This is a genomic window from Methylobacterium sp. HJ2 (genome assembly GCF_056431005.1).
Genome location: NZ_JBWJYM010000001.1, coordinates 284,531 through 341,746, shown reverse-complemented (window position 1 = coordinate 341,746; position 57,216 = coordinate 284,531). Strand labels below are relative to the sequence as shown.

The 57,216-nt window shown below is 68.9% G+C and carries 48 protein-coding genes and 2 tRNA genes (2 of these 50 only partly in view); 27 read left to right on the top strand and 23 right to left on the bottom strand.

Translation table 11 applies throughout. The features are described from left to right. The 3 genes from ACS5RC_RS01525 to ACS5RC_RS01515 all read right to left on the bottom strand — a co-directional run. Window positions 1-66: the beginning of a hypothetical protein gene (locus ACS5RC_RS01525; protein ID WP_478342053.1), read on the bottom strand. The gene continues 183 nt to the left of window position 1, outside the view; the window shows 66 of its 249 coding nt (coding positions 1-66); its start codon is at window positions 64-66; the stop codon falls past the left edge of the window. Window positions 67-73: 7 nt separating this feature from the next. Then, a complete protein-coding gene (locus tag ACS5RC_RS01520; RefSeq protein ID WP_478342052.1) occupies window positions 74-328 on the bottom strand; it encodes a hypothetical protein in 255 nt (84 codons plus the stop codon). A gap of 129 nt (window positions 329-457) precedes the next feature. Next, window positions 458-790 carry a PsiF family protein gene (locus ACS5RC_RS01515; protein ID WP_478342051.1) on the bottom strand — a complete coding sequence of 111 codons (333 nt, stop codon included), beginning with the start codon at window positions 788-790 and terminating at the stop codon, window positions 458-460. Between the two features lie 294 nt (window positions 791-1,084). Between ACS5RC_RS01515 and ACS5RC_RS01510 the strand changes: the two genes are divergently transcribed. Both ACS5RC_RS01510 and ACS5RC_RS01505 read left to right on the top strand, forming a co-directional pair. Continuing rightward, window positions 1,085-1,834: a response regulator gene (locus ACS5RC_RS01510; RefSeq protein ID WP_478342050.1), complete on the top strand. Its 750-nt coding sequence runs from the start codon at window positions 1,085-1,087 to the stop codon at window positions 1,832-1,834. 52 nt (window positions 1,835-1,886) lie between these two features. Beyond that, window positions 1,887-5,612: a PAS domain S-box protein gene (locus ACS5RC_RS01505; protein WP_478342049.1), complete on the top strand. Its 3,726-nt coding sequence runs from the start codon at window positions 1,887-1,889 to the stop codon at window positions 5,610-5,612. A gap of 160 nt (window positions 5,613-5,772) precedes the next feature. On the opposite strand, the gene ACS5RC_RS01500 is transcribed toward ACS5RC_RS01505, so the two are convergent. Both ACS5RC_RS01500 and ACS5RC_RS01495 read right to left on the bottom strand, forming a co-directional pair. Then, window positions 5,773-7,179 carry an ATP-binding protein gene (locus ACS5RC_RS01500; RefSeq protein WP_478342048.1) on the bottom strand — a complete coding sequence of 469 codons (1,407 nt, stop codon included), beginning with the start codon at window positions 7,177-7,179 and terminating at the stop codon, window positions 5,773-5,775. Continuing rightward, window positions 7,172-7,849, bottom strand: coding sequence for a response regulator transcription factor (locus tag ACS5RC_RS01495; RefSeq protein ID WP_478342047.1), 678 nt, complete (start codon window positions 7,847-7,849; stop codon window positions 7,172-7,174). Before ACS5RC_RS01495 ends, ACS5RC_RS01500 begins: the two co-directional genes overlap by 8 nt. Before the next feature lie 171 nt (window positions 7,850-8,020). Between ACS5RC_RS01495 and ACS5RC_RS01490 the strand changes: the two genes are divergently transcribed. Both ACS5RC_RS01490 and ACS5RC_RS01485 read left to right on the top strand, forming a co-directional pair. After that, complete coding sequence (locus tag ACS5RC_RS01490) at window positions 8,021-9,415, top strand: efflux RND transporter periplasmic adaptor subunit (protein ID WP_478342046.1); 1,395 nt, start codon at window positions 8,021-8,023, stop codon at window positions 9,413-9,415. A gap of 7 nt (window positions 9,416-9,422) precedes the next feature. Further along, window positions 9,423-12,575: an efflux RND transporter permease subunit gene (locus ACS5RC_RS01485; RefSeq protein WP_478342045.1), complete on the top strand. Its 3,153-nt coding sequence runs from the start codon at window positions 9,423-9,425 to the stop codon at window positions 12,573-12,575. Between the two features lie 215 nt (window positions 12,576-12,790). Here ACS5RC_RS01485 and ACS5RC_RS01480 read toward each other — a convergent pair whose 3' ends face one another. From ACS5RC_RS01480 to ACS5RC_RS01470, 3 genes are all read right to left on the bottom strand, one after another. Continuing rightward, window positions 12,791-13,798, bottom strand: coding sequence for an alpha/beta hydrolase fold domain-containing protein (locus ACS5RC_RS01480; RefSeq protein ID WP_478342044.1), 1,008 nt, complete (start codon window positions 13,796-13,798; stop codon window positions 12,791-12,793). A 467-nt stretch (window positions 13,799-14,265) separates the two neighbouring features. Then, window positions 14,266-15,078 carry an SDR family NAD(P)-dependent oxidoreductase gene (locus ACS5RC_RS01475; protein ID WP_478342043.1) on the bottom strand — a complete coding sequence of 271 codons (813 nt, stop codon included), beginning with the start codon at window positions 15,076-15,078 and terminating at the stop codon, window positions 14,266-14,268. Window positions 15,079-15,104: 26 nt separating this feature from the next. Continuing rightward, entirely contained in the window at window positions 15,105-16,562 is a 1,458-nt protein-coding gene (locus ACS5RC_RS01470) for a flavin-containing monooxygenase (protein ID WP_478342042.1), read from the bottom strand. 371 nt (window positions 16,563-16,933) lie between these two features. Here ACS5RC_RS01470 and ACS5RC_RS01465 point away from each other — a divergent pair, with 371 nt between their 5' ends. From ACS5RC_RS01465 to ACS5RC_RS01455, 3 genes are all read left to right on the top strand, one after another. Further along, window positions 16,934-17,557: a TetR/AcrR family transcriptional regulator gene (locus ACS5RC_RS01465; RefSeq protein ID WP_478342041.1), complete on the top strand. Its 624-nt coding sequence runs from the start codon at window positions 16,934-16,936 to the stop codon at window positions 17,555-17,557. Window positions 17,558-18,007: 450 nt separating this feature from the next. Beyond that, window positions 18,008-19,627 (top strand): carboxylesterase/lipase family protein, encoded by a 1,620-nt coding sequence (locus ACS5RC_RS01460; protein ID WP_478342040.1) that lies wholly within the window; start codon window positions 18,008-18,010, stop codon window positions 19,625-19,627. A 481-nt stretch (window positions 19,628-20,108) separates the two neighbouring features. Next, window positions 20,109-21,392: a TadE/TadG family type IV pilus assembly protein gene (locus ACS5RC_RS01455; RefSeq protein WP_478342039.1), complete on the top strand. Its 1,284-nt coding sequence runs from the start codon at window positions 20,109-20,111 to the stop codon at window positions 21,390-21,392. Window positions 21,393-21,618: 226 nt separating this feature from the next. Here ACS5RC_RS01455 and ACS5RC_RS01450 read toward each other — a convergent pair whose 3' ends face one another. The 8 genes from ACS5RC_RS01450 to ACS5RC_RS01415 form a co-directional block, all read right to left on the bottom strand. Continuing rightward, a complete protein-coding gene (locus tag ACS5RC_RS01450; protein ID WP_478342038.1) occupies window positions 21,619-22,080 on the bottom strand; it encodes a VldE C-terminal domain-containing protein in 462 nt (153 codons plus the stop codon). A 779-nt stretch (window positions 22,081-22,859) separates the two neighbouring features. Next, window positions 22,860-22,935 (bottom strand) — tRNA-Val (locus ACS5RC_RS01445). 76 nt (window positions 22,936-23,011) lie between these two features. Continuing rightward, on the bottom strand, window positions 23,012-23,740 hold the full coding sequence (locus ACS5RC_RS01440) for an aspartate/glutamate racemase family protein (RefSeq protein ID WP_478342642.1): 729 nt from the start codon (window positions 23,738-23,740) through the stop codon (window positions 23,012-23,014). Window positions 23,741-23,873: 133 nt separating this feature from the next. Continuing rightward, on the bottom strand, window positions 23,874-26,297 hold the full coding sequence (gene lon, locus ACS5RC_RS01435; protein WP_478342037.1) for an endopeptidase La: 2,424 nt from the start codon (window positions 26,295-26,297) through the stop codon (window positions 23,874-23,876). A gap of 283 nt (window positions 26,298-26,580) precedes the next feature. Beyond that, on the bottom strand, window positions 26,581-27,843 hold the full coding sequence (gene clpX / locus ACS5RC_RS01430) for an ATP-dependent Clp protease ATP-binding subunit ClpX (RefSeq protein ID WP_478342036.1): 1,263 nt from the start codon (window positions 27,841-27,843) through the stop codon (window positions 26,581-26,583). A gap of 221 nt (window positions 27,844-28,064) precedes the next feature. Beyond that, window positions 28,065-28,691 carry an ATP-dependent Clp protease proteolytic subunit gene (locus tag ACS5RC_RS01425; RefSeq protein WP_066922248.1) on the bottom strand — a complete coding sequence of 209 codons (627 nt, stop codon included), beginning with the start codon at window positions 28,689-28,691 and terminating at the stop codon, window positions 28,065-28,067. Between the two features lie 131 nt (window positions 28,692-28,822). After that, the gene (gene tig / locus ACS5RC_RS01420; RefSeq protein ID WP_478342035.1) at window positions 28,823-30,238 is read right to left on the bottom strand and encodes a trigger factor; all 1,416 of its coding nucleotides are present in this window, start codon (window positions 30,236-30,238) and stop codon (window positions 28,823-28,825) included. 163 nt (window positions 30,239-30,401) lie between these two features. Next, window positions 30,402-30,486: transfer RNA gene (locus tag ACS5RC_RS01415), tRNA-Leu, on the bottom strand. Between the two features lie 201 nt (window positions 30,487-30,687). Between ACS5RC_RS01415 and ACS5RC_RS01410 the strand changes: the two genes are divergently transcribed. Continuing rightward, window positions 30,688-32,277 carry a multicopper oxidase family protein gene (locus ACS5RC_RS01410; RefSeq protein ID WP_478342034.1) on the top strand — a complete coding sequence of 530 codons (1,590 nt, stop codon included), beginning with the start codon at window positions 30,688-30,690 and terminating at the stop codon, window positions 32,275-32,277. A gap of 58 nt (window positions 32,278-32,335) precedes the next feature. Here ACS5RC_RS01410 and ACS5RC_RS01405 read toward each other — a convergent pair whose 3' ends face one another. Continuing rightward, window positions 32,336-33,844: an NAD(P)H-hydrate dehydratase gene (locus ACS5RC_RS01405; protein ID WP_478342033.1), complete on the bottom strand. Its 1,509-nt coding sequence runs from the start codon at window positions 33,842-33,844 to the stop codon at window positions 32,336-32,338. 228 nt (window positions 33,845-34,072) lie between these two features. On the opposite strand from ACS5RC_RS01405, the gene ACS5RC_RS01400 reads away from it, so the two are divergent. From ACS5RC_RS01400 to ACS5RC_RS01345, 12 genes are all read left to right on the top strand, one after another. Next, window positions 34,073-34,411: a P-II family nitrogen regulator gene (locus tag ACS5RC_RS01400; RefSeq protein WP_009866062.1), complete on the top strand. Its 339-nt coding sequence runs from the start codon at window positions 34,073-34,075 to the stop codon at window positions 34,409-34,411. 249 nt (window positions 34,412-34,660) lie between these two features. Continuing rightward, window positions 34,661-36,073 carry a type I glutamate--ammonia ligase gene (gene glnA, locus ACS5RC_RS01395; RefSeq protein WP_478342032.1) on the top strand — a complete coding sequence of 471 codons (1,413 nt, stop codon included), beginning with the start codon at window positions 34,661-34,663 and terminating at the stop codon, window positions 36,071-36,073. A gap of 138 nt (window positions 36,074-36,211) precedes the next feature. Next, window positions 36,212-36,577 (top strand): hypothetical protein, encoded by a 366-nt coding sequence (locus ACS5RC_RS01390; RefSeq protein WP_478342031.1) that lies wholly within the window; start codon window positions 36,212-36,214, stop codon window positions 36,575-36,577. Window positions 36,578-36,590: 13 nt separating this feature from the next. Next, complete coding sequence (locus ACS5RC_RS01385) at window positions 36,591-37,229, top strand: VOC family protein (RefSeq protein ID WP_478342030.1); 639 nt, start codon at window positions 36,591-36,593, stop codon at window positions 37,227-37,229. Window positions 37,230-37,295: 66 nt separating this feature from the next. After that, window positions 37,296-37,874 (top strand): NADPH-dependent FMN reductase, encoded by a 579-nt coding sequence (locus ACS5RC_RS01380; protein ID WP_478342029.1) that lies wholly within the window; start codon window positions 37,296-37,298, stop codon window positions 37,872-37,874. Between the two features lie 62 nt (window positions 37,875-37,936). Next, window positions 37,937-38,275, top strand: a complete 339-nt coding sequence (locus tag ACS5RC_RS01375; protein ID WP_478342028.1) for a hypothetical protein — start codon at window positions 37,937-37,939, stop codon at window positions 38,273-38,275. 135 nt (window positions 38,276-38,410) lie between these two features. After that, window positions 38,411-40,717, top strand: coding sequence for a ribonuclease R (rnr, locus tag ACS5RC_RS01370; protein WP_478342027.1), 2,307 nt, complete (start codon window positions 38,411-38,413; stop codon window positions 40,715-40,717). 57 nt (window positions 40,718-40,774) lie between these two features. Continuing rightward, entirely contained in the window at window positions 40,775-41,254 is a 480-nt protein-coding gene (locus ACS5RC_RS01365) for a DUF983 domain-containing protein (protein ID WP_478342026.1), read from the top strand. Further along, entirely contained in the window at window positions 41,223-41,960 is a 738-nt protein-coding gene (locus ACS5RC_RS01360; protein ID WP_478342641.1) for an NUDIX hydrolase, read from the top strand. The genes ACS5RC_RS01365 and ACS5RC_RS01360 overlap by 32 nt, the downstream gene beginning before the upstream one ends. A gap of 139 nt (window positions 41,961-42,099) precedes the next feature. Further along, window positions 42,100-42,267: a 50S ribosomal protein L33 gene (gene rpmG, locus ACS5RC_RS01355; RefSeq protein ID WP_109950145.1), complete on the top strand. Its 168-nt coding sequence runs from the start codon at window positions 42,100-42,102 to the stop codon at window positions 42,265-42,267. 540 nt (window positions 42,268-42,807) lie between these two features. Continuing rightward, window positions 42,808-43,227: a CopG family transcriptional regulator gene (locus tag ACS5RC_RS01350; protein WP_478342025.1), complete on the top strand. Its 420-nt coding sequence runs from the start codon at window positions 42,808-42,810 to the stop codon at window positions 43,225-43,227. A gap of 187 nt (window positions 43,228-43,414) precedes the next feature. Then, window positions 43,415-44,581: an extracellular catalytic domain type 1 short-chain-length polyhydroxyalkanoate depolymerase gene (locus tag ACS5RC_RS01345; protein ID WP_478342640.1), complete on the top strand. Its 1,167-nt coding sequence runs from the start codon at window positions 43,415-43,417 to the stop codon at window positions 44,579-44,581. A gap of 27 nt (window positions 44,582-44,608) precedes the next feature. Here ACS5RC_RS01345 and ACS5RC_RS01340 read toward each other — a convergent pair whose 3' ends face one another. Continuing rightward, the gene (locus ACS5RC_RS01340) at window positions 44,609-45,049 is read right to left on the bottom strand and encodes a hypothetical protein (protein ID WP_478342024.1); all 441 of its coding nucleotides are present in this window, start codon (window positions 45,047-45,049) and stop codon (window positions 44,609-44,611) included. A gap of 287 nt (window positions 45,050-45,336) precedes the next feature. Between ACS5RC_RS01340 and phnD the strand changes: the two genes are divergently transcribed. From phnD to phnE (ACS5RC_RS01320), 4 genes are read left to right on the top strand one after another with little or no spacing between them, the layout of a single operon-like run. Beyond that, window positions 45,337-46,359, top strand: a complete 1,023-nt coding sequence (gene phnD / locus ACS5RC_RS01335) for a phosphate/phosphite/phosphonate ABC transporter substrate-binding protein (protein WP_478342023.1) — start codon at window positions 45,337-45,339, stop codon at window positions 46,357-46,359. Window positions 46,360-46,373: 14 nt separating this feature from the next. Beyond that, entirely contained in the window at window positions 46,374-47,177 is an 804-nt protein-coding gene (gene phnC / locus ACS5RC_RS01330; protein ID WP_478342639.1) for a phosphonate ABC transporter ATP-binding protein, read from the top strand. Window positions 47,178-47,197: 20 nt separating this feature from the next. Beyond that, on the top strand, window positions 47,198-47,971 hold the full coding sequence (gene phnE / locus ACS5RC_RS01325; protein WP_478342022.1) for a phosphonate ABC transporter, permease protein PhnE: 774 nt from the start codon (window positions 47,198-47,200) through the stop codon (window positions 47,969-47,971). After that, the gene (phnE, locus tag ACS5RC_RS01320; RefSeq protein ID WP_478342021.1) at window positions 47,968-48,768 is read left to right on the top strand and encodes a phosphonate ABC transporter, permease protein PhnE; all 801 of its coding nucleotides are present in this window, start codon (window positions 47,968-47,970) and stop codon (window positions 48,766-48,768) included. The genes phnE (ACS5RC_RS01325) and phnE (ACS5RC_RS01320) overlap by 4 nt, the downstream gene beginning before the upstream one ends. A 35-nt stretch (window positions 48,769-48,803) precedes the next feature. Here phnE (ACS5RC_RS01320) and ACS5RC_RS01315 read toward each other — a convergent pair whose 3' ends face one another. The 5 genes from ACS5RC_RS01315 to ACS5RC_RS01295 form a co-directional block, all read right to left on the bottom strand. Beyond that, entirely contained in the window at window positions 48,804-49,601 is a 798-nt protein-coding gene (locus ACS5RC_RS01315) for a DUF1194 domain-containing protein (RefSeq protein ID WP_478342638.1), read from the bottom strand. Between the two features lies 1 nt (window position 49,602). Then, window positions 49,603-50,577 (bottom strand): FAD:protein FMN transferase, encoded by a 975-nt coding sequence (locus ACS5RC_RS01310; RefSeq protein ID WP_478342020.1) that lies wholly within the window; start codon window positions 50,575-50,577, stop codon window positions 49,603-49,605. After that, window positions 50,574-52,679, bottom strand: a complete 2,106-nt coding sequence (locus ACS5RC_RS01305) for a 4Fe-4S binding protein (RefSeq protein WP_478342637.1) — start codon at window positions 52,677-52,679, stop codon at window positions 50,574-50,576. Before ACS5RC_RS01305 ends, ACS5RC_RS01310 begins: the two co-directional genes overlap by 4 nt. Before the next feature lie 110 nt (window positions 52,680-52,789). Beyond that, window positions 52,790-53,785, bottom strand: a complete 996-nt coding sequence (locus tag ACS5RC_RS01300; RefSeq protein ID WP_478342019.1) for a YVTN family beta-propeller repeat protein — start codon at window positions 53,783-53,785, stop codon at window positions 52,790-52,792. Further along, entirely contained in the window at window positions 53,782-55,032 is a 1,251-nt protein-coding gene (locus ACS5RC_RS01295) for an ABC transporter substrate-binding protein (RefSeq protein WP_478342018.1), read from the bottom strand. The genes ACS5RC_RS01300 and ACS5RC_RS01295 overlap by 4 nt, the downstream gene beginning before the upstream one ends. A 209-nt stretch (window positions 55,033-55,241) precedes the next feature. Between ACS5RC_RS01295 and pedF the strand changes: the two genes are divergently transcribed. The 3 genes from pedF to ACS5RC_RS01280 all read left to right on the top strand — a co-directional run. Further along, on the top strand, window positions 55,242-55,664 hold the full coding sequence (gene pedF, locus ACS5RC_RS01290) for a cytochrome c-550 PedF (protein ID WP_478342017.1): 423 nt from the start codon (window positions 55,242-55,244) through the stop codon (window positions 55,662-55,664). Then, on the top strand, window positions 55,654-56,514 hold the full coding sequence (locus ACS5RC_RS01285; protein ID WP_478342016.1) for a substrate-binding periplasmic protein: 861 nt from the start codon (window positions 55,654-55,656) through the stop codon (window positions 56,512-56,514). The genes pedF and ACS5RC_RS01285 overlap by 11 nt, the downstream gene beginning before the upstream one ends. A gap of 301 nt (window positions 56,515-56,815) precedes the next feature. Beyond that, window positions 56,816-57,216, top strand: the 5' portion of a protein-coding gene (locus ACS5RC_RS01280; protein ID WP_478342015.1) for a PQQ-dependent methanol/ethanol family dehydrogenase. It continues 1,369 nt past the right edge of the window; 401 of the gene's 1,770 nt are visible here — the first part of the coding sequence; it begins with the start codon at window positions 56,816-56,818; its stop codon lies off the right edge, out of view.

Genomic DNA, 57,216 nt, shown 5'->3' with positions numbered 1-57,216 from the left:
AAGATGGCGGCAGCCGTCCCCGTCCTGGACCTGCAGATAGGCGCCCACGCGGCGCACGGCGTCCATGACGGCCTCAGCCCGCGAGCAGGCTCTCGCCGAAATCCTCCGGCACGGAACCGAACCGGGCGAGGATCGTCGCGCTCTCCAGTTCGCCCGTCTCGTCGTCCGCCACGATCTGCAGCGCCGCGGTCCCGGGCAGGCGACCCGCCATCGCCTCGGCCTTCTTGAGCGCCCCGCTCGCCGTGCCGGTCACCTCCTGAGCACCCGGCATCAGGCGCTGCCGCCGCAGCGTGAAGGTCTGCACCAGGAACGTGGTCTTCAGGCCCATGCCGACCTCCCTGCCGCCGGCCGGCACCCGATCGGGGTCCAGGGTCGGGCGGCGCATTTGTTCGACATTTGTTCTAGCACGGAAGCGCGGGCGAATGCATCCTCCGCCCGCCGGAATCCGCCGGGCGGCTCAGCCCTTCAGGCAGGTGCTCAGGAAGGCCCGGCGCTCGGCGCCCTTCAGGCTCTTGGCGGACGCATCGACGTTGCAGGACTTCATCTTCTCCTGCTGCGGCGTCAGCGTCTTGGCCGGGGCCGCGGCGCTCTTGCCCGCGAGACACTCGGCCATGAAGCTCTTGCGCGCATCGCCTGCGAGCTTCTGCGATCCCGCATCGGTATTGCAGGTCTTCATGCGGTCACGCTGGGCCGCCTGGGCGGCGGACGGTGCGGAGGTCGCGGCCGGCGACTGGGCCGAGACCGGGCCGGCCACGCAGAGGAGGACGGGAAGAAGGACGAGCGCGCGCATGGGCCTGGGCTCCAATGTAACAACCCAGCGTAGCAACACACTCATGGTTCAGCCAGCGCGATCCCCACGGCGCCCAGGGCGCGACGCCGGTCATCCCCAGCCGAAGCACATGCGGGGCGAAGGGGGCCGAGGATCCTCCGGAACGCCGCCCTGCGCGGAGGACATCGCTCACGCAGAGTTGAATTCACTGGCTTAACCGTTCGTTAAGACTTCAGGAGATGGATAGTAAAGCTTAAGATGCCGTAAGATATGTTACGGCGCGCCAGTCCCGCTTCGGGAGCCGAGGGGCATGGCATGGGTCAAGCGAACGAAGGTCGCCGCATCCTGGTGGTGGAAGACGACGCCGCACTGCGCCAGACGCTCGGCCTGATGTTGCGAGCGGCCGGGTATTCCGTCGATCTGGTCGTCAGCGGCGCGGAAGCCGTGGAGGCCGTGCGGCACGCAGCCTACGATCTCGTGCTGGTGGATCTCGGCCTGCTCGACAGGGATGGCGGCGAGGCCGGCGTCGCCCTGCGGCGCAGCGTGAGCGGCAGGCGGAGGATCCCCGTCGTAGCTCTCGCGGAGCGCGACGGCGGCGCGGCGGCCGACCGCTGCCACGCCGCCGCGCTCGACGGCTACATCACCGAGCCCTTCCGGCTGCCCAAGCTGCTCGACGAGGTCCGACGCTGGACGAGCGGCTGGACGGGCTCCTCGGGCGCCGACGCCAGCCCTCCGATCTGGGACCGAGCCCACTTTCGCGAGCTCGCCGACGGAATGGGCACGGCGCGCAGCGAGACCGCCCTGAGCATGTTCGAGGACCACCTCGCCAGCAGCCTCGCGGCGATCCGGGCGGCACCGGGCGACGCGGACCTGCTCGCCCGCGAGGCACATATCTTCGTCTCGCTCGCCGGGATGTTGGGCTTCAGCGAACTCGCGCAGGTCAGCCGAAGCATCGCCGCGCCCGATCACGACCGGTCGCAGACAGACAGGCTGAGCCGATTCGAGATCGCTGGCGACCGTACCCTCAACTGTCTTCGCAACGCGCCTCACTCCGCCCTGGCGTAGCGCTCAAGACCTCTCGATCAGGCCTGTCATCATGCCCCGGATCTCGCGATGGTTGCCGGTCGCGTCGCGCCGGCTCCCGCACTGGAGCCTCTCCGCCCGTCACATCCAGATCGGCGTTCTCCTCGCGGGGCTCGGCCTGATCGGGCTGGCCTGGGCCGGCCTGGCCTACCACCTCGCCAATCGCGAGGCGGCGTTGCGGGAGCAGGCACACCGCGACGTCCGCAATCTCTCCATCGCCGTCGAGAAGCATGTCGAGCGCCTCTTGGTCGGCGTCGACCAGGTCATGCGCTTCATGGCGGACGACCTCGCCGACGACCCGGCCGGCTTCGACTTCCGGTCCTGGCTGAAGCGCGCGACCTCGCTGGAAGCCGTGACGCATCAGATCTCGATCTTCAACGAGGCCGGCGAGCTCGTGGCCGCGCGCACGCCCGTGGCCCCCGGCATGCCGCGCTTCAACGTGCGCGACCGCGCCTATTTCCAGGCGCTCTCGGCCCGGGCCGACCTCGGCCTCTACATCGACCGCACCTTGCAGGGCCGACTGACCGGCCGCTACGTCCTGCAGACCGCGCGCCGCCTGACCCGGACGGACGGCAGCTTCGCGGGCGTGATCGTGATCTCGATCGATCCCGAATACCTCTCAAGCCAGTTCGCGGCCCTCGACCTCGGGCCGGGCGGCAGCATCGGCGTCTTCGGCCATGACGGATACATCCGGGCCCGCCATCCGCAGGTGGCCGGCATGTACGAGAAGAACGTGACGACCCTCGGCAGCGACCGGGGGGTGTTCGACCACCTCGGCGAGGCACCGCAGGGCAGCTACGAGGTCGCCAGCGCCTTCGACGGGCGTCCCCGCATCTTCGGCTATCGCACGGTCGGCGCGCTGCCGCTCGTGGTCACCGTGGGCAAGCCCCTCGACGAGATCCTGGCCCCCTACGCCCAGGAACGGGATCGCGCGGTGCTCGCAGGGCTCGGCTTCACCGCCGTCACCCTGGCGATGCTGCTGCTCCTGCTGCGGGGCCTTGAGTTCAAGCACCGGCAGGGCCTGAGCCTCGCCGAGGCGAACCGGACCTTGCTGGAGCAGAAGACGGTGGCCCGGATGGCCGAGGCGCGGGCGCAGGAGGCCAACAGGATCCTCAGGCTGGCGGCACAGATCGCCCATGTCGGACACTGGCGCATCGAGGTCCCCACGAACAGGCTGACATGGTCGGAGGAGGTCTTCCGGATCTACGGCCTCGCGGAGACGGTCGAGCCGACCATCGACGCGGCCGTCGCGGCCTATCACCCGGACGACCGCGCGCGCGTGGCGCGCTGCGTGGACGAGGCTGTCCGGCACGGGCAGGCCTTCGACTTCTCGGCCCGCGTGGTGCGACCCGACGGCAGCGTCCGCGACGTCGTCAGCCGCGGCCTATGCGAGCCGGGTCCCGACGGATCGGCGGTCGCGCTGTTCGGGACCTTCATGGACGTGACCGAATTGCGCAGCGCCGAGCGCGCACGCGGCCGGAGCGAGGCCCTCTACCGCCTCCTCGCCGACAACAGCTCGGACATGATCAGCCGCATGGATTTGGCGGGCAACCGCCTGTTCGTCTCGCCCGCGTCCCGCGACCTTCTGGGCTACGAGCCGGAGGAGCTCGTCGGAACGAGCCCGCAGGGCATGATCCACCCCGACGACGCGGCCGGCCTCGCCGCCGTGCTGGCCGATCTCAAATCCGGCGCGTGCGAACAGGCCATCAACGTGAACCGGCTGCGCCACCGCGACGGCGGCTGGGTCTGGGTGGAGGCCTCGCTGCGGCTCCTGCGCGACGAGGCGGGCGTGCCGTCCGGCATGATCGCCTCGGTGCGGGACGTGACCGACCGCAAGCGGGCCGAGCAGGCCCTGCAGGAGAGCGAGCATCGCTTCCGCCTGCTCGCCGAGAACACCAGCGAGCTGATCATGCTCGGCCACGACGACGGCCGGCGCTCCTACGTCTCGCCGGCCGCCCGGCGCCTCCTCGGCTTCAGCCCCGAGGAGCTCGCCGCCATGCGGCTGCGCGACTACGTCCATCCCGACGACCTCGCCCGCCTCTACGCGACCACGCAGCGCCTCAGCGGCGGGGTCGCGGAGGTGGCGTGCATCTACCGCGCGCTGAACCGGGACATCGGCTGGATCTCCGTGGAGGGGACCTTCCGGCGCATCCCCGACGCCCGGCCCGACGAGCCGAGCATCGTCGCCACCTTCCGCGACGTCACGGAGCGGGAGCGGCAGGCCCAGCTTCTGGAGCAGGCGGCGGCGGCGGCGGAGGCGGGCGCGCGCGTGAAGGCGGAGTTCCTGGCCAACATGAGCCACGAGCTGCGCACCCCCCTCACGGGCATGCTCGGGGTGCACGATCTGCTGCGCAGCGATCCGGCGCTGTCGGAGCGCCAGAGGCACCTCATCGGGCTGGCCCAGGATTCGGGCCGGTCGCTGCTCGCCATCGTCAACGACATCCTCGACTTCTCCAAGATCGAGGCCGGGCAGCTCGCCCTGGAGCCGCTGCCCTTCAGTCTCGGCGACCTTCTGGAGAGCTGCCGACAGCTCGCGGCCGAGACCCTGCGGGGCAAGCCCGTCGCCCTGATCCTGGCGCCGTCCGACGCGAGGGCGGACTGGCTCGTCGGCGACGTCACCCGCCTGCGCCAGATCCTGCTCAACCTGCTCACCAACGCGGCGAAGTTCACGAGCCAAGGCCGGATCACCCTGTCGGCGCGCTACGACACGGCGGGCCGGCATCTGCGCGTGGCGGTCGCGGATACGGGCATCGGCATCCCCGCCGACAAGCTGCCCCACCTGTTCGAGCGCTTCAGTCAGGCGGACGCCTCGACCAGCCGCCGATACGGAGGCACCGGCCTGGGGCTTGCGATCTGCAAGCGGCTCGTCGAGCTGATGGGCGGCGAGATCGGCGTGATGAGCGAGCCGGGGGCCGGCTCGACCTTCTGGTTCTCGGTGCCCCTGGCCTGCGCCGAGGGGTCCGGGACCGTCGCCGCCGCGAGCCTGCTCTCCGCGCCGGCCGGCCGGGCCTTCCGCCTGCTCGTGGCCGAGGACAACGCCGTCAACCAAGTGATCCTGCGCGGCGTGCTGGAGCAGAAGGGACACAGCCTGACGATGGTGGAGGACGGGGCCGAGGCGGTCGCGGCGCGCCGGGACGGCGGCCCCTTCGATTTGATCCTGATGGACGTGCAGATGCCGGGCCTCGACGGGCTTGAGGCGACGCGCGCGATCCGCCGCTGGGAGCGGGCGCAGGGTCAGCCGCCCGTCCCCATCGTCGCCTTGACGGCCAACGCCCTGCCCGCGGAGGTGGCCCGGTGTCGCGAGGCCGGCATGGACGCGCACGTCGCCAAGCCGATCGATTGGGGCACCCTGTTTGCCACGATGGAGCGCCTGCAGGCCGAACGCGGAGAGCCGGCCCCGCGCGGCCTCGCCCCGGTCGCGCCCGAAGCGCCGATCCTCGATCACGCCATGCTGGACGATCTCGCCGGGGTGCTCGGCGCGACGGGCATGCGCCGGCTGATGACCTCCTTCGTCGCCGAGATCCGCAGCCGGGTCGCCCTGATGGACCCGGCGGCGGGCGCCGAGGACGTGGTGCGGCACGCCCATGTTCTGGTCGCGCTCGCCGGCCAGCTCGGCTTCGTCGAGTTGTCGGCCTTCTGCGCGGCTCTGGAGCAGAGGGCGCATGCGGGACAGGCCCTCGGCGACCTGGAGCCCCTGCCGCGGATCGCGGAGCGGGCCCTGGCGGCGGCGGCGGCCACCCCCTACGCCCAGGCGGCCTGAGCGGGGCGCTCGGCACGCCCTGGAGGCAGGATCCTCGTCCCTATCGCCGTCGCGGGCTTCGCGGCCCGGATCGGCGGCTGCAGGGGCGTCGGATCGAGCGCGGGCGCCGGGATACGGCCCCCCGGGGTCTCAAGGCCATCATCCGTCCCCACAGGGGCGGCTATTGCCCGGCGCCGGCCCCGGGAAGGCCGGCGTTGAAGTCCCGGCGCTGAACCGCCGGGCAGAGGACCTCGAAGCGGCACCCGCCCCCGACCGGGTCCGTCACGGCCAGCGAGAACCCGTGGAGCTTGGCGATGGCCGCGACGAGGCCGAGCCCGAGACCGTTGCCCAGGGTCTGTCGGGCGCGCTCGGCCCGATAGAACCGCCGGAACACCTGTTCCCGCTCGGCGACGGGGATGCCGGGGCCCGTATCCTCGATCGAGACCACCGCGTCGCCGCCCCGGCTCGTCAGCCCGACGCGGATCCGGCCGCCGGCGGGCGTGAACTTGACCGCGTTGTCGAGCAGGTTCGACACCGCCTCGAAGATCAGGCTCCGGTCTCCCGCGACAGGATGCAGCGTGCCGTCGATGTCGAGACTGAGGCCGATCCCTTTCTCCTCGGCCAAGGGCTCGAACAGTTCGGCGGCCTCGCTGACCACGAGCCCGAGATCGACCGGGCCGAAGGCGGCGCAGCGCCGGCCGTGCTCGATCTCGCCGATGCGCAGCACCGCCGTCACCATGTCGAGCGTCTGGTCGATCCAGACGAGCCCCTGATCGACCGCGGCACGCAGTTCCGCGAGATCGCGCGCCTGCTCGCGACCGCGCTCGAGGCGAAGCCGCAGACGCGTGAGAGGTGTGCGCAGATCGTGGGCCACGGCGTCGCCGACGCCGCGCACCTCCTCCACGAGGCGCTCGATCTCGTCGAGCATCCCGTTGACGTCCTGCGCCAACCGGTCGAACTCGTCCCCGGCCTCGCTGACCGGCAGGCGCTGGCGCAGGTCGCCGCGCATGACCCGCGCGACCGCCGCCTCCGTGGAAGCGAGACGCCGCCGGGCTCGCCCGGCGAGAAGGACGCCGCCGAGCATGGAGAAGGCCAGGGTCGGAACCAGGGCGAGGCCGAGGGCCCGGATCACCGTGGCCTTGGCACGATCGATCTCGTCGGTGTCATGGGCGACCACCACGATCGTCCCGTCGCTCGCGGCCATAGCCGCCGACCAGAGCTCCTCGTGCAGGCGTCGGCCGGCGATGGCGACCTCGGTGCCGATCCGGTGAACCTCGCCGTCGAGGGGCAGGTCCGCCGGCCGCGCTTCGAGATTGCCCGCACGCTTGCGCCCGTCGGAATCGAAAAGACCCGCGAAGTGCACGCTGTGCAGGTCCTCGCTGATCCAGGTCTCGATGCGGCCGGCGGCCAGCGCCGGATCGCGGGCGGCGTAACGGACCTCGTGGCGCAGCACCGCGCCGAGCTCGCCCTGCATGAAGGCGGCGGTCTGCCAGTAGACGAAGGCGAAGAGCAGCAGCGCGAGCAGGGTGGACCACAGCGCGATGCCCAGCGCCCAGCGGAACGCGATGGAGCGGACGAGCCTAGACATCGGGCGTGAGGACGAAGCCGGCACCCCGGACGTTGTGGATGAGGGCCGGTTCGCCTTCGAGCTCGAGCTTCTTGCGCAGGCGCCCGACATGCACGTCGATGAGGTTCGATTTCGGGGTGAAGCGATAGGCCCAGACCTCCTCGAACATCATGGCACGGGTCACGACCTGGCCCGGACGGCGCATCAGGTATTCGAGCAGCCTGCGTTCGCGCGGCAGGAGGTCGAGGCCGCGCGGGCCGCGCCGTCCGGTTCCGGCGATGAGGTCGAGTTCCAGGCTGCCGACCCGCAGGACGGTCTCGCGCGTGTCGGTCGGACGCCGGAGCAGCGCCTCGATCCGGGCCGCGAGTTCGCCCAGGACGAAAGGTTTTGCGAGGTAATCGTCGCCACCCGCGCGCAGGCCGCGGATGCGTTCGTCGACATCGCCGAGAGCGCTCAGGACCAGAGCCGGCGTCCGGTCGCCCGAGCCCCGCAGGTCCCGCAGCACGCTGAGCCCGTCGAGCCCGGGCAGCATCCGGTCGAGGACGATCACGTTCCACGCCGCCGAGCGGGCCGCATCCGCTCCCTCCGGCCCGGTGGCGGCCCAACCGACCTCATGGCCGCGCCCGCGCAGATCCCCCAGCACCTCTGCGGCGGTCGCGGCATCGTCCTCGATCAGAAGCAGCCTCGCCACCCGTGTCCCCCAATCCGCGTCCCCGCCAATGACCGGGACGGCCTGCACGGCACGCCCGGACATGTGGTCCGACGGGCGTCTCACGCCACGATGTGAACGCGAATTTAATGGTTTGCGCCACAGGCCGTCCTATCTCTTAGAACAACTCTAATCTGAGGGACGGACCGAATCGTGCTGCTGACGGAGGAGATGGGCGTGGCCGCGCGCGGTGAGGCCGAAGCGGCCGGCCGCGTCGAGGGCGGCGAACCTCTGGCCGACCGACCATCGGTCGTCAGCGGCGCTTCGGGCGCGGCCTCCGCGGGCGGCCGGCACCGCCGGAGCTTGGCCTGGGCCGGCCTGCTCCTCGCCTTCGGGCTCGGGCTTGCGGGCTGGTGGTATCGGGACGTCATCCTGTCTTTCGCCGAACCGGTCCTCGTTCGCATCGGGATCGGTTCCGGCCAGGCTGACGCCGACCCGCAACCGGAGGCCGCGAAGTCCGACGCGCCTGCGGACGACAACGCCGTGATGCTCGATGCCGAGGGGCAGCGTCGCCTCGGATTGGCGTTCGGGCAGGCCGAGACGCGCCGGATCGTTCTTCCCGTGCGGGCGCCTGGGACCATCGCCTTCGACGAGCGCCGGGTGACGCATCTGAAGCCCCGGACATCCGGGCGGGTGATCGGCCTGGCCGTGCAGCCCGGCGATCGGGTCAACGTCGGCCAGACGCTCGCCACCCTCGACGCGGCCGGTGTCCTCGACGCGCGGAACGGTCTGGCCGCGGCACAGGCCAGTCTCGGGGAGGCCGAGGCGACCGAGCGCGTGGCCGAGACCAACCTCAAGCGCGGCACCGACCTGGTCAGGATCGGAGGGGTGGCGCAGGCCGAAGTGGACCGGCGCCAGGTCGAGCTCGCCAAGGCGCATGCCGCGACCCTGTCGGCCAGGGCGCAGGTGACGCTCTACCGGGCCCAGTACGAGCGCCTCGCTCCGCCCGCGGGCGAGGCGGCGGGCACCAGCGCCATCGTGTCGCCCATCGAGGGCGTCGTGACCGCGGCCGGCATCACGCTCGGCGAGGTGGTCGATACCGGCCGCGACGCCTTCACGGTGGCCGATCCCTCGCAGATCCAGGTGCTCGCCAATCTCTACGGCCACGACATCGCCACCGTGAAGGCGGGCGACCGGGCGACGATCGCGGCCCCGGTCCCGGACCATCCGCGCTTCGAGGGCCGGGTGCGCTCGGTCAACGCCGCCATCGATCCGATGACCAACACCGCTCCGGCCCGGATCGAGGTCGCCAACCCGGACGGCGTCCTGCGCGCCAACATGTTCGTGTCGGTGGAGATCGCCGCCGACCTCGGCCGCGACGGGGTCACGCTGCCCGCCGCCGCGATCCAGCAGGCCGAAGGCGGCCCGATCGTCTTCGTGCGCGCGGGGGCGGAGCGCTTCGAGAAGCGCGCGGTGACGCTCGGGATCGAGCGGGCCGACTGGGTCGAGGTCCGGGCCGGCGTCGCGGCGGGCGAGACGGTGGCGACGCAGGGCAGCTTCGGCCTCAAGGCCATCCTGATGCGCGCGCTCCTCGGCTCGACGGATTGAGGGCGCGATGAACGCCTGGTTCGCCCTTCTCGTCCGCCGCCGCTGGCTCGTCCTGGTGATCGCGCTGGTCGGCGCGGCCGGCGGCGTCGCCAACCTGCGGGGCCTATCCATCGACGCGGTGCCGGACATCTCGCCGAAGCAGGTGATGGTCCTCACCCTGTCGCCGGGTCTCGGCCCCCTGGAGGTCGAGCGCCTCGTAAGCTTCCCGGTCGAGAACGCGATGGCTGGCGCGCCGGGGCTCACGGGCATCCGCTCCACGTCGCGCTACGGCGTCTCGGCCGTCTACATCACCTTCGACGACGCCCTCTCGGTGACCGAGGCACGGGCGCAGGTGTTCCAGCGCCTGCCGCTCGCCAAGGCGATGATGCCGGCCGGAATCGGCGACCCCGAGATGGGTCCGATGGCGACCGGCCTCGGCGAGATCTACCAGTTCGAGATGCGCGGCCCAGGCTATTCGCCGATGGCGCTGAAGCGCATCCTGCAATGGACCGTCGCGCCGAAGCTCAAGCTGACCCCCGGCATCACCGACGTGAACGTCTACGGCGGCCAGATGCCGACCTACGAGGTTCGCGTCTCCGCCGAGAGCCTGCACCGCTACGGGGTGACGATGGGGCAGGTCTACACGGCTCTGTCCGAGAACAACGCGGCGCGCGGCGGCGCCTATATCGAGCACAACGATCAGCAGGAGGTCATCCGCGGCCTCGGGCTCGCCAAGACCACGTCCGACCTCGCCAACGTCGTCGTGAGCACCGGTCCGGGCGGCGTGCCCGTGACGATCGCCAACCTCGGCGAGGTCGTGGAGGCGCCCAAGGTCCGCCTCGGCGCGGTGACGCACGATGGCGCGGGCGAGACCGTGGTCGGCATCGCGATGATGCAGCAGGGCGAGAATGCCAGCGCCGTCGTCGAGCGGGTCAAGCAGACCATCGCGGATCTGCGTCCGCAGCTGCCGCCGGGCGTGGAGATCGTGCCGTATTACGACCGCAGCAGCCTGGTGGCGCGGACCATCCGCACGGTCGAGCACAACCTCGCGGAGGGGGCGATGCTCGTCGTCGTGGTGCTGCTCCTCCTCCTCGGCAACCTGCGGGCGGGGCTGGTGGTCGCGGCCGCGATCCCGCTCTCGATGCTGATGGCCTTCGCGGGCATGCGGCTGCTCGGGCTCTCGGGCAACCTGATGAGTCTCGGCGCGATCGATTTCGGCCTCATCGTGGACGGCGCCGTGGTGATGATCGAGAACGTCCTGCGTGCCCGGGGCGAGCACCCGGACCGGCCGGCCGAGGACGTGATCCGGGAGGCCACCGTCGCGGTGGCGCGCCCGATCCTGTTCGCGGTCGCCATCATCATCATGGTCTACCTCCCCGTGCTCGCCCTTGAGGGCGTGGCCGGCAAGATGTTCCGGCCGATGGCGCTCACCGTCATCCTGGCGCTCGCCGGCTCCCTCGTCCTCACCATGACGCTGATGCCGGCCCTCGCCGCCATCGTCCTGGCGGGGCCCGGCATCGGCGAGCGCGAGACGCGCCTCGTCCGCTGGATGCGCCGCGCCTACGCCCCGGTGCTGCGGCTCGCCGAGCGCCGCGCCGGCCTGACCGTTCTGGTGACGCTCGGTCTGTTCGGCGGCAGCTGCCTCCTGGCGACGCGGCTCGGAGGCGAGTTCTTGCCCAAGCTCTCGGAGGGCTCGGTGGTGGTGACCTCCGAGAAGCTCCCGGGCATCAACCTCGATGCGTCGCTGGCCGTCATGCACCGCATCGAGCAGACCCTGCGGAGCTTTCCCGAGGTCAAGCGGGTGGTCTCGCTGACCGGCAGCGCCGAGATCCCGACCGACCCGATGGGCGTCGAGTCCACCGACAGCTTCATCACCCTGGCCGACCCCGCGACCTGGACGACGGCCCACAGCCAGGACGCGCTCGTGGCAGCCTTCGACAAGCGCCTGCGCGAGGAGGTGCCGGGCGTGTCCTACGCCTTCTCGCAGCCGATCCAGATGCGGATGGACGACCTGCTGGAGGGCGTGCGTGGCGACGTCGCCATCAGCCTGTACGGGGACGACCTCACGGTCCTGAAGAACACGGCCGACGCCATCGTGCGGGCGGTCTCCGGCGTATCGGGGGCCGCCGACGTGAAGGCCGAGGCCCAGGCCGGCATGCCCGCGCTCTCCATCCAGATCGACCGTGCGGCCGCCGCCCGCTACGGCGTCAACGTCGCCGACGTCCTCGACGTCGTGGAGAGCATCGGCGGGCGCACCGCCGGGATGATCTACGGCGACGACAATTCCATCACCGACATCGTGGTCCGGCTGCGCGCGGTCGACCGCGGCGATATCCAGCGGATCCGCGATCTGCCGGTCGGCCGGACCGGCAAGGCGCTGGTGCCGCTGTCGATGGTGGCCTCCGTGGCCGTGGCGACGAGTCCGGCCCAGATCAGCCGCGAGCGGCTCCAACGCCGGATCTCGGTGCAGGCGAATGTCCGCGGCCGCGACGTGCAGAGCTTCGTACGCGACGCGCAGCGTGCGGTGACGGCGCAGGTGACGCTTCCGCCGCGCTACTCCCTGCAATGGAGCGGACAGTTCCAGAACCTGCAGGAAGCGACAGGCCGGCTGTCGGTGGTCGTGCCGGCCGCGATGGCCGCGATCCTGCTCCTGCTCGTGGTGATGTTCGGGGACATCCGCTTGGCCGGTCTGATCTTCCTGAACGTGCCCGTCGCGGCGACCGGGGGCATCGTCGCCCTGTCCCTGCGCGACCTGCCCTTCTCGATCTCGGCCGCCATCGGCTTCATCGCGACCTTCGGCATCGCCATCCTGAACGGCGTGGTCCTCACCAGCTACATCCGCGAACTCGAACGCGTCGGGCTCGACGCGCGCGAGGCGGCGACCCGCGCCGCCGAGCAGCGCCTGAGGCCCGTGCTGACGACGGCGCTCGTCGCGACGCTGGGCTTCCTGCCGATGGCGCTGTCCACCAGCGCGGGCGCGGAGGTCCAGCGCCCCCTCGCCACCGTCGTGATCGGCGGCCTCGTCACGGCGACGCTCCTCACGCTCGTCGTGCTCCCGGCCGTCTATCCCTACCTCGCCCATCTCCGGCTACCCTGGAGCCGCCGGGGTCCGCCCGAGGCGGACCGGGCCAGGATGGATCGAGCCAAGACGCGATCCCACCAGGTCGGCGCCGACGGCTGAGCGCCGGTCTGTGCGAGCCTTGGCGCGCGCGATCCCTCACTGCCGCACCGGGCTCCGGCCCGGCATTGTCCGCGGAGCTTCCCTCGACGGCCTTCGTCACCCGGCAGACGGCGCTCTCTCGCCGCGGTCTCGGGGGCCATGCGCTCTGGTTCGGGACGGTCCCGGTGTCCCCGGTGCGGACGAGCGCCGCACACCGGGGGCGAACGCCCGCGATGTCAGTGAGAGGATCCCATCCCGAGATGGCGCGTCATGAATTCCGCGGTCGCATCGAGCGCTCGGTACGCCTCCGGAATGGGGGCGTAGATGAAGCCGTGGAACATGCCCGGATAGGAGAGAATCGTCGCGTCGAGGAAGCGGGCCGATAACCGCCGCGAATCCGAGAAGAGGAGATCGTCCATTCCCACAACCACCAGGGTCGGCGGCAGCCCGGCCTGGCTTCCGAACAGGGGGCTGGTTCTGGGATCGGCCGGATCCGCGTTGCCGGCCCAGAGACGACCCGCCTCGCGCAGACGGTCCGCGTTCAGCAGCGTGTCCAACGTCTGCAGGGCGGGTTGATCGTCGCCACCCACGGTCACATCGAGCCACGGATAGTACAGCACCAGCCCGGCAGGCATCGGTTGCCCGGAGTCGCGCAGGCGCTGTGCGAGCGCGAGCGCGAGGCCGCCGCCGGCGGATTCCCCGGCCAGCACCACGTGGTCTGCCCCGACCTCGGAAACCAGTTGCCGATAGACCGCCTCGACGGCGTCGAGACCCGCGCCGACCTGATGTTCCGGAGCCAAGGGATAAAGGGGGAGGATCATGGTCGAGCCCGTCCGATCGACGAGAGAGTCCGTGAGCGGCCAGGTCAGATCCGTCAGATCGAAAACATAGGCGCCGCCATGCAGGAAGAGGATGCGCGTCGCCGGCGTCGTCCTGGTCTTGGGGCCCACGCGAAAGCTGCGCACGCCCGCGATCTCGGCATCGGCGACATCGTACCGCTTGGTCAATCGATCCGGCGGCATCGCGGGTCCTGCCGCGCGATTCTGCTCGATCTGGCGCCGGAATGCTTCGGCCGACTGGTCGCCGCCGCCATAGAAGACCGGCACGATGACCTTTGCCACCACCCAGCCGGACATGCTCGTGCCGGTCCTGTGCGAGAGGATGGCCACGAGGACCGTGAGGAGGGCCGCCCCGCCTCCGAGAACGATCAGGATCCGCCTGAGCGGTTGGAAGCGCGTCGTCATGTGTCGGTCCGTCGTGAGCATCGAAGTCCGGTCTGCCGCTCGAGCCCGGCGTCGAACCGCGAAGGCCGGTCAGCAGGATAGGTGGGCCGCACGGCGTCCGCCGCGACGGCGGGGCGAAGGGCGCGGCCGAAGCCATGCGCCGGCAAGTCTGTCCGTCCCCCAGGATCATCCATTCCGACGGGGTGGACGCGCCGCATCGGACTTGAGATTCGGGTCGCGATGGGCGGCAGACCGCCCGGCATCGCGCGGTCCCTCGTAGGTTTCCCACGGATCGCGCTGCCTCCTCCCGGACGCGGCTCCGTTTCGGGATCCGCGCATTCAGGGGAGGCCGGGCGCCGCGCGTCGCCGGGCGGGCCTGCGTTCGGTGGCGCGATACCGCGCGCCCGAGCCGCCGGATGGCGTCAGCGGTGAACCGGGTCCACCACGGCGGCAGGGCCCGGAGGGCCTTGCGGCACGCGCTCGTCGCGTCAACGATGCTCCAACTGCCCGCGCAGCAAGGACCAGTACGAGACGGGGACGAGACGTTCGATCAGGGCCGCGATCTTCGCATCGGTGCCGACGAGAACCCGCTTACGACGGCGCTCAACCGCCTTGACGATGATCTCCCCCGCCACGTTCGGCGGAAGGCGAAGTTGCGCATTCATGAAGGCTCGCCCTCGCGCGATCTCCTCGGCGGTGGCCGAGGCGGGCACCCGGGCCGTGTCGGCGATGGCCGTCGCGATACCGCCCGGATGCACGACCGTGACCCCGATCTGCGTCGTCCGCAATTCGTGAGCGAGCGCTTGCGAGAACCCTCTCACGGCGAATTTGCTGGCCGCATAGGCGGTCTGATGCGACGGGGCGATGATGCCGTAGATGCTCGACAGGTTGACGATGCGCGCTTCCGGGCTTTGCTGCAGCAACGGCATGAAGGCGCGCGTCATGCGCACCACGCCCCAGAAGTTGATATCGAAGAGCCACTCGAAATCGGCCTCGCTCACGAGGTCGAACGTCCCGCCGACCGCCACGCCCGCATTGTTGACGAGCACGTCCAGGCCGCCATGTGCCGAGACGATGGCGGCCGGGCAAGCCGCTATCGCCTGAGGGTCGGACACGTCGAGCCGATGGCAGGTCACCCGCCGGCCCGCGGGTAGGAGCCTCACGGTCTCTTCAAGGCCGACCTCGTTCAGGTCGGCAAGCGCGAGATTGCAGCCCCGCCGTGCCAACGCGATCGCAATGCCACGTCCGATTCCACTCGCCGCGCCGGTGATCAGCGCAGTCCGCCCCGTCAGATTCATCATACCGGAGGTCTCCGAATTCGACGCCGTCAGGCCGCAGTCCGGGTCGCGCCGGCACGCCCGAATCTCATGGTGCCGTCATCGACCCGGCCGTAGCGGATCGAGATCAGATCAAGCACGTAGTTCTGGTAGAGCTTCCAGGGTTTGCGTTGGCCTTGCTTGGGGAGGATGTCGAGCGCCCGCTGGATGTAGCCGGAGGTGAAATTGATCACCGGCACATCGCCGACGCGGTCCGCGGCTTCGGGCTGGCACCATGCCCCACCGCGCGCATCCATCCGGTTGAGCAGGCGACAGACGTACTGCGCCGTCAGCTCGCATTTGAGCGTCCAGGAGGCATTGGTGTAGCCGATTGCCACGGCGAGATTTGGGACGCCGCTCAGCATCATCCCCTTGTAGAGATAGGTTCGATTCGGCTCGACGCGCCGCCCATCGACGCTGAGCGCCATGCCGCCGAGCATCTTGAGACGCAGGCCGGTCGCCGTCACGATGACGTCCGCGTCGAGCGTAGCGCCGGAGCGCAGGCGCACGCCGGCCTCCGAAAAGGTCTCGATATGATCGGTGACGACCGAGGCCCGGCCGGACCGGATCGCCGCGAAGAGATCGCCGTCCGGCACGAAGCACAGGCGCTGATCCCACGGCTTGTAGGTCGGCGTGAAGTGCTTCGTCACATCGTAGTCGGGCCCGAGCTGGGCTTTCACGCCGCGCAGCAACCGGGCCGCGAGCGTCTTCGGGGCGCGCCGGGCGAACTGGTACAGGACGATCGCCGCGCCAACGTTCTTCCACCGTGCCAATCCATGGGCAAGCCGGGCCGGCAGCCATTTCTTGAGCCCGTTGGCGATCCGGTCCTCGGCCGGCAGCGACATCACGTAGGACGGAGAGCGCTGCAGCATCGTCACATGTGCCGCCGTCTTGGCCATCTCGGGCACCAGCGTGACGGCGGTGGCGCCACTGCCGATCACCACCACGCGCTTGCCCGAATAATCGAGGTCCTCCGGCCAGGCCTGCGGATGGACGAAGCGTCCCTGAAAGCGCTCCATGCCGGTCCAGGCCGGCAAATGACCCTGTTCGTAATCGTAATAGCCGGCACAAGCGTACAGAAACTGGCAGGTCATGCGGATCTGCTTGCGGTCCGGCCCCACCTGGATGTCGACGGTCCAGCGCGCTTGAGTGGAGTCCCAGGAAGCCGCGACGACGCGGTGGCCGAAGCGGACACGCTCGGCGATTCCGCCATCGGCAGTATCCAGAAGGTATTTCCGGATCGAACCGGCGTCCGCGATCGCGCGATCTCCGGTCCAGGGACGAAAACTGAAGCCGAAGGTATAAAGATCGGAATCTGAACGTAGGCCTGGATACCGAAAGAAATCCCAGGTGCCGCCGATTGAATCGCGGGCTTCGAGAATTGCGTAGGTCTTTCTAGGGCAGCGTGTTTGTAAATAGTGACCGGCTGCGATACCCGAAATACCTGCGCCTATGATCAGAACGTCCATGTGCGACGGGATCGTCTCGGATCCACGAGACGAAGCGTCTACGCTTCCCACGTCCAGGACCATCAATTGCTCCCCCCTATTTTTTAGGCTTTCAAATCTGATAAGGTACACACCTTATCGATGTCAATACCCGATATCTCGCCGTTTATACAACTTCCGAGTGAGATTATCTGGATGCGCACAACGTTAGTCAGATCGATCTTCGGGATGGGAGCGCGGCCGCCCCGCCGGAGATCGAGGTCGACATGGGCGATCCAGGGACGGTTGGGAGGTTGCCACGCGCTCCCGCGCCGCCCTAGGAAGCGTTGAGCAGGACGGATGGAAGATCAGGCATGGTAGAGGCTGTATCGGCCCGGCGCCCCACGACCCGCATGCGCATCCTCAATGTGAGTCGAGAGCTGTTCAACGATCGCGGACCACGCGCCGTCACGACTGCGGAAATCGCCGGAGCCGTCAGTATCAACGAGGGAAATCTCTACTACTACTTCCAGCGCAAGGCGCAGTTGCTGGAGGCTCTGTTCTTCGATTACGAGCATGCCGTGAATGCCACCGCCACGGCCTACGCGGTCACCGGCGACGAACCGGAGCGGTTCCGCGACTATCTGGCCGGCTGGTTCCGCATCATGTGGGAGTGGCGCTTCTTTTATCGCGATACGACCACGGTCCTCCAACTCGCGCCGGACCTCAAGCCTCGTCTCAAGGCGCTCAACGACGAGGGGCACGCGTTCACCCGCATGGCCGTCGAGGAGATGGTCAAGGCCGGACTGGTGCAGATCAGTCCTGAACGAATCGAACCGATCGTGATCAATGCCTGGATCGTGTCGAGCTACTGGATCGATTACCTGCGCTCGCGCCGCGGCATCACGGAGTTGACCCGCGATCACATCGATTGGGGATCCCAGCAGGTGATGAACCTGTTCCTGCCCTACCTGACTTCGGCGGGCATGGCGGTCGTGGGCGGACCGTCGACGAGTTCGCCGGATACGCCGTCTTAAACTGGAGATCTGCCCTCCCGTCCCGACTCTTCGGAGCACTGGAGCCGAGGGGCGCGATCCGATGGACTTGGCAGGCTTGAGTCGGACTTGATCCGCACCGAAAGGCGATTTTTGCGGCGACGGCTCAGGGCTAGACTACCTACCGCCGAACAGGCGTGATGCCCGCCCCGTAGATCGTTGCGCCGCCGAGCGGCTTCGTGGCCCTCGCGGCGGTGACAGCGCCGGCGCTGCCGGGCGTCAGCAGGCGGACGGCAGGCGGCCGAGGATGTCGGCGCGCGCATGGATCGCCGCTTGCACCATCTCCTGCAGGCTGCCTAACCTCTCACCCGGGCGGACCACAACCTCCGTTCCCGAGCCCTGCGAACCGCCTCACATCATCTGGCGACGGCATCAATTCCAGACCGAAGATCCGCTGACTTCGCGGCTGGACCACCGAACGAGGCAGGCCACATGCGCGGATCGATCTTGAGCTTGGCGCGCGCCGCGAAATTCGCCTTCCATCTGTCGCTGATCTCGATAGGACTGGCTTTACCGCTCCACGCAGAGCCGGTCGCATGCCCGAGCGCCGAGGATGTCGCCTGCCTGACGGATGGGCCGGTCCGTGGCCAGCAGGACGGTGATCTCCTGGCATTCCGCGGCATCCCCTACGCCAAGCCGCCTGTCGGCCCTTTGCGTTGGCGACCACCGGAGCGACCTGAGCCTTGGCAAGCGATGCGGGAGGCCAAGCAGATCGCGCCCATGTGTCCCCAATACGTCGGCCGTGAGATACAGGGCTCCGAAGACTGTCTCTACGTCAATGTCTGGCGCCCACGGGGCAGGCTCGAAAAACCACGTCCGGTGATGATCTGGCTCACGGGAGGCGGCAACCACTCCTTGTCGGGCGAAGGCACACTCAACTTCGGCGGTGTGCGCTACGAGGGGTCGCAAGTGGTGCCCCACGGCGCCATCCTCGTGACCTATAATTTGCGTCTCGGGCCATTCGGCTTTCTGACCCATCCGGCCCTGGACGCCGAACGCGCCGAGCACGTCTCGGGCAATTACGGCAGCCTCGACCAGATCGCGATGCTGCGTTGGGTCAACCACAACATCGCAGCCTTCGGCGGTGACCCGAACCGCGTTTTCCTGTTCGGAACTTCGGCGGGAGGCGGCAACATTTGCGCCCTGATGAGTGCTCCAGGCGCGGCTGGACTGTTTCACGCCGTGGCGATGGAGAGCAGCGTCCCGAGCGGCTGCGAGCTTCCGACCTTGGCTGATGCGGAACAGAACACAGGTCGGGTCGTCGCGAGAAAGCTCGGCTGCGACACAGATCCCGATCCGGCGGCTTGCATGCGCGGCAAGGACCCGGGGGACGTGCTGGCAGCCTTGCCCGGCAATTTCAGTGTCCTCGCGCGTCGGTACGGGCCGGTTATGGACGGGTCCGTCTTCCCCGGGCAACCGATCAAGCGGTTGGCCGAAGGCGTGAGCAAAGCTTTGCCGGTCATCATCGGAAACACGACAGGCGAGACGGGCGAGTGGGCTGACAGCGCGGGGGCCGTACGCGACGAGGCCAGTTACGCGACGGCGATCAACACGGTCTTCGGCCCGGAGGCCCGCGCCGCCATCGAAGCGCTCTACCCAGCATCAGCCTATCCGAGCCCACGCGATGCCTTCGCACGGTTGACCACGGATGCTCTCTTCACTTGCGCGAGCCGCCGCGTCGCCAACGTGCTGGCGCGGTCCCAGAACGCCCCGGTGTACCGCTATCTCTTCGACCATGTGCTCGAAAACGACCCGGTGCAGAGGGCGAGAGGGGCGATCCACACGGTCGAGCATCCGTTCTTCTTCGGTTGGGAGGGCAAGTACAAGCCGACTGAGGCAGACCGGACGATACAGCGCCAACTCGTCGGCTACTGGACGAACATGGCAAAGTTGCACGATCCGAATGGCGCCGGTCTTCCGGAGTGGCAGCCGGTCCGGTCGCAGGGCGACAGCTACCTCGACATCGGGCGGATGACGGTTTCGAAATCGGGAGATGCCGATGCCCATTGCGCGTTCTGGGATCGGACGCCGCCCCTGTGGCCCCATCTGTGACCGGAGCCCCTGATCCAGCCTGTGGCGCGGCGGTATGAGCCGCGGGTCTGGACTCTCGCAGTCGCGAGGCGGCGGTGCCTGGCTCATACCACCCGACAAGCTCCCGAGAGGGTGCCTATGCGTATGGCTGGGTGCGGGATTGCGATCGATCGGACTGCCAGGGACGCTCAAGTGATCGAGGTGCCGGCGGAGGCTGTGCGTTGATCGGCCCCTTTTGGGCCCGAACGGCGACCTGGAACGACGAACTCGCAGGCCACGCACAGTTCGGCTCGGTTCAGATCCCAAGACCACAAGCGCAGATTTACACTGCGTTGCTTCGCCTCAGCTTGGCATGCTCTCACCCAGCAAATGTTGAGTTGTAGACGAAAGGCAGACCAATTTTCCTCATACTCGAGTTTAACAAGAAATCCACACATCCCCGCCACAACCCAGGATCGATGTTCCTTGTGGCGAGCCGAGCTGGATGGCGCGAACCGGTTGGATGGCCGCACAGGGCATGTTCGCGGCCGCGCGAAGCCTGGCCCTGAACTATCGTCGGTTCCATCGCCACCGCCAGGGCAGCGTCGCTGTCATCTTCGGCCTCAGTGCCGTGGTGATCATCGGTCTCGTCGGTGGCGGCATCGACTATGCCCGACTCACGTACCGACAAACTCAGCTTCAGGCTGCTACGGATGCCGGGGTGATCATGGGAGGAAACACGCTCAAGCTCGCGGCTTCGAATGGGGTCTCTGTCGCTGGCGTCACGGAGCAGACAATCCGCACGAACGCCAAGCCCAGAGACGACACACCCTTCTATGTTCAGGTCAGTGTCGGTGCGGACGGCACCAGCGTCTTTGCTCAGACGCAGGAGACGATCTCGCTCGCCTTCGGCAAATTGATCGGCAAGCCCAGCATGACGCTCAATGCCCATGCCCGGGCATCGATCGTGGGCAAGACACGTCTCTGCGTGTTGGCGCTCGATCCATCCTCGCCCGGTACCCTGACGGCTCAGGATCATGCCTCAATGACGGCCTCGCTGTGTTCGGTCTACTCCGACTCGACGAGCCCCACCGGCGTCACGCTTCAGAACCAAGCCACCATCCTGGCCACAAGTATCTGCTCGGCCGGCGGGAGTTCCGTCAACACGACAATCCCGCCGCTTCCGGGCCCGAAAGCCGGGTGTCCCGGCCTGGCGGACCCACTCGCAGGCCGGACGCCGCCGACCTCTTCCGGTTGTACGTATACGAACACCGTCGTGAGCACCTCGCAGACGCTCTACCCGGGTACGTACTGCAATGGGCTGAAGATTACCAAAGGCGCTGTCGCCACCCTTTCGCAGGGCGTCTACGTCATCGACACAGGGCCGCTGACGGTGGATCAGAATGCAACGATGACCGGATCGTATGTCGGCATCTTCCTGAAGAGCCAGCAGACGACGCTCAACCTCACGGCCGGTAGTACGATCAATCTGACAGCGCCCAAGGATGGCCCGATGTCAGGTCTGCTCATCTACGAGGATCCCACCGCTCCGCTCCTGCGCGACCACAAGATATCCAGCAACAGCGCGCGTCAGCTGCTTGGCACGATCTACATGCCGCGCGGCAGGCTGACGGTAGACTCGACGGGCGCCGTGGCCGACCTGTCTGCCTACACGGTGATCGTGGCCCGCCAATTGAAGGTCGCCAGCAGCGCCAATCTGACGATGAACGCCATGTACTCGGCCAGCGATGTTCCGGTCCCGAGCGGGGTCGGAGATCTAGGAGGTCGCTTGCTGCTGAGCCAGTGAGCCAGATCTCGGGCCGGACGCACCCAAGAAGAGGGTTCGTCCTCGCCGGTTGCGACGCCGGCCCGGCCTGAGGCAGAGATGCGAGCCCAGCGTGATGGGATTTCTCAGTAGGTTGCCAGACGCCAATCGGCGCCTTGCTGGTGAGGCCCTTGCGAGAAACCCGCGGAACATGCGGCCCGCGATCAGCTCGCACGCGGAAGATGATGGAGAGCCGGAAAGATAGCGATCAGTCGTAGGGGTTCGGACCGAATACGACGTCAAGCTGCTGCTTGATGAAGGCCTTGAAATCATCGTTGTCGCGTTTGTTCTTCGGCCATTCGATATGGATATGCGTTTTGTGCTCAAAATCTCGTCCACTCGTGCCGATGCGCGGCGTCATGGATTCCAGTGAGGTCCACTGACGCTTGTAGTAGATGATGAGACTCCATCGGATCTCCTCCTGCCGATAGAGCAGGAACTCGCGCAAACTCTCCCCGATCTCGAATTCGTTGGCTCGCTCGGCGTGCAGCATAATGTCGAGCGCCCGACCTTCGAAGTGCGGTCCGCCTTTGTCATCCGGCCCCGGCTGAAGTTGAAGCCTCGCCTCCTTGCCGACCGCCGTCAGCGTCTTCAAAATCGGCGGCCCACTATCCCAAAGAATGCGGCGCAGACCGGCGGCGGCACGAAAGATCGGGACGGCTGTGCCCATCAGCTTTTCCCCTGCCAGCGCGCCCAGACTGCGAAGCACCGAGAGCCTATGATACTACTCCCGCATCTCGATTGTTGTCAGCCTGCCAAACGCCATATTTTGAAATATCTGTAATAATTTAACTCTAGATCGTGAAATTTTCTCGAAGCCGGGAATTCTTCAAATCGAAGTTGCAGCGTACGAGGTTATCTGGCGCAGCGCAGGAAACGGGCAACGCGTTTGCCGTCAGCGCCGAAGCTCAACCCACCGGACCACCCACCTTCATAACGGTTGTGATCTGGTCGACAGAATCAAAGCTGCGTCTCGTCGCTGAACCCGTGGGTTGCATCTGGCCACTGGCAGACGGCTGCGTAAGCGCACGCGCTTCCGGTGCATTCAGCCCGAGCCCAGATGAAGACCGCAGCAAATTGGACGGCCCCGCGACCCGTCTGTCTGAGCTTCTCGCTCGCGCCTTCGTGGGTATCGCCGACAAGCTCTCGGTCCGAGCCATCGCGCATTGGAACGCCTCGATGAAATTCAGTTCCACGAGGACAGGCGCCGAAAACGATTGTCCCTGGGCAGCCAAGGCCAAGCGGAGCCATTAGCCGCATACTGAGTGCGTTATTTCGAGATCAGCAACTAAAGATCACGACGTCGATCATCGCAAAAAATTCGTCCGATGAGATCGGATCAGCTTCCTAGACAGCGCCGATGGTTCGAGGCTCGGCCATACGACTTATGATATGCTTACAAATCCACCCGGACAACAGGCAGCAGATAAGCTAAGTCGCTGTAGATAGTGGTGGGCGGTGAGGGACTCGAACCCCCGACCCTCTCCGTGTAAAGGAGACGCTCTACCAGCTGAGCTAACCGCCCGCACCCGGCGGCTTGGTACGGCAAGGCAGGTGCGCGAGGCAAGGCCCCCGTGCACAGCACGTACGAACCGTCGTGATCAGACCTCGGCGTTCAGCAGGTGTGCCAATGCGGGGGCAAGGCCGAGGCTCGCGATCGGCTCCGGCTTCGGTGAGGCCTGCGCCTGCGTGGCCGCCGCGATGGCGGCGTGTGTCCCGGCCTCGACCGAGCAGATCAGTGGGCAGGCGAGGCGAGGCTGGATCCGCTCGGCCAAGCCGGCCAGCCCGGCCCCCCCGAGGATGACGACCTCGGCGCCGTCATCCTCGTGGCAGGTCCGGCAGGCGGCCGCGAGGTCGGCGAGAGCGGCCCCGGGATCCCGCGCGATGGCGCCCCCCGTTGGCGCGATCGCGCGCACGCCGGTCAGCTGGTCGCCGTACCCCAGAAGCGTAACGAATTCGGTCAGCATCGGTCCCCAGGCCCTTCCCCCCGTGACGATGCCGAAACGTCGGCCTCCGGCTGCGGCCGCACGGCAGGCGGCCTCGGCCATGCCGGTGACCGGCACAGGCGACACCTCCTGCAGGGCGGCGAGACCGGGATCGCCGAAGCACGCCAGGTAGACGGCGTCGCAATCGGATCCGTGCTCGGCGAGGGCGTCGAGCGCGGCGTGCGCGGCGATTGCCACGGCGGCCCGACTCGCGATGTAGCGGGCCCCGAACCGGCCGGTCGCGGGCAGGATCGTCACGCCGGCGCCCGCGATCCGTCTGACATGGGCGGCGACCAAATCGGTGACCGCCGCGGTGGTGTTCGGGTTGATCAGAAGGATGCGCACCACAGGGTCCCATTCCACCCGACGGGTCCCACGCAGGAGCACGGGCATCGCGGCGGGCTTTCGGCTTCAGGCAAGAAAAAGGCCCCCGGAGCGGACGCTCCGGGGGCCGTTCACGCCAAGTCGACGGCGCGGATCAATGGGCGACGAAAGCCGCACCATCCTCCTCGGTACGGGCGGGCTTCGCCGCGGGCAGCGGCTCGTCCCACTCGATCGGCACCGGCTGGCGCACCAGGGCGTGCTCCAGCACCTGATCCATCCGAGAGACCGGGATGATCTCCAGCCCGTTCTTCACGCTGTCGGGCACCTCGGCGATGTCCTTGGCGTTCTCTTCCGGGATCATCACGGTCTTGATGCCGCCGCGAAGTGCGGCGAGCAGCTTCTCCTTGAGGCCGCCGATCGGCAGCACCCGGCCGCGCAAGGTCACCTCGCCCGTCATCGCCACATCACGGCGCACCGGGATGCCGGTGAGCGTCGAGATGATCGCGGTCGCCATGGCGATACCAGCGGACGGACCGTCCTTAGGGGTCGCCCCCTCCGGAACGTGGACGTGGATGTCCCGGCGCTCGAAGAGCGGCGGCTCGATGCCGAAATCGATGGCCCGGGAGCGGACGTAGCTCGCCGCAGCCGAGATCGACTCCTTCATCACGTCCTTGAGGTTGCCCGTGACCGTCATCTTGCCCTTGCCGGGCATCATGACACCCTCGATCGTCAGCAACTCGCCGCCGACCTCGGTCCAGGCCAAGCCCGTGACCACGCCGACCTGATCGTCCGCGTCGATCTCGCCGTAGCGGAACTTCGGCGGTCCGAGGAAGACCTGAAGGGTCTCCACGTTCACCGTGACTACCTTGGTCTTGGTGATGAGAATCTCCTTCACGGCCTTACGAATCAGGTTCGACAGCTCGCGCTCGAGATTGCGAACGCCCGCCTCCCGCGTGTAGCGGCGGACCAGCATCAGCAGAGCCTCGTCGTCGACCGACCACTCCTTCACGTCCAGACCGTGCTTCTTGAGCGCATTCGGGATCAGGTGCTTGCGCGCGATCTCGACCTTCTCCTCCTCGGTGTACCCGGCAATGCGGATCACCTCCATGCGGTCCATCAGCGGGCCGGGGATATTGAGGGTGTTGGCCGTGGTCACGAACATCACGTTCGAGAGGTCGTAATCCACCTCCAGGTAGTGATCGTTGAAGGCGCTGTTCTGCTCGGGGTCGAGCACCTCGAGGAGAGCCGCGGAGGGGTCACCGCGGAAATCCATGCCCATCTTGTCGATCTCGTCGAGCAGGATGAGCGGGTTCGAGGTCTTGGCCTTGCGCATCGACTGCACGATCTTGCCGGGCATCGAGCCGATATAGGTCCGACGGTGACCGCGGATCTCGGCCTCGTCGCGCACGCCGCCGAGCGACATCCGCACGAACTCGCGGCCCGTGGCCTTGGCGATCGACTTGCCGAGCGAGGTCTTGCCGACGCCGGGGGGGCCGACGAGGCAGAGAATCGGGCCGGTGAGCTTGTTCGCCCGCTGCTGCACGGCGAGGTACTCGACGATCCGCTCCTTAACCTTGTCCAGGCCGAAATGGTCGTCATCGAGCAGCGCCTGGGCGCCGAGCAGATCCTTCTTGATCTTCGAGCGCTTGCCCCACGGGATGCCGAGCATCCAGTCGAGATAGTTGCGCACGACGGTGGCCTCGGCCGACATCGGCGACATCTGACGCAGCTTCTTCAGCTCGGCGGTGGCCTTCTCGCGGGCCTCCTTGGAGAGCTTGGTCTTCTCGATCTTGTCCTCGAGCTCGGCCAACTCGTCGCGACCGTCCTCGTCGCCGAGCTCCTTCTGAATCGCCTTCATCTGCTCGTTGAGGTAGTACTCGCGCTGGGTCTTCTCCATCTGCCGCTTGACGCGGGTCCGGATGCGCTTCTCCACCTGCAGCACGGAAATCTCGCTCTCCATCAGCGACAGCACGCGCTCGAGGCGCTGCGCCACCGTGGGGGTCTCGAGGATACCCTGCTTGTCGGCGATCTTGACGAGGAGGTGCGAGCCGATCGTGTCGGCGAGCTTCGAGGGCTCGTCGATCTGGGTCACGGCGGAGACCACCTCGGGGGAGATCTTCTTGTTGAGCTTGACGTAGTTCTCGAACTCGGAGAGCACCGAGCGCGCGAGGGCCTCGGCCTCGACCTTGTCGCCGAGCTCGTCGTGCAGCGCCTCGGCCTCGGCCTCGTAATACTCGTCCGAGCGGGTGAAGCCAGTGATTTTGGCACGGCCCGCGCCTTCGACCAGCACCTTGACGGTGCCGTCGGGCAGCTTCAGGAGCTGGAGCACGCTGGCGAGCGTGCCGATCGTGTAGATGGCATCGGTGGCCGGATCATCGTCGCCCGCGTTGATCTGGGTGGCGAGCAGGATATGCCGGTCTGTGCGGACCGCTTCCTCGAGCGCGCGGATCGACTTCTCGCGCCCCACGAAGAGCGGCACGATCATATGCGGGAACACCACGATGTCGCGCAGCGGCAGGACCGCGTAGGCCCCCGTCGAGCCCGGGACGACAGGCTGGCGCGATTTCGGTTGTGTCATGGCTGACTTCCTCATGATGGACGCCGGGCGATGCTCCTCCGATTGGAGCAAGCATTCTGCCAGGAGCCGACCGGGCCGCGAGGGTCGGATGTCTTGGAAAGGACTTTGCGGCTGGTGGGCGCGGCACCGCACCTCGAAAGGTCAGCGTGCGGCCACTGCGCTTGGGTCCAAGGTGAGGATCGGAGGCCCGTAATTCAAGATGCCACCGGAAGCCTCGGGGGAGGCGGCAGGCCGGATTCGGCCTGCCGCATCAGTGCGTTGCGCGCAGCGCGGGACGGACGCCTCAGGCCGCCGGAGCATCCTTGCTGCGCTCGCCATGGATGAAGAGCGGGCGCGCCTTGCCCTCGACCACCTCGGGACCGATCACGACCTGCTCCACCGAGTCGAGGCCCGGCAGATCGTACATCGTATCGAGCAGGATGGTTTCCAGGATCGAGCGCAGGCCGCGGGCACCGGTCTTGCGCTCGATCGCCTTGCGGGCGACGAGCGAGAGCGCGTCGTCCTGGAACGTCAGGTCGACGTTCTCCATCTCGAACAGGCGCTGGTACTGCTTGACCAGGGCGTTCTTGGGCTCCTGCAGGATCTTCTTCAGCGCGGCCTCGTCGAGGTCCTCCAGCGTCGCCAGGACGGGGAGACGACCGACGAACTCGGGGATGAGGCCGAACTTCAGCAGATCCTCGGGCTCGACGCTGCGGAAGACCTCTCCGGTGCGACGGTCGTCCGGGGCCTGCACGGTCGCGCCGAAGCCGATCGAGGTGCCCTTGCCGCGCTGGGAGATGATCCGCTCCAGCCCGGCGAAGGCGCCGCCGCAGATGAACAGGATGTTGGTGGTGTCGACCTGCAGGAACTCCTGCTGCGGATGCTTGCGGCCGCCCTGCGGAGGCACGGAGGCGACAGTGCCCTCCATGATCTTCAGGAGCGCCTGCTGCACACCCTCGCCCGAAACGTCGCGGGTGATGGAGGGGTTGTCGGACTTGCGGGAGATCTTGTCGATCTCGTCGATGTAGACGATGCCGCGCTGCGCCCGCTCGACGTTGTAGTCCGAGGCCTGGAGCAGCTTGAGGATGATGTTCTCGACGTCCTCGCCGACGTAGCCCGCTTCCGTCAGCGTCGTCGCGTCCGCCATCGTGAAGGGCACGTCGAGGATGCGGGCCAGCGTCTGCGCGAGCAGCGTCTTGCCCGAGCCCGTCGGCCCGATCAGCATGATGTTGGACTTGGCGAGCTCGACGTCGTTGTGCTTCGTCGCATGGGCCAAGCGCTTGTAGTGGTTGTGCACTGCCACCGAGAGGACCTTCTTGGCGAAGTCCTGACCGATGACGTAGTCGTCGAGGACGCGCCGGATCTCCTTCGGGGTCGGCACGCCGTCACGCGACTTCACCAGCGAGGACTTCGACTCCTCGCGAATGATATCCATGCACAGCTCGACGCACTCGTCGCAGATGAACACGGTCGGGCCCGCGATCAGCTTGCGAACCTCGTGCTGGCTCTTGCCGCAAAACGAGCAGTACAGCGTGCTCTTGGAGTCGTTGCCGCCAGTCTTGCTCATATCGGTCTCCGATCGTCTCGTGCGCTGCCAGCCCCGGGCGCACGCGCATCGTTCACAGGTAAGGGAATCCGCTTAAAGAAAAAGTCACCTGCGCGCTTGTGGCGGGTCGCTTGCCGGAAGCCCCGATGCAAACACGCTGCCGCGGCGGGATCAAGGCCGTGGCAGGTGCGCGCGCCCCATGTCCGGCCAACGCCGTCCGGGGCACGCGGGGTTCCAGGACGTCAGGCCGCAGCCGGCTCCGGACGCTTCTGGATGACCTCGTCGATCAGGCCGAACTCCTTGGCCGCGTCGGCGGTCATGAAGTTGTCGCGCTCGAGGGCCTGATGGATGGCCTCGTACTCCCGACCGGTGTGCTTCACGTAGATCTCGTTGAGGCGGCGCTTGAGCGCCTCGATCTCGCGGGCATGGATCAGGATGTCGGTCGCCTGGCCCTGGAAGCCGCCGGAGGGCTGGTGCACCATGATCCTGGCGTTGGGCAGGGCGAAGCGGTGTCCCGGCTCGCCGGCGGTGAGCAACAGCGAGCCCATCGAGGCGGCCTGGCCGACGCAGAGCGTCGTCACCGGGCAGCGGATGAACTGCATGGTATCGTAGATCGACAGGCCGGAGGTCACCACGCCACCCGGCGAGTTGATGTAGAAGGAGATCTCCTTCTTGGGGTTCTCGGCCTCGAGGAAGAGGAGCTGCGCCACGATGAGCGACGCGCCGTAATCCTCCACCGGCCCCGTGAGGAAGATGATCCGCTCGCGCAGCAGGCGCGAGTAGATGTCGAAGGCGCGCTCTCCGCGGCTCGACTGCTCGACCACCATGGGCACGAGCGCGCTGTTGTAATAGTCGACCGGATCTCTCATTGCCTGCCCCAGGGCTCCAAGGGCCCGGCCCGCCGCGAATCAGGCGACTGGCCGGGCATGTCAGCGAACACCGGCGACGCTTAACGCCGCCTCACCATCACGCCCGCTGCCTTCAGGACAGACGCCGGGCTCTACTCGGCCTTCGACTCGGTCGAGGCCTCCGCCGGGCTCTCACCGGCCTGCTTGTCGGCGCCGTCGTCGTCCGCGTCCTCGTCGGCGAACAGCGCCTCCTTCGAGACGGGCTCCTCGACCAGTTTGACCTGCCCGAGAACGTGGTCAACCACCTTCTCCTCGAACAGGGGCGCGCGAAGCTCCGCCAGCGCCTGGGCGTTCTTCCGATAGAAGTCCCAGACCTGCTGCTCCTGGCCCGGGAACTGCCGGACCCGGGCGATGAGGGCCTGGTTCACCTCCTCGTCGGAGACCTTGATATCGGCGCTCTCGCCGACCTGCGCAAGCACCAGGCCGAGGCGCACCCGACGCTCGGCGATCTGGCGGTACTCCGCCTGCGCCTTCTCCTCGGTGGTGCCCTCGTCCTCGAAGGTCTTGCCGCGCGCCTTCAGGTCCTGCTCGACCTGGGCCCACACGTTGGCGAATTCCTGCGCCACCAGGGAGGGGGGCAGATCGAAGGCGTACTTGCCGTCCAGCGCGTCGAGCAGGCCCTTCTTGAGCTTGCGCCGCGAGGCCGCCTCGTAATCGTTGCCGATGGCTTGGCCGACGAGCTCGCGCAGCTTCTCGACGGATTCGAGGCCCATGTTCTTGGCGAACTCGTCGTCGATCTTCGCCTCGCCGGGAAACTGGATCTTGGTGACCGTCACGTCGAACTCGGCTTCCTTGCCGGCGAGGTGCTCGGCGCCGTAGCTCTCCGGGAAGGTCGCCTTGACGAGGCGGGTGTCGCCCACATGGGCCCCCTCGAGCTGCTCCTCGAAGCCGGGGATGAACGAGCCCGAGCCGAGCTCGAGATCCACGCCCTCACCCTTGCCGCCCTCGAACTCGACGCCGTCGATGCGGCCGACGAAGTCGATCGTGACGCGGTCGCCGGCCTCGGCGTAGGAGCCCTCGTTGCGCTCGATGAACGGACGGCTCTGGCCGGCCATCCGGTTCAGGGCCTCGTCGACCTCGGCGTCGGAGGGCTTGGCCACGTACTTCGTCAGGCTCACGTCGGACAGGTCGGCGAGCTCGAAGCTCGGCAGCACCTCGAGGGCGACCTTGAAGGCGAAGTCGGCCTTGGCGTCGAGCGCCTTCTCAACCACCGACTTGTCCTCGGGGAACTCGATCTGGGGCTCCAAGGCGAGCTTGAGGTTGTTGTCGGCGATGATCTTCTGGTTCGCCTCGTTGACGGCGTTCTGCACGACCTCGGCCATCACCGAGCGGCCGTAGACCTTGCGCAGATGGGCGACCGGCACCTTGCCGGGGCGAAAGCCCTTGAGCTGCACCTTGTCCTTCATGCCCGAGAGCTCGGTGTTCAGGCGATCCTCGAGCTCATGGGCGGCGAGGAGCACCTGAAACTCGCGCTTCAGTCCCTCGGAATGTGTCTCGGTCACCTGCATCGTCTTCGCTCTCAAACAGTCCGTGTGATCGTGATCCTGGCCGCGCGCCGTCCGGCCCGCGAACCGGGGCGGCGGAGGCGGGGCGCGACGCTGACACGGAACGGGTTGAGCGGGCCGGCTTCCGGTATCGGAATCGAGGCCAATCCGTACCCGGCGGCGGTGCTGGTGCGGGCGGAGGGGCTCGAACCCCCACGTCTTGCGACACTGGAACCTAAATCCAGCGCGTCTACCAGTTCCGCCACGCCCGCGCGCGCCGACGCCCGGCGCGCATCCGGCCGCCGGAGGGCGGCTCTATAGCACGCGTGCACGAGGAAGCAGCAAAAAACTTGCTGGCAGGCGCGTCGGTGGCGCGGGCCGGGCGCGGCGGCTACAAGCGGCGGCCCGCACCCGCGCTCCCGTCTCGGCGCCACGCCCTGCCGGTCTCCCGCCACAGCTCGTCAAGAGATCGCATGCCGCCTGACAGCCCCGTGCCGACCGCCCTCAGCCGGCCCTCGCGCCGGGCCCTGCTCGGAGGCGCCGCCGCGCTCGGACTGCTCGCGCCGGGCAAGCAGGCGCAGCCGGCGGAGACAGCCAAAGCGCCCTCGAAGGATGCACCGAAGCCCGATTCGCCCCGGCCGGCGGAGGCTCAAAGCCCGGCTCGTCCGCTGACCGCGGGGCCGGGCAAGGCCCGCCTGAAGCCCGAGCCCGCCGCGGAGACGGCGGTGTGGAGCTTCGACGGCAAGGCCGCGCCTCCCGTCCTGCGGGTGAAGCTCGGCGAGGCCGTGCGGGTCCGCGTCGAGAACCGCACCGACCGGCCGCTGTCGCTGCACTGGCACGGCGTGCGCAACCAGAATGGCATGGACGGCGTCGGCGGGGTGACGCAGGCGCCGATCGCACCGGGCGCGGAGTTCACCTATATCTTCACCCCGCCCGATGCCGGGACCTTCCTGGTCCGGCCCCTCGTCGTCGGCGGGTCGAGCGAGCCCTCGGGACGGGGGCTCGCGGGTTTCCTCATCGTCGAGGAGACGACGCCGCCCGCCGTCGATGCGGATGTGGGCCTGCTGGTTCAGGACTGGCGCCTCGAGGCGGACGGCAGCCTGATGCCCTTCGGCCAGACGGTCTTCGCGGCTGCCAACGGGCGGCTCGGCAACCTCGTCACCGTCAACGGGCGCCCGGTGCCCGAGACGTTCGAGGCCCGCCCGGGCTCGCGCGTGCGCGTGCGGATCGGGAATGCCTGCAACGCGCGCGGTACGCGCATTCGCTTCGAGGGGATGAAGGTCTACGTCGCGGGGGTCGACGGGCAGCCGACGGACACGTTCGAGCCGCTGCGCGCCACCCTCCCCTTCCCGCCGGGCACCCGCTACGACCTGCTGATCGACCTGCCCCCCGAGCCCGGGGCCACGGGCACGATCCTGGCCCTGATCGGACAGGGGCTGGCGCTTGCCAGCGTCACCACGAAGGGCACGCCCATCACCGAGAAGCGCGCGCCGATCGGGCCGATCGGCGAGAACAGGCTGCTGCCCGCCGAGGTCAAGCTCCAGAATGCCCTGCGGCGGGACGTGGTCATCACCGGCGGGGCGATGGTGCCGAAGGAGTCGGCCCAAGACACCCCGAAGGATGCCTCCAAGCCGGCCGCGAGAAACACCCAGGCGCCGCTCAAGCCCGCGGCCGAGCCAGCCAAGCCGGCGGCTGAGCCAGCCAAGCCCGCCGCGGAGCCGGTCTATACCGGCGACCCCGCGCGGGTCTGGTCGGTGAACGGAGCGAGCGGTGTCGCGGGGCTGATGCCGATCTTCACGGTGAAGCGCGGGCAGGTGGTGGTGCTGGCGTTGCGCAACGAGACGGCCTTCCCGCAGGCGCTCCACCTGCACGGCCACGTCTTCCGCCTGCTCCATCCCCTCGACGACGGCTGGGAGCCCTACTGGCTCGACACCTTCCAGCTGCTGGAGGGCCGCACCGCCCGGATCGCGTTCCTGGCCGACAATCCGGGCCGCTGGCTGATCAGCGCCACCGTGCTGGAGCGCTTCGACACCGGGCTGTGGACCTGCTTCGAGGTGACCTGAGCCGGGGTCGTCCGCAGGTCCGGCGGGATCCCGACCGGCTCCCGCGATCGACCGACGATCAGGACAGCCCCGCCAGCAGGCCGGCGAGCACCGCCGGCATCAGCTCCGGGATGTCTTCGGCGATCAGCCCCGGCCCGTGGCGCAGCCCGGCATCGCCGTGCAGCCAGACGCCAGCCGCGGCGGCCTCGAACGGCTCCATTCCCTGCGCCAGCAGGCCGGCGATGAGCCCGGCGAGAACGTCGCCCGAGCCCGCCGTGCCGAGCCAGGGCGTCGCGTGATCGTTGATCGCGACGCGGCCGTCCGGGGCGGCGATCACCGTGTCGGCCCCCTTGAGCACGACCACGGCCTCGACGAGCGCGGCGGCGCGCCGGGCCTGCTCGACCTTGGCCGCAGGTTCCGCCGCCTCGGTGCCCCCGAACAGCCGCGCGAACTCGCCCGCATGCGGGGTCAGCACGGCGCGGCTTCCGCCTTGGGCGATCTGCTCGGCCAGGGCCTGGGGCTGGCCCTTGAAGCTGGTGAGCGCGTCGGCGTCGAGCACCAGCGCGCGGCCGGCCGAGGCGGCGACGCTCACGCGCTCCCGCGTCGGCTCGCCCGTGCCGAGGCCGGGTCCGAGCAGCACCGCGTTCAGACGCTCGTCGGTCAGGATGTCGTCGAGATCGTCGGCGCTCTCGCAGGGCTGGAGCATGATCGCCGTGAGGTGGGCGGCGTTCTCGGCGAGCGCGCTCGTCGGCGAGGCGAGCGTGACGAGCCCGGCGCCGACGCGCAGCGCCGCGCGCGCCGCGAGGCGCGCCGCCCCGGTGCGGTGGACGGGCCCCGACAGGACGAGGGCGTGGCCGCGGGTGTACTTGTGGCTCTCGGCCGCGAGCGTCGGAAAGGCGGCCCCCCACAGATCCGGACCGTTGCGGTAGAGCGGGAAGGCGCAGGTGGACAGACCGGCCTCGAACGATGCGGCGCCGGTGCCGAGGCCGGCGAGGTGCAGCGCGCCGCAGAGCGCGCGGCCGGGCTGGAGCAGGTGGCCCGGCTTGAGGGCGACGAAGGTGACGGTCTCGGTCGCGCGGATCGCGGCGCCGCGCACGGCACCGGTATCGCCGTCGACCCCGCTCGGCACGTCGACGGCGAGCACCGGCCGGCCGGTTCCGTTGACCTGCTCCACGAGGCTGCGGGCCGCGCCGTCGAGATCGCGCGACAGGCCCGCGCCGAACAGGGCATCGATCACGAGGTCACAGGCCGGCAGGGCGTCCGGCGCGCCCTCGTGGACGGGTCCGTTCCAGCCGGCGGCAGCCTGGGCCGCGTCGCCCGCCAGCGCTGCCCGGCTGCCGAGAAGCACGATCTCGACTGCGTGGCCGGCCTCGGAAAGGAGGCGCGCCGCCACGAAGCCGTCCCCACCGTTGTTGCCCGGCCCGCACAGGACCAGCACCCGGCCGCCCGACGGAAGCAGCGCGCGGGCACGCTCCGCCACCGTGGCACCGGCACGCTCCATCAGCGAGAAGCCCGGAATTCCGCCGGCGATCGCCGCGGCATCCACCGCCCGCATCGCCTCGACCGTGAGCAGCCGCGGATCCGTCATCGCGTCCCTCGTCATAGGCCTTCCATCCCGGTCCGTCCGAATCTGCCCTGAGGCGGCCCAACGATCGCCTAGAAACGAGGCGCCGGGCTACGCACTGCGCAAACGATGTGCAGATGCTGCCGGTGCAATGGGCGGTTTTCACCGCCTCCCTCCGAAATCGGCGTGGCGGAGGGGCTGAGGGGGTGTTAGAAATCCGACACAGCAGAGTATCAGGTCAGGCCGCTCGGCATGAAGAAGATCGAAGCGATCATCAAGCCCTTCAAGCTCGACGAGGTGAAGGAGGCCCTTCAGGAGGTTGGGCTTCAGGGCATCACCGTGATCGAGGCCAAGGGATTCGGTCGCCAGAAGGGGCATACCGAACTCTACAGGGGCGCCGAGTACGTGGTCGATTTCCTGCCCAAGGTGAAGCTCGAGATCGTCCTCTCGGACGCGCTGGTCGAGGGCGCGGTCGAGGCGATCCGCAAGTCCGCGCAGACCGGCCGGATCGGCGACGGCAAGATCTTCGTCTCCACCATCGAGGAGGCGATCCGCATCCGCACCGGAGAGACCGGCTCCGACGCGATCTGACCCGAAGGGCTCCCGCTCCGGCGGCAGGATCGGGCGACCGTCGCCCCCGCGGGATCCGCGCGGGCTGAGATTGTGCGCTGCATCAAGCACTTAAGAGCCGGCAATCCGTGCCCCTGAAGGCCGGATTCCCTCTAGCCTTGTGCCATCCTCACCTGTAATCCCGCCCGCGGAAGTGCACACTTCGCTCGCGGGATCCTTAGCGGCCCCGCGGGACAACCGCGGCGCGAGCCGAGAAGGAGACCCCTGGGGATGGCAAAGACGGCAGCCGAAGTCCTGAAGGAAATCAAGGACAACGACGTCAAGTACGTCGACTTCCGGTTCACGGACCCGCGGGGCAAGTGGCAGCACGTCACCTTCGACGTCTCCCTCGTGGACGACGAGATCTTCCAGGACGGCACCATGTTCGACGGCTCGTCGATCGCCGGCTGGAAGGCGATCAACGAGTCCGACATGCTGCTGATGCCGGACCCGGCCACCGCCTGCATGGATCCGTTCTTCTCCGCCTCCACCATGTCGATCGTGTGCGACGTGCTGGAGCCCTCGACCGGGCAGCCCTACTCGCGCGACCCGCGCTCGACCGCCAAGCTCGCCGAGGCCTACCTGCGCTCGACCGGCATCGGCGACGAGATCTTCGTCGGCCCCGAGGCCGAGTTCTTCGTGTTCGACGACGTGAAGTTCGGCGCCGACCCCTATCATACCGGCTTCCAGCTCGATTCGACCGAGCTGCCGACCAACGGCTTCACCGACTACGAGGGCGGCAACCTTGGCCACCGGGTCCAGACCAAGGGCGGCTACTTCCCCGTGCCGCCGCAGGATTCCGCCCAGGACATGCGCGGCGAGATGCTGGCCGCCATGCAGTCGATGGGCGTGAAGGTCGAGAAGCACCATCACGAGGTGGCCTCGGCCCAGCACGAGCTCGGCATGAAGTTCGACAAGCTGACGACGCTTGCCGACCACATGCAGATCTACAAGTATTGCATCCACAACGTGGCCCAGAGCTACGGCAAGTCGGCGACATTCATGCCGAAGCCTGTCTACGGCGACAACGGCTCGGGCATGCACGTGCACCAGTCGATCTGGAAGAACGGCAAGCCTCTGTTTGCCGGCGACAAGTACGCCGACCTCAGCCAGGAATGCCTCTGGTACATCGGCGGCATCATCCGCCACGCCAAGGCGCTGAATGCCTTCACCAATCCTTCGACCAACTCCTACAAGCGCTTGGTGCCGGGCTACGAGGCCCCCGTGCTGCTGGCCTACTCGGCCCGCAACCGCTCCGCCTCCTGCCGCATCCCGTGGACGACGAACCCGAAGGCCAAGCGCGTCGAGGTCCGCTTCCCCGACCCGATGGCGAACCCCTACCTCGCTTTCTCGGCCCTGCTGATGGCGGGCCTCGACGGCATCATCAACAAGATCGATCCGGGTCCGGCCATGGACAAGGACCTCTACGACCTGCCCCCGCGCGAACTGAAGAAGATCCCCACCGTCTGCGGATCCTTGCGCGAGGCGCTGCAGAACCTCGACAAGGACCGCGCCTTCCTCAAGGCTGGCGGCGTGTTCTCGGACGATCAGATCGACTCGTTCATCGAGCTGAAGATGACCGAGGTGCTGCGCTACGAGATGACCCCGCACCCGATCGAGTTTGTGCAGTACTACTCGCTCTGAGCGGAACGGGCCGGGCGGCGACGCCCGGCCTACCCGACGATTGCGGCGCCGGGGCTCCAGCGTTTCGCGTTCCGAGGCCGCGCCGGCGTGCGCGGTTGCGGCTCTGCTCTAATTCCTATCCACGGATTCGGACGATCGATGATCCGGGCCGCCGCGATGGGACAGAGGGCGAAGAAGCGGATCCGGCCGAATCGGACGAGGAAGCGGCTCGGTCGCTTGCCCCCGATCCCGGAATTTCGGACTTTCGGCAGTGGGTTCCATCAGGACATCGACGTCTTGCACGACACCCTGGAGGACGCCGCGCACGCTGCCATGCGGGGCTTCAAGGGTGAGGAACGCCGGCGCCTGCGCGATTTCATCGGGCAGGTCCTTGAGAGCGACCTGTCGCCCGACGAGCTGAGCAAGCTCTGGAGTCTGACCGCATCCGACGTGAGATTCCTTGAAGCGAAGGGGTTTCGCGACTTGCTGGCCTTCGCGCACGATCAACTCCGCAAGGGGCTGTAACCGCGAAGGCCGCATGCTCACCCTCGATCACCTCGCAATCGTCGCCCCGACCCTCGCGGAGGGGGTCGATCATGTCCGCGAGAGCCTGGACCTCGACATCCCCGAGGGCGGGCGCCACCGCGAGATGGGCACGCGCAACCACCTGCTGCGCCTCGGCGACGCGCTCTTCCTCGAAGTGATCGCCGTCGACCCTGACGCCCCGCATCCCGGGCGGCCGCGCTGGTTCGGGCTCGACGACACGGCAGCGGTCCGCGCCGACTGGGAGGCGGGGCGGCGCCTGCGCGCCTTCGTGGCTCGCACGAACGATCTCGACGGTGCGCTCGCCCGGCATCCCGTCCTGTTCGGCACGCCGCACCGCATGAGCCGCGGCAGCCTGAGCTGGCGCTTCGCGCTGCGCGAGGACGGCGCCCTGGCGATGGACGGCCTCCTGCCCTGCCTGATGGATTGGGGCCCGGCCGGCAGCCCCGCCCGTGCCATGCCGGATCTCGGCGCGCGGCTGGCGCGCTTCCGGATGGCGCATCCCGAGCCGAAGCGCGCGGCAGAACTCTACCGAGCGATCGGCCTTCGCGACGCGCCCGAGATCAGCGACGGCGCGGCCGTCCGCTTCACCGCGGAGATCGCTACGCCATCCGGCAGGTGCACCCTGTCCTGAGCATCTTGTCCCGAGCGCCCTTTGCGGCTCTATGCTCCGCCGCCGATCCAGGCCCAGGAGATGCCCGTGTCCCTCGTCGTCCCGGTGATTCTCGGTTCGGTGCGTGCCGACCGACAGGGCATCCGCGCCGCCCGCTTCCTGGTGGGCCAGCTCGAAGCCCGCGGGCACGAGGCGCCGCTGGTCGATCCGGCCGAACTGCAGCTTCCGCTGCTCGACCGTATGTACAAGGAATACCCGAAGGGCGAGGCGCCCGAGCCCCTGGAGCGGCTGGCGATGCTCTACGCCCGCGCCGACGCCTTCGTCGTGGTCTCGGCCGAGTACAACCATTCGATCCCGCCGGCGCTGTCCAACACGCTCGACCATTTCCTCGAGGAGTATTTCTGGCGGCCGTCGGCAATCTGCTGCTACTCGGCCGGCCAGTACGGCGGCGTGCGCGCCGCGATGCAGCTGCGGGCCATGCTGGCCGAACTCGGCACGCCCAGCATCCCTTCGCTGCTGCCGATCCCCCGCATCGGCAAGGCGCTGAGCGAGACGGGCGAGCCGATCGAAGACTGGATCGGCAAGGCCGCCGGGCGCTTCCTCGATGAGTTGGCCTGGTATGCGGAGGCGTTTCGAGCGCAGCGGCGGACGGGGACGCCCTACTGAGCGCATCCGTGGCATCGCCCTTGCCACGCCGCACCTCGGGGGCGTGGCGTGGCGGATAAGACATGAATGCGAGCGTTGAGCGGGTACGGGACGCCTTGTCCGAGATGATCAAGGCGGCCCTGGTATCGGACGATGCGAAGAGCCTCGCCTACCGCGAGGCTGCACGCGCGGCGCTCGGCGGGCTCGCGGCGGATCCGCCGGACCCGGCCACGCTCAAGCTCGACGGGGCCTGGACCCTCGCGATCCAGCAGGCTGAGGCACCCGAGCTTCAGCCGGATGAGGGTGTCGTCAACCTGACCCTGCCGCGCGCTTGCCCCTTCACCCTCGAGGCGTTGGTCTCGAGCGGCTTCGACGTGGACGCGGGTGTCGACCACATTCGCAAGATCGCATCGACCGGCTGAGCGCCGCCTGTTGAGGGCTGGACGCTCGGCGTTGCCGCGGGGCGCCCGCGATACCATGTTGTGGGATCAGGCCATTCCGGCCCCGACCTCAAACCGGCGCCGTCTCGCGAGGGATGGCGCAGCGAGCCTTCCTTCTTGGCCAAGCGCGCGACCGCGACACCCCCTTCCCTCCCGAGCCGGGAGCAGATCCTCGCCTTCATCGCCGCGGCGACCGGCAAGGTCGACAAGCGCGACATCGCTCAGCATTTCGGGCTGAAGGGTGCCGACAAGATCGGCCTGAAACGCATCCTCAAGGAGATCGAGGAGGACGGCGCGATCGCCCGCTCCGGCGGCGGCCTATCGAAGGCCGGGCAGCTTCCCCCCGTGGTGCTCGCCGACATCCGCACCCGCGACCGCAACGGTGACTTCGTCGCCGCACCCATCGAGTGGAGCGGAGAGGGCAAGCCACCGGCCATCGTGCTGATGCCGGTGCGGAGAGGGCGCAAGGACAGCCGGCCCGCGCCGGGCATCGGCGACCGTGCCCTGATCCGGGTCGAGCCGGATCCCGAGTCCGAGGGCCGCTACACCGGCCGCGTCGTCAAGGTGATCGGTAAGAACAAGGCCGAGATCATCGGCGTGTTCAAGGCGGGCGCTCAGGGCGGGCGCATTCTGCCCGTCGAGAAGCGCAGCCAGGGCCGCGAGATCCTGATTCCCCCGGGCGAGGAGGGCGAGGCGCGTGACGGCGACCTCGTCAGCGTCACCCTCGAGCGCGAGACCCGCTTCGGCCTGCCCCGCGGGCGGGTGCGTGAGCGTCTGGGTGCGCTGGGCTCCGAGAAGGCGGTGAGCCTGATCGCGCTCCACCTCCACAACATCCCGCACGTGTTCGCCGAGGCGACGCTGGCCGAGGCCGAGGCCGTCAAGCCCGCGTCGCTGCGCGACCGCGAGGATTGGCGCGACCGGCCGCTCCTCACGATCGACCCGCCGGACGCCAAGGACCACGACGACGCGGTGATGGCCGAGCCCGATCCCGACCCGGAGAACCCAGGCGGCTTCGTCCTCACCGTGGCGATCGCCGACGTGGCCGCCTACGTCCGACCGGGCTCCAGCCTCGACCGGGAGGCTTTGGAGCGCGGCAATTCGGTCTATTTCCCCGATCGCGTCGTGCCCATGCTCCCTGAGCGGATCTCGAACGATCTCTGCTCGCTGCGCCAGGGCGAAGCGCGCCCGGCCATCGCCGTCCGCATGATCATCACGGCGGAGGGGGTGAAGCGGCGCCACAGCTTCCACCGGGTGATGATGCGGTCGTGCGCCAAGCTCTCCTACGCGCAGGCGCAGGCGGCGATCGACGGGCATCCGGACGACGTGACCGAGCCGCTCCTCGAGCCGGCGCTCCGCCCGCTCTGGCAGGCCTACGTGGCCCTGAAGCTGGCGCGCGACCGGCGGGGGCCCCTCGCGCTCGATCTGCCCGAGCGCAAGGTTCTGCTCGGCGCCGACGGCGCCGTCGACCGGGTGGTGGTGCCAGAGCGCCTCGACGCGCACCGCCTGATCGAGGAGTTCATGATCCAGGCGAACGTCGCCGCCGCCGAGACCCTGGAACAGGCGCGCCAGCCCCTGATCTATCGGGTGCACGACGAGCCGGCGATCGAGAAGATGCGGGCCTTGGGCGAGGTGCTGGCCTCGGTCGGCATCAAGCTGCCGAAGGACGGCGCCCTGCGGCCGGCCCTGTTCAACCGCATCCTGGCGACGGTCGCCGATACCGAGCACGCGGTCTTCCTCAACGAGGTTGTGCTGCGCAGCCAAGCCCAGGCCGTCTATGCGGCCGAGAATCTTGGGCATTTCGGGCTGAACCTGCGCCGCTACGCCCATTTCACCTCGCCGATCCGGCGCTACGCCGACCTGATCGTGCACCGCGCGCTGATCACCGCGTGCAAGCTCGGCAAGGACGGGCTCCCGCCCGAGGTGGCGCTGGCAGAGCTCGACCGGATCGGGGAGCAGATCTCGGCCGCCGAGCGCCGCGCCATGGCGGCCGAGCGCGAGACCATCGACCGGCTCATCGCCAACCATCTGGTCGAGCGCGTCGGTGCCACCTTCTCGGGCCAGATCGCGGGCGTCACCCGCTCGGGTCTGTTCATCAAGCTCGACGAGACCGGGGCCGACGGCTTCGTGCCGGTCTCGACCATCGGGGCCGACTATTTCCGCCATGAGGAAGCCCGTCACGCCCTGGTGGGCGAGCGCACAGGCGAGACCTTCCGCCTGGGCGACCGGGTCGAGGTCAAGCTGGTGGAGGCCTCGCCCGTCGCCGGGGCGCTCCGCTTCGAGCTGCTCTCCGAGGGCCGCTCGCGCTCCGGAACGAAGCGCCCGGCGGGGAAGCCCGGCGCCGGCCGGTCCTTCAAGGCCGCGCCGTCGGGCCGGCCGCCCGGCATCCGCAACTCAGGCTCGCGGCATCGCGGCTCACGGCGCTAGAGGCCCATCCGTGCTAGTCGCGAGGACATGCGCCACCCAGAACCCGAGGCGAGATCCATGAGCGCCAGTGACATCGCGCCTCCCCCCGTCCGCACCGGCCTGATCCGGTCGATGGCGCGCGGCTTCGTCGGGCGCTGCCCGCATTGCGGCGAGGGGCGGATCTTCGGGCGCTTTCTCAAGGTGCGGCCGGATTGCGAGGCCTGCGGGCTCGAGTTGCACCACCACCGGGCCGACGACCTGCCGCCCTACCTGGTGATCTTCATCGTCGCCCATCTCGTCGGCTACCTCATCCTGGAGCTGGAGATGGGCTACGACGTGCCGCTCTGGTTTCAGCTCAGCTTCTGGCCTCTCTTCACTCTCGGCCTCGCGCTCGGTCTGCTGCAACCGGTCAAGGGCGCGGTGGTCGGGCTGCAATACGCCCTTGGCATGCACGGTTTCGCCGGGCTACCGGGGTTGCGCCCCGCACCGGGGCCGGAGGAGGCGCGCCTTGGACAACCCGGACTCGATGCCGGCCGGCCCGGCCTCGGCCGCGCCTGAGGCGCCCGCGCGCAAAGCTGCCGCCAAGGCTTTACGCCCGCGCGACGCCGCCACCCTGATCCTGATCGATCGCCGCCGCGGCGGGCCCCGCGTCCTGATGGGGCGGCGGAACCCGCGCCTCGCATTCATGCCCGGCTTGTTCGTGTTCCCGGGCGGACGCACCGAGCCGGCCGATCGGCGCATGCCGGTGGCGAACACCCTGCCGGATTACGCTGACGCCGCGCTGATGCGGCAGGTCTCCCGCCCCCCTCAGGATCTCGGACGGTTGCTGGCGCTGGCGGCCATCCGCGAGACCTTCGAGGAAACGGGACTGCTGGTTGGGAGTCGGGATTACGGCCCGCCGCACGCGACGCCGCCCGGCTGGGAGGCCTTCGGCCGCCACGGTGTCCATCCCGAACTGGACGGGCTCCATCTCGTCGCACGCGCCATCACGCCGCCCAAGCGTGTGCGGCGCTTCGACACCCGCTTCTTCGCCGCCGACCGCGATGCGATCGCCGCCGAGGAGCCCGGCCGCGTCGGCCCCGAATCCGAGTTTACGGAGCTCGCGTGGCTGCGGCTCGACGCGGCGCGCAAGCTCGAACTGCCCTTCATCACCCGGGCGGTCCTCGACGAGCTGGAGGCCCAGATCGCCGTCGATTTCGCCCCCTTCCGAGAGATTCCGTTCCATTTCGAGCGCTACGGCCGGCGGGAGCGGGCCGCCCTGTAGCAGCCTTCGCGCTGGCCCGCGGGTCTTGACCTCGACGGCCGGATCGGGCATTCACCCGCCCGTATTCGGCCGGGCCTGCCCGGCCCTTTTCGTTTTGCGTTTCGCTTGCGCGGAATGCCGCGAAGCTCAGGAGCGCCCCATGGCCAAGGCCGTCACCGTCAAGATCAAGCTCGTTTCCACTGCTGATACGGGCTACTTCTACGTCACCAAGAAGAACTCGCGCACGCAAACCGAGAAGCTGACCATGCGCAAGTACGATCCCGTCGCGCGCAAGCACGTCGACTTCAAGGAAGCCAAGATCAAGTAAATCGTCGGCTTTCCAGCCCCGATCTGATAAAAAGCCGCCTCCGACCGGGGCGGCTTTTTTGCTGCCCGAGCCTTTGCGAACTGGACCTAGGCAGCAAAGCATCGCCTCGGGTGAGCGGCCTACCCATCCGACCCCATCGGTAGACATACGGCACCCGTAACGGCCCTCGGTACGGTCGTCCCCTGCATCGGTCGATCCTCGGGTCTTCCGACCGTGATGGCGCTTGTGCCCAGCACGCCTGCGTGGCCGAAGCCCGAAGAGATGCGCCGGGCAGAGCGGTGTCGAGATCGACGGCCGATCGCGTCCGGCCGGCAGGCCCAAGCCATCGCTGCCCGCTCTGAACGTCCAGAAAGACCCGGAGACCCGCAGCCATCAACCCCCATCGTCGGGCCGATCCGTCGCACGCCGATTGCGCTCGGCCATCGGGAAACAGGGGGAGCAGCGGCCGACCTCCGTCGCGATTCGGCGACGCCCACTTGTCTCCAGCCTTCTGATCGCCATCTACAGACCATCCAACCGGATGGTTTTGGGAAGGCCGAGATGGAAGATACCCCTGTCACGCTGCGTCCCAAGCTGCCCGACAGCGAGAAGGTGACGGTCAATCTCGGCTTCATCGATCTCGGACATATCGACCTGATGGTGCGCGACGGGTTCTACGCCAATCGCGCCGATTTCATTCGCACGGCCGTGCGCAATCAGATCGAGCGGCAGGGTGAGGCGGTGAAGCAATCCGTCGCCCGCAAGCAGCTGCATCTCGGCCTGTCTCACTACACGAAGCAGGTCCTCGAAGCCGCCCGCGACGCCGGCAGCCCGATCCACATCCAAGTTTTGGGACTCGCCAGCATCGCCCCGGACGTGACGCCTGAACTCGCCCGGGCAGCCATCGCCTCCGTGGCAGTGCTGGGCGCCTTCCAGGCCAGCCCTGCGGTCAAGGCGGCACTCGCCGACCGCACCAGCTGACAGCTCCCTTTCCCTTTCGGCGCAGGCGGACGGGCATCCCGCACCGTTCTCCCCCCGCTTCTCAGAGACAGATCCGATGAACCGCTTCTCCAAAACAGCCATGCCCAAATTCGGCTTCCCGAAGGATTTCGCCGTGCCCAGAACCTTCGCCTTGCCCAAGGCCGACCCCGCGCGCGCCGCTAAGGCGATGGCAGCGATGGCCGAGCTCCAGCGCAGGCAGAGTGCGGCCTATGCCGCCTGGGTTGAGACGCGGCAGGGCGCGGCGCCGGTGGCGCCGGATGGCGGCGTCATCGACATGGTCGCCCCGCCGACACCCGATGGCACCTGGACGGCGCCCGATACGGGTGGCACGGGCCCCGACAAGCAGGCCTTCGCGCATCCCCCGGGTGACATCGCCGGAGCGGTGATGCGCACGATCCAGGATTCGCTGGCGAAGGCCGGGCTGGGCGCGGCTCTCGGTGGGGAGCCCGGCTCGGCCTCAGCGCCCTCGACCGGGCTTCCGGATGGTGCGCGCTTCGAGACGCGCACGTTCCGCAGCGGCATGGGCGAGCGCAATTACAAGCTCTACGTCCCGAGTGGCTATACCGGCCAAACGCTGCCCCTCATCGTGATGCTTCACGGCTGTACGCAGAATCCGGACGATTTCGCGATCGGGACGCGGATGAACGAGATCGCCGAGGAACAGACCTTCCTCGTGGCCTATCCGGAGCAGCCGCGCTCGGCCAACATGCAGCGGTGCTGGAACTGGTACGAGCCGGGAGACCAGCAGCGCGAGGGCGGCGAACCCGCCCTGATCGCCGGTATCGCCCGGGAGACGATCGAGGCATTCTCGGCCGATCCGAGCCGGATCTACGTGGCAGGCCTCTCAGCGGGTGGAGCCGCCGCGGCGATCCTCGCTGCCACCTATCCCGACCTGTTCGCAGCGGCGGGCGTCCATTCCGGCCTGGCCTGCGGGGCAGCGCGCGACGTAGGCTCGGCCTTCGCTGCGATGAAGGGCAACGGGGTGGGGGCGGCCAACAGACGGCATGCCGTGCCGACGATCGTTTTCCACGGAGACCGCGATCAGACGGTCCATCCGGCCAACGGCGATCAGGTCATCGCGCAATCGGCGCCGGGCGCGATTGGGGAGCGGACCATCGAGGAGGGGCGCTCACCGGGCGGGACGGCCTACACGCGCAGCGTCCAAACCGACGCGACCGGCCGTGCCGTGCGTGAGCAATGGGTCCTGCACGGCGCGGGGCATGCGTGGGCAGGCGGCAGCCCCAGGGGATCCTTCACGGATCCGCAGGGCCCGGATGCCAGCCGCGAGATGGTGCGGTTCTTCCTGGCCCATACGAACGCCGCTCGGCACTGACGCCGACGGATCTCGATGCGGCCGGCCTCACGCACGCCCCGTGCGCCGAACGCCGGCCCAGAAATCGGGGTCGGTGAGTGCCGCCGCGAGTAGGGCCAGCAGCCCGAGATGCAGGCCTGCGACGGCGATCCAAGGTGTCTGCAACGACCACAGCCCGATCGCGCCTGCGGCCATGATCGGCGGTGCGACGACGTAGACGGGGGCCCGCCACGGGCTCGCGGGCCGAGCGAGGCGCCAGAAGCAACCGGCGAAGGCCGCGAGGGCAAAGCCGCCCTTGATCAGGGCCATGAAGCGTATCACCCGCACCAGGTCGGGCTCGATGGCGGTAGCGGGCATCCGCGTGGCCGCTGAGCACGCCCCGAGCACGGCGAGCGCCGACAGCAGGGTGAGGATCGCGCGCGCCGGGGCGAGCCCGCCGCTATCGGAGCCCAACGCGGTCTTCGCGATCGCCTGAACCGGCACCTGCATCTGCATCCTCCCGCCGTACGGTCGATCTTGCACACGGAGCCGGACGGCGACGCCCCGGTCGCGCCCTCATCTCGACGACCGAAGATAACGTCGCTCGTCGCGAGGACAAACTATGTCGGGAAGCCTAGACGCCGGGCGGCTCTCCCCGCGCATCGCGTCCTCGTCGCGGTCGGCGCCTTGCCTGATCCCGGACCCCGCGCCTACAACTTCACGTCGAAGCTCGGCGTGGATCGAGCGCTTGCACGACGGGGCTGCCCTCGGGCAACGCCCCGCAGGGAGGACCTCGCGTGAAGATGGCTCGATATGGCGCGGCTCTGGCGCTGGTCTGTGGATTCGGTTCGCCGTCGCCCCTCCAGGCCGACGCTTGCGCCAATCGCGGTCAACTCGACGACGCCTATTGCGACGCGGACAAGGACTTAGTCGCCGACCTGCCGGCGAAGACGCGCGATCCGAGCGTCATCGTCTTCGCCTACACGCCGGTCGAGGATCCCGCTGTTTACGAGAATTCCTTCAAGCCTTTCACAGCCTATTTGGCGCAGTGTACAGGCAAGCGCGTCGTCTACTACCCGGTCCAGTCGAACTCGGCCGAGATCGAGGCCATGCGGTCGGGCAGGCTGACGGTAGCCGGATTCTCGACGGGCCCGCTCGGCTTCGCGGTGAACATGGCCGGCGCGGTTCCCTTCGCCGCCAAGGGAACCGCGAACGGTCCCGAAGGCTACAACCTCCTCGTCGTAGTCAAGGCGACCAGCCCCTACAAGACGCTGGCTGACCTCAAGGGCAAGCGCGTGGCCCACACCGCCCCGTCCTCGAACTCGGGCAACCTCGCCCCGAAGGCGCTCTTCCCTGAGGAGGGGCTCAAGCCCGGAGCGGATTACAAGCTCGTCTATTCGGGCGGGCACGACAAGTCGGCCCTCGGCGTCGGCACCGGCGACTACGATGCGGCGCCGGTGGCCTCGGACGTCTACTACCGGATGATCGCCCGCGGCACGATCAAGGGCGAAGACTACCGAGTGATCTACACCAGCAAGACCTTCCCGACCTCGGGCTTCGCCTACGCCCACGATCTTAAGCCGGAGCTGGCCGAGACATTGAAGCGATGCTTCTACGACTTCCGCTTCCCGCCCGAGATGGTGAAGGACTTCGAGGGCGACGACCGCTTCGCGCCGATTACCTACCTCAAGGACTGGGCCATCGTACGCAAGGTCGCCGAGGATTCGGGGACGCCCTACAACAAAGCTGCCTACGAGCGCGAAGCCGCCCGCGAGGCCGAGGCGGCGCGCAAGAAGGCGGACGGCGTGAGCAAGCCGTGACCATTGTATCCGCCATGCGGGACGTTGCCGTCGTGGCTCCGGCGCGTGCGTCGGCACTGGATCCGCGCGCCCTGGTGATCCGCGGGTTGGTGAAGGCCTACCGGCCCGGCCAGCCGGTCCTCAAGGGCATCGACCTCGTTCTGCCGGGGTCCGGCCTCACCGCGATCATCGGGCCGTCGGGAACCGGCAAGAGCACGCTGATCCGCTGCATCAATCGCCTCGTGCAGCCGACCTCCGGCGAGATTCTGTTCCGCGGCGAGGACCTCGCCACGCTCTCGGGTCGCTCCTTGCGCCGGATGCGGCGGCGAATCGGGATGGTGTTCCAAGAGTACAACCTGGTCGAACGCCTCTCCGTCATGGAGAACCTGCTTTGCGGCCGGCTCGGCTACGTGCCGGCTTGGCGCGCGTGGCTGCGCCGCTTTCCCGAGGCCGATGTCGCGCGGGCCTTCGACCTTCTGGATGCCGTGGGTCTGAGCGGCTTCGCCACGCGCCGCGCCGACGCGCTTTCGGGCGGCCAACGCCAGCGCGTCGGCATTGCGCGGGCGATCATGCAGGAGCCCGAGATCGTGCTCGCCGACGAGCCGACCTCCTCGCTCGATCCCAAGAGTTCGGCTGAGATTATGGAGATCCTCTGCGGCTTGGCGGCGGAGCGCGGCGTGCCGGTCGTCGTCAATATCCACAACGTCGCGCTCGCTCAGCGCTTCGCTACGCGCATCGTGGGGATGTCCGGCGGACGCGTCGTCTATGACGGGCCACCGGGAGACCTGAGCGAGCGCGACCTGCGCGGCATCTACGGCGGCGAGAACTGGCTCGAATGAGGGCGCCCGACCCAACCTCCGTGGGCGGGCGCGTCGCGTTCAGCCCGAACTGGACGGCACGGGTCGGCTGGCTGCTGCTCGCCGCCTACGCGCTCTACGCCGCGAGTCAGCTCGGCTTCGTCCCCGCGCGCTTTGCCAGCGGTCTCGCGCACGGCCGCCAGTTCCTCTCCCGGATGCTTCCCCCAAACTTCTCACGCTGGGAGCTGATCCAGTCGGGTATCATCGAGAGCGTGCAGATCTCGGTGATCGCCACCGTGACCGGCATCGCGCTTGCGCTGCCCGTCGGTTTCCTCGCGGCCCGCAACCTATTGCCGCCCTGGGTGACGTGGCCGATGCGGTCCCTCATCGCGCTGTGTCGATCGTTCCACCCGATCATCGTGGCGATCCTGTTCGTGAAGGCGATCGGCTTCGGCGCGCTCGCGGGCGTGATGGCGCTGATTGTTGCCTCCGTTGGCTTCATCGCCAAGCTTTTCGCCGAAGCGATCGAGGAGATCTCGCTGAAGCAGGTCGAGGCCGTGCGCGCGACCGGCGCCGGCTTCATGTCTACCCTGATCATGGGTGTGCTCCCGCAGGTGCTGCCGCGCTTCATCGGCTTCTCGACCTACCAGCTCGATTCCAATCTGCGGAACTCGACCATGGTCGGGATCGTCGGCGGCGGCGGTATCGGCGCGACATTGTTCACCGCCTATCAGCGCTTCGACTACGATGTGGTGCTGGCAATCCTGATCGTCATCGTCGCGCTGATCATGGGAGCCGAGATCGTGTCGGGCTGGGCGCGCAAGGTATTTCAGTGAGAGCCGCGGGCACGCCGCACCGCTGGCGGCGCTTCTCGCCCTGGAGGCGTATCGCGCGGTTCGCCTTCACGCTGGCGGCGGTCGCCGCCTTCGTTGCGAGCCTGCGCACCATAGAGGTGATCCCGGAGTTCCTCTACGATGCCCCCGACCAGATGGCCGATCTGTTCGGCCGGATGTGGCCGATGGATCGCGCCTATGTCTGGCCGACCCTCCGGGCTCTTGTCGAGACGCTGCACATCGCGACCCTCGGCACCCTGATCGCGGTGCTGATCGCGGTGCCGGTTGGATTGCTCGCGGCCCGCAACGTCACCGCGAGCCCCGTTCTGAACCTGTTCGCGAAGTTCGTGTTCGTGACCTCGCGCTCCGTGAATGCCCTGGTCTGGGCGCTGCTATTCGTGGCGGTGTTCGGTCCGGGGCCGCTCGCGGGCACGCTGGCAATCGCGCTGCGCTCGGTCGGTTTCACCGGCAAGCTCCTGGCCGAGGCGCTAGAGGAATCGAACCGCGGCTCGATCGAGGCCCTGCAGGCCGCGGGCTCAGGGTGGCTCTCGACGCTTCTTCTCGGCTACTGGCCGCAAGTGAAACCCGCCTTCTGGTCGATCGCCCTGTTCAGGTGGGACATCAATATCCGGGAATCGGCGGTGCTCGGGCTGGTCGGAGCCGGCGGCATCGGCATTGCCCTCGATACCGCGCTGAACCTCCTCTACTGGGATCAGGTGGCGGTGGTCCTCGCCGCGATCTTCGGCGTCGTGATCTTGGCCGAGATCGTGGTCACGGCGCTACGGGCGAGGATCCTCTAGCGCAAGGTCCCGTCCAACGCGTCTCGGGACCAACCTCAGCGGCGGCGCTCGAGATCAGACAGCGCGCTGATCTCGATCACGAATTTTCGGCGCAGCGCGCGAGCGAAGTCGCCGTACCCTGCAGCCGTCAGCAGGAAGGCGCCGGGACCGCCGACGACGTGGGCGCGATACCATTGCTCCAGGCTCGTACGGTCCTGAGGAAGTGGCGTCGGCCGCAGGCCGTAGCCCGGCGCACGGTAGGCGCCCGCGCCAACCACGTCGTTCTCGCCCGGCACCAGGATCGGAAGACCGTTGATGGTGGCGCCCGTGGCGAGCAGGGCTTGGCGCTCCGCCTCCAGGCTGTCCGGGTCGGTACAGTTGTCGATGCCGTCGCCCGAGACGTCGACCACGATCCGATCCACCGGCAGCGGCAGCGTCGGAATCACGCTGGCCGACATGGTGCGGAACATCTGCCCGATGCAGGTGAACTCGCCAGCCTGCCGCGGTGTTGCGCGCAGGGCAGCGGCGGCGGCAGCCGCATCGGTCTGGCTGGCGATCCGACGCCATCCAGCCGGCTGGCTCGCCCTGTCCGCCCAGGTCACCAAAGCGAACAGGATGCCGCCCGGGTTGCCGGTGATCGCCGCGACGACGGCTGGGTCTTCAAGCGCCTCGGCGATGCCTTCCATCTGCAACCGGAAGCGCTCGTCGTCGACGGATTGCGAGACGTCGACGGAAACGATCAGCGCCGTCGCGGGTGAGCTCGCCTGTGCCCGCGCGGCCGGGGATCCCAGTGGCAGCGCGGCGGCGAGCGCGAGGCTCCAGCCGACGAAGCGGGCCGCGCGTCCGACGTTCATCTCAAGCCTTCTCGACGACGCGGAGGGCACAGCCCGGCCGGGCCGCAACGAGGCGCGCTCCGCGCACTGGCCCGAGCACCATACAGGCCGTCGACAGCCCATCGGCCACGAGCCCGCTAGAGGCGGTAACGGTCACGGAGGACAGGTTCGGGGGTGAGAAGCCGGTCCGCGGATTGAAGATATGGTGGTCGACCCCATCCGGCGAGAAGCTCATCTGGTAGTCCCCCGAGGTGGCGGCGAAGCCCGAGAACGGCGCGATCACGGCCGCGATCCGGCTGGGCGCACGCGGATCAGCGATGCCGAGGCGCCAGGGCGAGCCGTCGGCGTGGCGTCCAACAGCCCCGAACTCGCCTGTGTTCACAAACGCGTCGACGATGCCGCGGGCTTGCAGGGCTGCCATGACCCGGTCGGCGGCGTAGCCCTGAATCAGGGCGTTGAGCGTCAGCGCCGTGCCGGGCGCGAGGGCGATACAATCAGGCAGAACCTCCACGCGGCGCCAGCCGATTCGAGCGACCGCCTGGGCGAGCGCGTCGCGATCTGGTCGTGCCCCCCGTGCGGCGGCTTCCGACCAGAGCGGCCAAAGCGGCTGGACCGTCGGGTCGAAGGCGCCGTCGGTCTCGGCCGCGAGATCGAGGGCGAAGCAGAGCAGGCGCAGTAAATCCCGCGGCGGCGCCTCAAGTCGACCCTCCCGATTGAGGCGCGAGAGCGCGCTGTCCGCCCGGAACAGGCTCGCGGCCCGCTCGATAGCGCGCATGGCCGAGAAGCCGTCATCGAGCGCGGCCTCGAGCACGGTCGGGTCCGGCCCGGCCGCAGTCAGCGCCACGGTGGTGCCGAAGGCGAGCCCGGCCCGCATCCGGACTTCGAACCCGCGCACGGCGGCAAGCGCCCGGAACGCGTCCGCGCCGCCGATTCCGGTGGCCGCAAGGCCGAGGGCGCCGAGCAGCCGGCGCCGACTGGGCACTCCGATCGCGGTCACTCCGCTGCAACCGGCTTGGCTAGAATGTGTCGGCCGCGCTTGCGCGCCACCACTTGCGGGACACACTGGTTCGGGTCGTGGATGATCGTGACGCAATCCATGCACTGGAAGCACTCGGGATAGTCGATGCGCCCGTCGGCCCGGATCGCACCATAACGGCAGCGCACCTTACAGAGCTGGCAGGGGCTTCCACATTCCGCCCGGCGCGGGATCCAGGCGAGGATGCGCAGGCGCCCGACCAGGGCGAGCGCTGCTCCGAGCGGGCAGAGGTATCGGCAGAAACCTTTGTAGACGAACAGGTTGAGGACGAGGAGGCCGACCGCGTAGACGGCGAACGGCCACGCCCGCAAGAAGGATAACGTAATCCCGGTCTTGAACGGCTCGATCTCGGCGAGCGTGTCGGCCAGCGGTGAACCGAGAGCCGCCGTGGCGAGGAGTCCGGCGAGAGCGGCGTATTTCACTTGCCGCAGGATCCAGTCGAGGTGCAGCGGGACGGAGACCGGCCGGATCTTGAGCGGGCGCGCGAGCAGGGCGACGCCTTCCTGCAGTGCGCCGAAGGGGCAGAGCCAGCCGCAGAACGTTCCGCGCCCCCAGATCAGGAGGGTCGCCAGGGTGAAGGCCCAGAGCACCAGGGAGGGGGGGTCGTAGAGGAGGAATGTGAGGTCGTGCGTCGTCGTTGCGGCGCGCACCAATCCCATCAGGGTGATGATCGAGAGCTGTGCCTGCGCAAACCAGCCGAGGAACCCGAGCGTCATTGCGAGGAAAGCGAGGCGGAAGGCGGAGAAGCGGCCCTGCCTGGCCACCAGCCCGGGCTGACGGGCGAGGACCGGCACGAGCAGGCCGAGCATCAGCGCGAGGATGCCGAGCTCGGGCGCGCGGGCGCGCCACGGGTCGGTCCAGCTCGGTCCGTCGTCGGGCCGCACCCGCGTGAACAGCTCCGGCGGCAGGGCGAGGGTGACGGAGAACGAACGGGCGATCCGCTCCGCCAGGATCTGGCCGCGCTCGCGCACGATGGTCTCGGTGAGCATCCAGGGCGCGGACGGGTCGAAGCCGGCCGCGGCGTCGATCCTCAGGAGGCTCCAGGCGCCCGGCGGCAGGCCCTCCGCCGCGCCGGCCTCGCGCCGCTCCACCGCCATGTCGCGGGCGTTGACGATGAGGCCGCCCTGGCTCAGCGCGAGCCGGTCGGGGACGGAGCCGAGCACGAAGCTGTCGCCGACCGGGTTCTCGGGCGCCTCCGCGGGGCCGGCGCTCAGCACCATCACGGCGTGGGCGTCGGGTCCGAGCTCGCGCATCAGCGCGTCGAAGCGCGCCGCGCCCAGCAGGCCGCGGCCGATCGCCGGGACGTTGAGATAGGCGACGTAAAGGTCGCTCAGCACGTCGTCCGGCCGCCCTTCGCCGGGATCGGCGACGCCCGTCCCGCGGAACGCGGCGGCGGCCTCCGCGCGCGTCACCGTCAGGCGCTTGACCCAGCCGCGGGCGAGCAGCGCGGCGAGGCTCACGGGCTCGGCGCGGCCCGCCGGCGCGGCGGCCTCCGCCCTCGCCCGCACGACGAGGCCGACATTGGCGGCGCCGAAGCCGAGCTTGGCGCGCGCCACCGCGAGCGCCGAGGCCAGGATCGACTGGTTGATCACCCGGGTCGAGGCGGTCGCCATCGAGATCCCGTCGACGGTGGTCTGCGGCGCGGCGCCCGCGGCGCGGGCGTTCGGGCGCCCGACGCGGATCGCCTGCCGTGCGGAGAGGCCGGCATATTGCTCGACGAAGGCGAAGAGCGGCTCCGAGCCGAGCCCCTCGAGGAAGACCGGCTCGCGGTGGGAGACGACCTTCACGTCCCGGAAGGTGCCATCGGGGGCGAGCGCGATCAGGAGGTCCGGAGCGGTGCCGCCGAAGCCCGGGATCGGGGCGAGGTCGACCGACTCGAAGGCGTAGGCGAAGACCTCGTAGCTGCCGGCCTGCTGCTTCAGGATCGGCCAGACCGGCACCGCGTCGTCCTTCTCGCCGACGACGAGGGGCGGCGGGAAATAGGCCTCGATCCGCGTCCGGTCGAGCTGGCCGGCGCGCGCCGGGGCGACCGCCCCGAAGACGACAACCCCGAGGACGACCACCCCGAAGACATTCGCCGCGAAGACAATCGCCCCGAAGGCGACCGCCCCGGCGGCCAGGGCCGAGACGGCGAGGCCTGGGACGACGCGGAGAATGCTGCGGTCGGCCCCGGTCACGGCTCAGCCCTGGCGGCCTGCTGCGGGTCCGGGGCCGGCCGGGCCGCGACGCCCCAGGGGAAGCGCCCGACCTTGACGGTCTTGAGCGCCTTCAGGCTTCCCGTATCGATCACCGTCACGTCGCCCGAGACGCCGTTGGTGGTGAAGAGCCTTGTGCCGTCGCCGTTGAGGGTGAGCTGCCAGACCCGCCGACCGACCAGGATGTAGCTCGTGACCGCGAAGGTCTGCGTGTCCACCACCGCCACCCGGTCGGAGGGGCCGAGCGCCACGAAGGCGCGGCGCCCGTCGCGGGAGAGCTGGATGCCCACCGGCTGGACCCGGTCGGGGGCGACGCCCTTCACCGCGAAGGCCACGGTCTCGATCACCTGCCGGGTCGCCACGTCGATCACCGCGACGGTGCCGCCGATCTCGGAGGAGACCCAGAGGCGCGCGCCGTCCGCCGAGAAGGCGGCGTAGCGCGGGCGCTGGCCGACCGGCGTCGCGTCGGTGGCCGCCAGGGTGCGGGTGTCGATCCAGTGGACCATGTTGGTGGTCTCGGAGGTCGTCACGGCGATCCGCCCGTCCGGGCTCACCGCCATGCCCTCGGGCTCGATGCCGACGTCGATCTGGGCCAGCACCCGGCGGGTCTGCGCGTCGACCACGGTCGTCGTGGCGTTCTCCTCGTTGGCGATGAACAGCGTCCGGCCGTCCGGCGCCAGGGCGAACTGCTCCGGGTCCTGCCCGGAGGGCAGGTCGTGGCGCACGGCCCCCGTCTGCGGGTCGATCACCTGGACCGCGTCGGAATCGCTGGCGCAGACGTAGAGCGCGCGCCCGTCCCGCGAGAAGGTCAGGCCCCGCGGGCGGCGGCCGACGGGAAAGCTGCGCAGCACCGCGAGGCTCTCGCCGTCGATCACCGTCACGGTGTTGTCGCGCTCGTTCGAGACGAAGATCTCCTCGGCGCGCGCGGGCAGCGCCGCGAGACCGAGCAGGAGGACGGCGGCGATCCGGCTCATCCGGCACTCCCCGGAAAGGCCCGGCAGGCGCTCTCGGGCCGGTCGAGGCCGAGCGTGTCGAGTTCGGTGCGGTGGTGGAGGAAGCCCTCGAGCGGGGCGGTCGCCGTCACGGCGCCGGGCCAGAGCAGGAAGATGGGCTGGCGCAGCTGGCCATCCCAGGCGCGGAAGCTCAGGGGGCGGCCCTTGAAGCCGCCGACCTCGAAGCGCTCCGAGACGAGACGCTCGCGCACGGTCGCCGGATCGGTGCTGCGCGCCTGCACGGCGGCCTCGCCGAGGGCATGGACGGCCATCCAGCCCGCCCAGTCGACCGGGCGCATCGGGCGCCCCGCGAGGCGGTGGAACCGGCCCTGGAGCTGCACCGCCGCCCAGGCCTCGACCGGGCGCCCCCAGGCGGCGGGCGTGAGCCCCTGCGTGCCCACGAGGGGGCGGGGCGCGGCGGTGTTGTAGTTCAGGCTCGCCCCGAAGGCGCCGGGCTCGTCGGCCACCGCCACCACGTCGTGCTCGGCGCCGCGGGTCGGGATCGCGAACTCGCGCAGCGCCGAATCGCGCACGTCGCCCCCGCGCGGATCGTAGGCGGTCTCCGCCACGATCCGCAGGCCGAACTTGCGCGCGCTCCGGCGCAGCGCCTCGGCGTAGAGCGCGTCCCCCGGCGCGGGCCCCGAGACGAGCAGGATGCGCTGCCAGCGCTTGAAGGCGAGGAATTGCGCCAGCGCGTCGGTGAGCATCGCGTGCGAGGGCAGGACGTGGAGGAGGTTCCTCCGGCAATCGGCCTCGCGCAGCCGGGTATCGGCCGCGCCGACATTGAGGAGCAGGCTGCCCTGCGCCTCGGGCAGGTCGGCCAGTGCCAGCACGTCCGCGGCGGGTGCGTTCACCACGACGAAGCGCGGCGCGACGAGGTGCCGGAAGGCGGCCCGGATATCGGCATCGGGCTGCACCACCGTCCTGTCGAGGCTGAAGCCGAGCCCGACGAAGCGGCCGGTGGCGTTCGCGTCGGCGAGCCCGAGCTCGGCCCCCTTGGCGCCCTCGTCGTCGGGGATCCGTTCCTCGTTGTTGAGGGGGGCCGGCCGCTCGATCCGCCGCTCGAGATAGTGGATCGCGAGCGGCGGCCCCGGCTCTGCCCGTCCCGCCGGCGCGGCATCGGCATCCGGCGGGGCGAGCAGGGCGAGCGCCGCGGCGCAGGCGCCACCGGCGCCCGCGGCCAGGAGCCGCCTCCGCACGCCGTCCCGCAGCCCGTGGGAGGACCTCATCCCGCGCCGCCCCCCTTGATCGCCGCCTGCCCGCGTGTCGTTGGGGCAGAGGATACGGAGGCGGGCGCAGACCCGGTATTGGACCAAGGTGCACAGCAGAGGCGAGACCGCTCGGCCCGAGTTATCGCTCCTGTACAGGTCGTACCAAAGCACAATTGGTCGGCTTCCGGACACTTGCTACCCCTCGATCAACAACGATGGGGAGGCAGATGCGCAAAGTCCTGACGACGGCGGGCGGCACGCTCGTCGCGATCGCGCTCGCGGCGGGGGCCGCTTTCGGGCACGGCGACGTCCAGCCGCAGCCGGTCAACACCGAGGGTCTGAAGCCGCTGGGCACCGAGTGGGTGGCCGAGAATCCCTACAAGGGCGACGCGCACGCGATCGCGATCGGGTCCTCGGGCTTCAACCAGAATTGCGCCCGCTGCCACGGCCTGCAGATGATCTCCGGCGGCCTCGCCCCGGACCTGCGCTACCTGCCCCAGGGCAAGGAGGGCGACGAGTACTTCGTCGAGCGCATGCGCCACGGCGCGGTGATCAACGGCGTCACCAAGATGCCGGCGTTCGAGGGCGTGATCTCGCAGGAGGGCCTGTGGGCCATCCGCAGCTACATCGAATCGAAGCATGAGGAGTAGCCCGCTCCGCGCGGGCGCCTGGGGCCTCGCTCTCGCCCTCCTGCTCGCCCCGCCGGCCCCCGCCCGCCCCCTCGATCAGGTCGTGGCCGACGGCACGCTGCGGGTCGCGATCTACGGCGACAACGCGCCCTTCTCCGAGGAGAGTCCCGGCGCGGCGCGCGGCATCGACGCCGATCTCGCGCGGGCCATCGCGGACAGGCTGAAGGTCGCGCTCGACCTGCGGGTGGTCGATGCCGGCGAGAACGTCGACGGCGACTTCCGCCTCAACCTCTGGCGCGGCGACCTCGCGGGCACGCCGCTCGCCGACCTGATGCTGCACGTGCCGACCGACCGCCAGCTCGCCCTGCGCAACGAGCAGATCTTTCTCACGGCCCCCTATTTCGACCAGCACATCGCCTTCGCCTATCGCAGGGGCCGGCTCGCGGGCTTCGACGCCCTCGACGATCTCGGCGACAACGCGGTGGCGGTCGAGGGCGCGAGCGCGGCCGACCTGATGCTGCTCACCGCGGCGGGCGGCCGGTACCGGGCTAACCTCAAGCACTTCAAGAGCTTCGAGGAGGCGGCCAGGGCCTATCTCGCGGGCGAGACCCCGGTCCTCGCGGGCACGCGCGCGTCGATCGAGGCCGCGCTGTTCGCCGCCAAGGCGCCGCCGGAGGAGAACCCGATCGGCGAGATTCCCTCGCAGGGGCTCGTCAAGACGCGCTGGGAGATCGGCGGCGCGGTGCGGACCGATTCCCGCGACCTCGCCTACGCGGTCGGCGACGCGATGACGGCGCTCGCCGCGGAGGGCCGGTTGCAGGCGATCTGCGCGCGCTACGGCGTCACCTACGTGGCGCCGAAGGGCTATTGAGGCGGGCCGCGGCCGCCCGCATCCTCCGGCAGGTCCCGAACGACCGCCGCGATCGACGCGATCGGCACGACTGCCGCGCGGGCGCGGCGTGCCGTCGCGCGCCGCATTCCCAAGACTAGCGTCCAGAGATTTCGAGCGGCCATTGTATTCGACCAATGGCCAATAAGACTTCGATGAGAAGCCTTCTAGGCTTTTCCTCAAGGGGTGGCCGGCGAATCGCGCGATTCAAGCATCGTCCGGCCCAAGCAAAGCCCCGGCGGATCCGGCCGATCGGACCGGGAACCACAACGGAGGACACGTCATGAGAGTACAGACCCGGTTCCTCGCCGCGGTGGGCGTCGCCGCCCTCCTGGCGGGCGGCGCGCTGCCGGCGCGCGCCCAGGGCGTGAGCGAGCAGGACATCATCAACGACGCCAAGACGCCCGGCGACGTGGTGACCTACGGCCTCGGCCCGCAGGGCCAGCGCTTCAGCCCCCTGAAGACGCTCACCCGGGACACGATCAAGGGCCTCGTGCCGGCCTGGTCGTTCTCCTTCGGCGGCGAGAAGCAGCGCGGCCAGGAGAGCCAAGCGCTGATCAAGGACGGCGTCATCTACGTCACGGGCTCGTACTCGCGCATGTACGCGATCGATTCCCGCACCGGCGAGAAGAAGTGGGAATACGATGCCCGTCTGCCGGAGGGGATCCTGCCCTGCTGCGACGT

Bases quoted from the DNA above. Each gene is read 5' to 3' on its own strand.
- ACS5RC_RS01520 (WP_478342052.1), bottom strand. From the start codon at position 328: ATGGGCCTGAAGACCACGTTCCTGGTGCAGACCTTCACGCTGCGGCGG.
- ACS5RC_RS01515 (WP_478342051.1), bottom strand. From the start codon at position 790: ATGCGCGCGCTCGTCCTTCTTCCCGTCCTCCTCTGCGTGGCCGGCCCG.
- ACS5RC_RS01510 (WP_478342050.1), top strand. From the start codon at position 1,085: ATGGGTCAAGCGAACGAAGGTCGCCGCATCCTGGTGGTGGAAGACGAC.
- ACS5RC_RS01500 (WP_478342048.1), bottom strand. From the start codon at position 7,179: ATGTCTAGGCTCGTCCGCTCCATCGCGTTCCGCTGGGCGCTGGGCATC.
- ACS5RC_RS01485 (WP_478342045.1), top strand. From the start codon at position 9,423: ATGAACGCCTGGTTCGCCCTTCTCGTCCGCCGCCGCTGGCTCGTCCTG.
- ACS5RC_RS01480 (WP_478342044.1), bottom strand. From the start codon at position 13,798: ATGACGACGCGCTTCCAACCGCTCAGGCGGATCCTGATCGTTCTCGGA.
- ACS5RC_RS01475 (WP_478342043.1), bottom strand. From the start codon at position 15,078: ATGATGAATCTGACGGGGCGGACTGCGCTGATCACCGGCGCGGCGAGT.
- ACS5RC_RS01470 (WP_478342042.1), bottom strand. From the start codon at position 16,562: ATGGACGTTCTGATCATAGGCGCAGGTATTTCGGGTATCGCAGCCGGT.
- ACS5RC_RS01465 (WP_478342041.1), top strand. From the start codon at position 16,934: ATGCGCATCCTCAATGTGAGTCGAGAGCTGTTCAACGATCGCGGACCA.
- ACS5RC_RS01460 (WP_478342040.1), top strand. From the start codon at position 18,008: ATGCGCGGATCGATCTTGAGCTTGGCGCGCGCCGCGAAATTCGCCTTC.
- ACS5RC_RS01455 (WP_478342039.1), top strand. From the start codon at position 20,109: ATGGCCGCACAGGGCATGTTCGCGGCCGCGCGAAGCCTGGCCCTGAAC.
- ACS5RC_RS01450 (WP_478342038.1), bottom strand. From the start codon at position 22,080: ATGGGCACAGCCGTCCCGATCTTTCGTGCCGCCGCCGGTCTGCGCCGC.
- lon (WP_478342037.1), bottom strand. From the start codon at position 26,297: ATGACACAACCGAAATCGCGCCAGCCTGTCGTCCCGGGCTCGACGGGG.
- clpX (WP_478342036.1), bottom strand. From the start codon at position 27,843: ATGAGCAAGACTGGCGGCAACGACTCCAAGAGCACGCTGTACTGCTCG.
- ACS5RC_RS01425 (WP_066922248.1), bottom strand. From the start codon at position 28,691: ATGAGAGATCCGGTCGACTATTACAACAGCGCGCTCGTGCCCATGGTG.
- tig (WP_478342035.1), bottom strand. From the start codon at position 30,238: ATGCAGGTGACCGAGACACATTCCGAGGGACTGAAGCGCGAGTTTCAG.
- ACS5RC_RS01410 (WP_478342034.1), top strand. From the start codon at position 30,688: ATGCCGCCTGACAGCCCCGTGCCGACCGCCCTCAGCCGGCCCTCGCGC.
- ACS5RC_RS01405 (WP_478342033.1), bottom strand. From the start codon at position 33,844: ATGACGGATCCGCGGCTGCTCACGGTCGAGGCGATGCGGGCGGTGGAT.
- ACS5RC_RS01400 (WP_009866062.1), top strand. From the start codon at position 34,073: ATGAAGAAGATCGAAGCGATCATCAAGCCCTTCAAGCTCGACGAGGTG.
- glnA (WP_478342032.1), top strand. From the start codon at position 34,661: ATGGCAAAGACGGCAGCCGAAGTCCTGAAGGAAATCAAGGACAACGAC.
- ACS5RC_RS01390 (WP_478342031.1), top strand. From the start codon at position 36,212: ATGATCCGGGCCGCCGCGATGGGACAGAGGGCGAAGAAGCGGATCCGG.
- ACS5RC_RS01385 (WP_478342030.1), top strand. From the start codon at position 36,591: ATGCTCACCCTCGATCACCTCGCAATCGTCGCCCCGACCCTCGCGGAG.
- ACS5RC_RS01375 (WP_478342028.1), top strand. From the start codon at position 37,937: ATGAATGCGAGCGTTGAGCGGGTACGGGACGCCTTGTCCGAGATGATC.
- ACS5RC_RS01365 (WP_478342026.1), top strand. From the start codon at position 40,775: ATGAGCGCCAGTGACATCGCGCCTCCCCCCGTCCGCACCGGCCTGATC.
- ACS5RC_RS01360 (WP_478342641.1), top strand. From the start codon at position 41,223: ATGCCGGCCGGCCCGGCCTCGGCCGCGCCTGAGGCGCCCGCGCGCAAA.
- rpmG (WP_109950145.1), top strand. From the start codon at position 42,100: ATGGCCAAGGCCGTCACCGTCAAGATCAAGCTCGTTTCCACTGCTGAT.
- ACS5RC_RS01350 (WP_478342025.1), top strand. From the start codon at position 42,808: ATGGAAGATACCCCTGTCACGCTGCGTCCCAAGCTGCCCGACAGCGAG.
- ACS5RC_RS01345 (WP_478342640.1), top strand. From the start codon at position 43,415: ATGGCAGCGATGGCCGAGCTCCAGCGCAGGCAGAGTGCGGCCTATGCC.
- ACS5RC_RS01340 (WP_478342024.1), bottom strand. From the start codon at position 45,049: ATGCAGGTGCCGGTTCAGGCGATCGCGAAGACCGCGTTGGGCTCCGAT.
- phnC (WP_478342639.1), top strand. From the start codon at position 46,374: ATGCGGGACGTTGCCGTCGTGGCTCCGGCGCGTGCGTCGGCACTGGAT.
- ACS5RC_RS01315 (WP_478342638.1), bottom strand. From the start codon at position 49,601: ATGAACGTCGGACGCGCGGCCCGCTTCGTCGGCTGGAGCCTCGCGCTC.
- ACS5RC_RS01300 (WP_478342019.1), bottom strand. From the start codon at position 53,785: ATGAGCCGGATCGCCGCCGTCCTCCTGCTCGGTCTCGCGGCGCTGCCC.
- ACS5RC_RS01295 (WP_478342018.1), bottom strand. From the start codon at position 55,032: ATGAGGTCCTCCCACGGGCTGCGGGACGGCGTGCGGAGGCGGCTCCTG.
- pedF (WP_478342017.1), top strand. From the start codon at position 55,242: ATGCGCAAAGTCCTGACGACGGCGGGCGGCACGCTCGTCGCGATCGCG.
- ACS5RC_RS01285 (WP_478342016.1), top strand. From the start codon at position 55,654: ATGAGGAGTAGCCCGCTCCGCGCGGGCGCCTGGGGCCTCGCTCTCGCC.